Source organism: Streptomyces sp. NPDC107498 (assembly GCF_055582805.1).
On record NZ_JBVJPE010000024.1, the window covers coordinates 1 to 53,979 of the forward strand.

The 53,979-nt window shown below is 72.3% G+C and carries 57 protein-coding genes and 3 pseudogenes; 25 read left to right on the forward strand and 35 right to left on the reverse strand.

Going from position 1 to position 53,979, the window contains the following annotated elements:
- Positions 1 to 100: 100 nt before the first annotated feature.
- The 4 genes and pseudogenes from ACZ66Z_RS30840 to ACZ66Z_RS30855 form a co-directional block, all read right to left on the reverse strand.
- Positions 101 to 614 (reverse strand): annotated as a pseudogene (locus ACZ66Z_RS30840) (LuxR C-terminal-related transcriptional regulator); the annotation flags it as partial.
- Positions 533 to 1,405, reverse strand: coding sequence for a sensor histidine kinase (locus ACZ66Z_RS30845; protein WP_469938746.1), 873 nt, complete (start codon positions 1,403 to 1,405; stop codon positions 533 to 535). The pseudogene ACZ66Z_RS30840 and the gene ACZ66Z_RS30845, both read right to left, overlap by 82 nt.
- Positions 1,406 to 1,418: 13 nt before the next feature.
- Positions 1,419 to 2,120: pseudogene (locus ACZ66Z_RS30850) on the reverse strand (ABC transporter permease); the annotation flags it as partial.
- A pseudogene (locus ACZ66Z_RS30855) lies at positions 2,029 to 2,292 on the reverse strand (ABC transporter ATP-binding protein); the annotation flags it as partial. The pseudogenes ACZ66Z_RS30855 and ACZ66Z_RS30850, both read right to left, overlap by 92 nt.
- Before the next feature lie 202 nt (positions 2,293 to 2,494).
- Here ACZ66Z_RS30855 and ACZ66Z_RS30860 point away from each other — a divergent pair.
- A complete protein-coding gene (locus ACZ66Z_RS30860) occupies positions 2,495 to 3,082 on the forward strand; it encodes a GNAT family N-acetyltransferase (RefSeq protein WP_469938748.1) in 588 nt (195 codons plus the stop codon).
- Between the two features lie 6 nt (positions 3,083 to 3,088).
- Here the strand turns inward: ACZ66Z_RS30860 and ACZ66Z_RS30865 are convergent, their stop codons facing one another.
- The 6 genes from ACZ66Z_RS30865 to ACZ66Z_RS30890 form a co-directional block, all read right to left on the reverse strand.
- Positions 3,089 to 4,630: a P-loop NTPase family protein gene (locus tag ACZ66Z_RS30865; protein ID WP_469938750.1), complete on the reverse strand. Its 1,542-nt coding sequence runs from the start codon at positions 4,628 to 4,630 to the stop codon at positions 3,089 to 3,091.
- A complete protein-coding gene (locus ACZ66Z_RS30870; RefSeq protein ID WP_469938752.1) occupies positions 4,631 to 6,025 on the reverse strand; it encodes an ATP-binding protein in 1,395 nt (464 codons plus the stop codon).
- A gap of 20 nt (positions 6,026 to 6,045) precedes the next feature.
- Positions 6,046 to 7,599: an SCO6880 family protein gene (locus ACZ66Z_RS30875; protein ID WP_469938754.1), complete on the reverse strand. Its 1,554-nt coding sequence runs from the start codon at positions 7,597 to 7,599 to the stop codon at positions 6,046 to 6,048.
- Positions 7,596 to 8,924, reverse strand: a complete 1,329-nt coding sequence (locus tag ACZ66Z_RS30880) for a hypothetical protein (protein ID WP_469938756.1) — start codon at positions 8,922 to 8,924, stop codon at positions 7,596 to 7,598. Before ACZ66Z_RS30880 ends, ACZ66Z_RS30875 begins: the two co-directional genes overlap by 4 nt.
- The gene (locus tag ACZ66Z_RS30885) at positions 8,914 to 9,759 is read right to left on the reverse strand and encodes a DUF8175 domain-containg protein (protein WP_469938758.1); all 846 of its coding nucleotides are present in this window, start codon (positions 9,757 to 9,759) and stop codon (positions 8,914 to 8,916) included. Before ACZ66Z_RS30885 ends, ACZ66Z_RS30880 begins: the two co-directional genes overlap by 11 nt.
- A 98-nt stretch (positions 9,760 to 9,857) precedes the next feature.
- Positions 9,858 to 10,166: a hypothetical protein gene (locus ACZ66Z_RS30890; RefSeq protein ID WP_024757447.1), complete on the reverse strand. Its 309-nt coding sequence runs from the start codon at positions 10,164 to 10,166 to the stop codon at positions 9,858 to 9,860.
- A 333-nt stretch (positions 10,167 to 10,499) separates the two neighbouring features.
- Here ACZ66Z_RS30890 and ACZ66Z_RS30895 point away from each other — a divergent pair, with 333 nt between their 5' ends.
- Entirely contained in the window at positions 10,500 to 11,531 is a 1,032-nt protein-coding gene (locus ACZ66Z_RS30895; RefSeq protein WP_469938759.1) for a C40 family peptidase, read from the forward strand.
- Positions 11,532 to 11,754: 223 nt separating this feature from the next.
- Positions 11,755 to 12,471 (forward strand): phosphatase PAP2 family protein, encoded by a 717-nt coding sequence (locus ACZ66Z_RS30900; protein WP_469938761.1) that lies wholly within the window; start codon positions 11,755 to 11,757, stop codon positions 12,469 to 12,471.
- 86 nt (positions 12,472 to 12,557) lie between these two features.
- Here the strand turns inward: ACZ66Z_RS30900 and ACZ66Z_RS30905 are convergent, their stop codons facing one another.
- On the reverse strand, positions 12,558 to 12,713 hold the full coding sequence (locus tag ACZ66Z_RS30905) for a hypothetical protein (RefSeq protein ID WP_189807150.1): 156 nt from the start codon (positions 12,711 to 12,713) through the stop codon (positions 12,558 to 12,560).
- Positions 12,714 to 12,841: 128 nt separating this feature from the next.
- On the opposite strand from ACZ66Z_RS30905, the gene ACZ66Z_RS30910 reads away from it, so the two are divergent.
- Complete coding sequence (locus ACZ66Z_RS30910) at positions 12,842 to 13,684, forward strand: SCO4651 family lipoprotein (RefSeq protein ID WP_469938762.1); 843 nt, start codon at positions 12,842 to 12,844, stop codon at positions 13,682 to 13,684.
- 118 nt (positions 13,685 to 13,802) lie between these two features.
- A complete protein-coding gene (locus ACZ66Z_RS30915; RefSeq protein WP_469938764.1) occupies positions 13,803 to 13,988 on the forward strand; it encodes a hypothetical protein in 186 nt (61 codons plus the stop codon).
- 24 nt (positions 13,989 to 14,012) lie between these two features.
- Here the strand turns inward: ACZ66Z_RS30915 and ACZ66Z_RS30920 are convergent, their stop codons facing one another.
- Entirely contained in the window at positions 14,013 to 14,378 is a 366-nt protein-coding gene (locus ACZ66Z_RS30920; protein ID WP_469938766.1) for a metal-sensitive transcriptional regulator, read from the reverse strand.
- Between the two features lie 193 nt (positions 14,379 to 14,571).
- Between ACZ66Z_RS30920 and ACZ66Z_RS30925 the strand changes: the two genes are divergently transcribed.
- Complete coding sequence (locus ACZ66Z_RS30925) at positions 14,572 to 15,192, forward strand: DUF47 domain-containing protein (RefSeq protein ID WP_041130381.1); 621 nt, start codon at positions 14,572 to 14,574, stop codon at positions 15,190 to 15,192.
- A 5-nt stretch (positions 15,193 to 15,197) separates the two neighbouring features.
- On the forward strand, positions 15,198 to 16,196 hold the full coding sequence (locus ACZ66Z_RS30930; RefSeq protein WP_469938768.1) for an inorganic phosphate transporter: 999 nt from the start codon (positions 15,198 to 15,200) through the stop codon (positions 16,194 to 16,196).
- A 95-nt stretch (positions 16,197 to 16,291) separates the two neighbouring features.
- On the opposite strand, the gene pstB is transcribed toward ACZ66Z_RS30930, so the two are convergent.
- The 11 genes from pstB to mshD form a co-directional block, all read right to left on the reverse strand.
- The gene (gene pstB, locus ACZ66Z_RS30935; RefSeq protein ID WP_469938769.1) at positions 16,292 to 17,068 is read right to left on the reverse strand and encodes a phosphate ABC transporter ATP-binding protein PstB; all 777 of its coding nucleotides are present in this window, start codon (positions 17,066 to 17,068) and stop codon (positions 16,292 to 16,294) included.
- A 24-nt stretch (positions 17,069 to 17,092) separates the two neighbouring features.
- Complete coding sequence (gene pstA, locus ACZ66Z_RS30940; protein WP_469938771.1) at positions 17,093 to 18,166, reverse strand: phosphate ABC transporter permease PstA; 1,074 nt, start codon at positions 18,164 to 18,166, stop codon at positions 17,093 to 17,095.
- Positions 18,163 to 19,137 carry a phosphate ABC transporter permease subunit PstC gene (gene pstC, locus ACZ66Z_RS30945; RefSeq protein WP_469938773.1) on the reverse strand — a complete coding sequence of 325 codons (975 nt, stop codon included), beginning with the start codon at positions 19,135 to 19,137 and terminating at the stop codon, positions 18,163 to 18,165. The genes pstA and pstC overlap by 4 nt, the downstream gene beginning before the upstream one ends.
- 123 nt (positions 19,138 to 19,260) lie before the next feature.
- A complete protein-coding gene (pstS, locus tag ACZ66Z_RS30950; protein WP_469938775.1) occupies positions 19,261 to 20,406 on the reverse strand; it encodes a phosphate ABC transporter substrate-binding protein PstS in 1,146 nt (381 codons plus the stop codon).
- A gap of 645 nt (positions 20,407 to 21,051) precedes the next feature.
- Positions 21,052 to 21,465 (reverse strand): NUDIX hydrolase, encoded by a 414-nt coding sequence (locus ACZ66Z_RS30955; RefSeq protein WP_469938776.1) that lies wholly within the window; start codon positions 21,463 to 21,465, stop codon positions 21,052 to 21,054.
- Positions 21,462 to 22,454, reverse strand: a complete 993-nt coding sequence (locus ACZ66Z_RS30960) for a CHAD domain-containing protein (protein ID WP_469938778.1) — start codon at positions 22,452 to 22,454, stop codon at positions 21,462 to 21,464. The genes ACZ66Z_RS30955 and ACZ66Z_RS30960 overlap by 4 nt, the downstream gene beginning before the upstream one ends.
- On the reverse strand, positions 22,441 to 24,708 hold the full coding sequence (locus ACZ66Z_RS30965) for an RNA degradosome polyphosphate kinase (protein ID WP_469938780.1): 2,268 nt from the start codon (positions 24,706 to 24,708) through the stop codon (positions 22,441 to 22,443). Before ACZ66Z_RS30965 ends, ACZ66Z_RS30960 begins: the two co-directional genes overlap by 14 nt.
- Positions 24,709 to 24,918: 210 nt before the next feature.
- On the reverse strand, positions 24,919 to 25,911 hold the full coding sequence (locus ACZ66Z_RS30970; protein ID WP_469938782.1) for an ABC transporter permease: 993 nt from the start codon (positions 25,909 to 25,911) through the stop codon (positions 24,919 to 24,921).
- Positions 25,908 to 26,747 carry an ATP-binding cassette domain-containing protein gene (locus tag ACZ66Z_RS30975; RefSeq protein ID WP_469938784.1) on the reverse strand — a complete coding sequence of 280 codons (840 nt, stop codon included), beginning with the start codon at positions 26,745 to 26,747 and terminating at the stop codon, positions 25,908 to 25,910. The genes ACZ66Z_RS30970 and ACZ66Z_RS30975 overlap by 4 nt, the downstream gene beginning before the upstream one ends.
- Positions 26,744 to 27,127 (reverse strand): GntR family transcriptional regulator, encoded by a 384-nt coding sequence (locus tag ACZ66Z_RS30980; RefSeq protein ID WP_030693659.1) that lies wholly within the window; start codon positions 27,125 to 27,127, stop codon positions 26,744 to 26,746. Before ACZ66Z_RS30980 ends, ACZ66Z_RS30975 begins: the two co-directional genes overlap by 4 nt.
- Before the next feature lie 89 nt (positions 27,128 to 27,216).
- Positions 27,217 to 28,143, reverse strand: a complete 927-nt coding sequence (mshD, locus tag ACZ66Z_RS30985) for a mycothiol synthase (RefSeq protein WP_469938786.1) — start codon at positions 28,141 to 28,143, stop codon at positions 27,217 to 27,219.
- Between the two features lie 152 nt (positions 28,144 to 28,295).
- Between mshD and ACZ66Z_RS30990 the strand changes: the two genes are divergently transcribed.
- Together ACZ66Z_RS30990 and ACZ66Z_RS30995 are read left to right on the forward strand one after the other, a co-directional pair.
- Positions 28,296 to 30,128 (forward strand): bifunctional metallophosphatase/5'-nucleotidase, encoded by a 1,833-nt coding sequence (locus ACZ66Z_RS30990; RefSeq protein WP_469938787.1) that lies wholly within the window; start codon positions 28,296 to 28,298, stop codon positions 30,126 to 30,128.
- A 223-nt stretch (positions 30,129 to 30,351) separates the two neighbouring features.
- Positions 30,352 to 31,215, forward strand: a complete 864-nt coding sequence (locus ACZ66Z_RS30995) for a phosphatidylinositol-specific phospholipase C (RefSeq protein ID WP_469938789.1) — start codon at positions 30,352 to 30,354, stop codon at positions 31,213 to 31,215.
- A gap of 103 nt (positions 31,216 to 31,318) precedes the next feature.
- Here ACZ66Z_RS30995 and ACZ66Z_RS31000 read toward each other — a convergent pair whose 3' ends face one another.
- The 5 genes from ACZ66Z_RS31000 to ACZ66Z_RS31020 form a co-directional block, all read right to left on the reverse strand.
- On the reverse strand, positions 31,319 to 32,713 hold the full coding sequence (locus ACZ66Z_RS31000) for a sensor histidine kinase (protein ID WP_469938791.1): 1,395 nt from the start codon (positions 32,711 to 32,713) through the stop codon (positions 31,319 to 31,321).
- Positions 32,710 to 33,450: a response regulator transcription factor gene (locus ACZ66Z_RS31005; protein ID WP_469938792.1), complete on the reverse strand. Its 741-nt coding sequence runs from the start codon at positions 33,448 to 33,450 to the stop codon at positions 32,710 to 32,712. Before ACZ66Z_RS31005 ends, ACZ66Z_RS31000 begins: the two co-directional genes overlap by 4 nt.
- A 20-nt stretch (positions 33,451 to 33,470) precedes the next feature.
- On the reverse strand, positions 33,471 to 34,580 hold the full coding sequence (locus ACZ66Z_RS31010) for a S1C family serine protease (RefSeq protein ID WP_469938794.1): 1,110 nt from the start codon (positions 34,578 to 34,580) through the stop codon (positions 33,471 to 33,473).
- Between the two features lie 101 nt (positions 34,581 to 34,681).
- Positions 34,682 to 35,707: a LacI family DNA-binding transcriptional regulator gene (locus tag ACZ66Z_RS31015; RefSeq protein WP_356900886.1), complete on the reverse strand. Its 1,026-nt coding sequence runs from the start codon at positions 35,705 to 35,707 to the stop codon at positions 34,682 to 34,684.
- A 24-nt stretch (positions 35,708 to 35,731) separates the two neighbouring features.
- Positions 35,732 to 36,541 carry a winged helix-turn-helix transcriptional regulator gene (locus ACZ66Z_RS31020; protein WP_469938796.1) on the reverse strand — a complete coding sequence of 270 codons (810 nt, stop codon included), beginning with the start codon at positions 36,539 to 36,541 and terminating at the stop codon, positions 35,732 to 35,734.
- A gap of 219 nt (positions 36,542 to 36,760) precedes the next feature.
- Between ACZ66Z_RS31020 and ACZ66Z_RS31025 the strand changes: the two genes are divergently transcribed.
- The 8 genes from ACZ66Z_RS31025 (at position 36,761) to ACZ66Z_RS31060 (ending at position 41,880) form a co-directional block, all read left to right on the forward strand.
- Positions 36,761 to 37,579 (forward strand): alpha/beta hydrolase, encoded by an 819-nt coding sequence (locus ACZ66Z_RS31025; protein ID WP_469938797.1) that lies wholly within the window; start codon positions 36,761 to 36,763, stop codon positions 37,577 to 37,579.
- A gap of 70 nt (positions 37,580 to 37,649) precedes the next feature.
- Positions 37,650 to 37,904: a MoaD/ThiS family protein gene (locus tag ACZ66Z_RS31030; protein ID WP_469938799.1), complete on the forward strand. Its 255-nt coding sequence runs from the start codon at positions 37,650 to 37,652 to the stop codon at positions 37,902 to 37,904.
- On the forward strand, positions 37,840 to 39,060 hold the full coding sequence (locus tag ACZ66Z_RS31035; protein WP_469938801.1) for a hypothetical protein: 1,221 nt from the start codon (positions 37,840 to 37,842) through the stop codon (positions 39,058 to 39,060). Before ACZ66Z_RS31030 ends, ACZ66Z_RS31035 begins: the two co-directional genes overlap by 65 nt.
- A gap of 107 nt (positions 39,061 to 39,167) precedes the next feature.
- Positions 39,168 to 39,854, forward strand: a complete 687-nt coding sequence (locus ACZ66Z_RS31040) for an LmeA family phospholipid-binding protein (protein ID WP_469938803.1) — start codon at positions 39,168 to 39,170, stop codon at positions 39,852 to 39,854.
- 196 nt (positions 39,855 to 40,050) lie between these two features.
- Positions 40,051 to 40,131 carry a putative leader peptide gene (locus tag ACZ66Z_RS31045; RefSeq protein ID WP_350497993.1) on the forward strand — a complete coding sequence of 27 codons (81 nt, stop codon included), beginning with the start codon at positions 40,051 to 40,053 and terminating at the stop codon, positions 40,129 to 40,131.
- Between the two features lie 184 nt (positions 40,132 to 40,315).
- Complete coding sequence (locus ACZ66Z_RS31050; RefSeq protein ID WP_469938804.1) at positions 40,316 to 41,155, forward strand: sulfurtransferase; 840 nt, start codon at positions 40,316 to 40,318, stop codon at positions 41,153 to 41,155.
- A gap of 43 nt (positions 41,156 to 41,198) precedes the next feature.
- The gene (locus ACZ66Z_RS31055; RefSeq protein ID WP_389307668.1) at positions 41,199 to 41,489 is read left to right on the forward strand and encodes a DUF1416 domain-containing protein; all 291 of its coding nucleotides are present in this window, start codon (positions 41,199 to 41,201) and stop codon (positions 41,487 to 41,489) included.
- 127 nt (positions 41,490 to 41,616) lie between these two features.
- Complete coding sequence (locus ACZ66Z_RS31060; protein ID WP_469938806.1) at positions 41,617 to 41,880, forward strand: DUF3099 domain-containing protein; 264 nt, start codon at positions 41,617 to 41,619, stop codon at positions 41,878 to 41,880.
- Positions 41,881 to 41,902: 22 nt separating this feature from the next.
- Here the strand turns inward: ACZ66Z_RS31060 and ACZ66Z_RS31065 are convergent, their stop codons facing one another.
- Positions 41,903 to 42,265, reverse strand: a complete 363-nt coding sequence (locus ACZ66Z_RS31065; RefSeq protein WP_469938808.1) for a DsrE family protein — start codon at positions 42,263 to 42,265, stop codon at positions 41,903 to 41,905.
- Between the two features lie 103 nt (positions 42,266 to 42,368).
- Here ACZ66Z_RS31065 and ACZ66Z_RS31070 point away from each other — a divergent pair, with 103 nt between their 5' ends.
- The 4 genes from ACZ66Z_RS31070 to ygfZ all read left to right on the forward strand — a co-directional run bounded on the left by ACZ66Z_RS31070 (position 42,369) and on the right by ygfZ (position 44,867).
- Positions 42,369 to 42,608: a hypothetical protein gene (locus ACZ66Z_RS31070; protein WP_469938810.1), complete on the forward strand. Its 240-nt coding sequence runs from the start codon at positions 42,369 to 42,371 to the stop codon at positions 42,606 to 42,608.
- A gap of 228 nt (positions 42,609 to 42,836) precedes the next feature.
- Entirely contained in the window at positions 42,837 to 43,409 is a 573-nt protein-coding gene (locus ACZ66Z_RS31075) for a heme-binding beta-barrel domain-containing protein (protein WP_469938812.1), read from the forward strand.
- 44 nt (positions 43,410 to 43,453) lie between these two features.
- Entirely contained in the window at positions 43,454 to 43,891 is a 438-nt protein-coding gene (locus tag ACZ66Z_RS31080) for a Fur family transcriptional regulator (protein WP_469938813.1), read from the forward strand.
- Positions 43,892 to 43,901: 10 nt separating this feature from the next.
- On the forward strand, positions 43,902 to 44,867 hold the full coding sequence (gene ygfZ, locus ACZ66Z_RS31085) for a CAF17-like 4Fe-4S cluster assembly/insertion protein YgfZ (RefSeq protein ID WP_469938814.1): 966 nt from the start codon (positions 43,902 to 43,904) through the stop codon (positions 44,865 to 44,867).
- A gap of 57 nt (positions 44,868 to 44,924) precedes the next feature.
- Here the strand turns inward: ygfZ and dtd are convergent, their stop codons facing one another.
- Positions 44,925 to 45,350, reverse strand: a complete 426-nt coding sequence (gene dtd, locus ACZ66Z_RS31090) for a D-aminoacyl-tRNA deacylase (RefSeq protein ID WP_469938816.1) — start codon at positions 45,348 to 45,350, stop codon at positions 44,925 to 44,927.
- Between the two features lie 140 nt (positions 45,351 to 45,490).
- On the opposite strand from dtd, the gene ACZ66Z_RS31095 reads away from it, so the two are divergent.
- The 4 genes from ACZ66Z_RS31095 (at position 45,491) to ACZ66Z_RS31110 (ending at position 50,171) form a co-directional block, all read left to right on the forward strand.
- Positions 45,491 to 46,105 carry an RsiG family protein gene (locus ACZ66Z_RS31095; protein ID WP_469938818.1) on the forward strand — a complete coding sequence of 205 codons (615 nt, stop codon included), beginning with the start codon at positions 45,491 to 45,493 and terminating at the stop codon, positions 46,103 to 46,105.
- A gap of 55 nt (positions 46,106 to 46,160) precedes the next feature.
- Positions 46,161 to 47,405, forward strand: coding sequence for a GNAT family N-acetyltransferase (locus tag ACZ66Z_RS31100; RefSeq protein WP_469938819.1), 1,245 nt, complete (start codon positions 46,161 to 46,163; stop codon positions 47,403 to 47,405).
- Positions 47,406 to 47,435: 30 nt separating this feature from the next.
- Positions 47,436 to 48,095, forward strand: a complete 660-nt coding sequence (locus ACZ66Z_RS31105) for a TetR/AcrR family transcriptional regulator (protein WP_469938821.1) — start codon at positions 47,436 to 47,438, stop codon at positions 48,093 to 48,095.
- A 90-nt stretch (positions 48,096 to 48,185) separates the two neighbouring features.
- Complete coding sequence (locus ACZ66Z_RS31110; RefSeq protein ID WP_469938823.1) at positions 48,186 to 50,171, forward strand: HelD family protein; 1,986 nt, start codon at positions 48,186 to 48,188, stop codon at positions 50,169 to 50,171.
- 67 nt (positions 50,172 to 50,238) lie between these two features.
- Here the strand turns inward: ACZ66Z_RS31110 and ACZ66Z_RS31115 are convergent, their stop codons facing one another.
- The 5 genes from ACZ66Z_RS31115 to ACZ66Z_RS31135 all read right to left on the reverse strand — a co-directional run bounded on the left by ACZ66Z_RS31115 (position 50,239) and on the right by ACZ66Z_RS31135 (position 53,911).
- Entirely contained in the window at positions 50,239 to 51,615 is a 1,377-nt protein-coding gene (locus ACZ66Z_RS31115) for an MFS transporter (protein ID WP_469938907.1), read from the reverse strand.
- 142 nt (positions 51,616 to 51,757) lie between these two features.
- Positions 51,758 to 52,243 (reverse strand): MarR family winged helix-turn-helix transcriptional regulator, encoded by a 486-nt coding sequence (locus tag ACZ66Z_RS31120; protein WP_469938825.1) that lies wholly within the window; start codon positions 52,241 to 52,243, stop codon positions 51,758 to 51,760.
- A 128-nt stretch (positions 52,244 to 52,371) separates the two neighbouring features.
- Positions 52,372 to 52,956: a DinB family protein gene (locus tag ACZ66Z_RS31125; RefSeq protein WP_469938826.1), complete on the reverse strand. Its 585-nt coding sequence runs from the start codon at positions 52,954 to 52,956 to the stop codon at positions 52,372 to 52,374.
- A gap of 60 nt (positions 52,957 to 53,016) precedes the next feature.
- Entirely contained in the window at positions 53,017 to 53,433 is a 417-nt protein-coding gene (locus ACZ66Z_RS31130) for a VOC family protein (RefSeq protein WP_469938828.1), read from the reverse strand.
- A gap of 10 nt (positions 53,434 to 53,443) precedes the next feature.
- Positions 53,444 to 53,911: a helix-turn-helix transcriptional regulator gene (locus ACZ66Z_RS31135; protein WP_469938830.1), complete on the reverse strand. Its 468-nt coding sequence runs from the start codon at positions 53,909 to 53,911 to the stop codon at positions 53,444 to 53,446.
- Positions 53,912 to 53,979: the final 68 nt, after the last annotated feature.

Genomic DNA, 53,979 nt, shown 5'->3' on the forward strand with positions numbered 1-53,979 from the left:
GGGGGGACCCTGTGGGAGAGTAGGACACCGCCGAACAATTTTTAGCCTCAACCCCCGGACTCCGTCCGGGGGTTGAGGCATTTTTGCGTTCTGGGCCAATTCAGGCCGGAGCGACCAGATGGGTGTCGTAGGCCAGGATGACCGCCTGGATCCGGGGTCCCGGGCGCCGGTCTTGGCGAGGATGCGGCCCACGTGGATCTTGACCGTGGATTCCGCCAGGTGGAGGCGTTCCGCAATCTCTGTGTGGCTCCAGCCCTTTCCGATGGCCGTGAGGATTTCGCGTTCCCGGTCGGTGAGGGAAGCGAGACGGGGTCCTCGGGAGGTGGGGATGCCGTCGGAGACGGCGGCAGGTGGTGGATGGAGGCGTCCAGGAGGCGGCGGGTGAGGCTCGGGGCGACGACCGCGTCGCCGGCTGCCACCGCGCGGATGCCCGCGAGGAGTTCCTCCGGCTCGGCGTCCTTCACCAGGAAGCCGCTCGCGCCGGCGCGGAGGCCGTCGTCCGCGTACTCGTCGAGGTCGAAGGTCGTGACGATCAGGATCCGGCTCCGGGCACCGGTGGCGATGACGCGGCGGGTGGCCTCGATGCCGTCCAGAGCGGACATCCGGATGTCCATGGGGTGTGGGCGAGGGGCACCCGCGCCTTCGCTCCTGCGCCCGCGTGTTTCAGGGTGTTCGTCAGGGCTTCCTGGACGACGCGGTAGACCGTCAGTTGGGCTCCTGGGGGGAGCCGTCGCGCGGTCGGGTCGTCGTGGGTCTCGAACCGTACCGGCAGGCCTGCCTTGCGTACGCCGGTGATCAGGGCGTCGAGGTCGGCCAGGGTGGGTTGGGGGTCGCGGGCCGCGGTCTCCTCGTCGTCGCGCAGGACGACGAGGAGACCGCGGAGTTCGGCGAGGGCCTGGCGGCTCGTGGTGCCGATCGCTTCGAGGGCCTGGGCGGCGCGTTCCGGGTTCCTGGCCGCCGCGTAGCGGCCGCCGTCCGCCAGGCCGGTGATGACGGACAGGTTGTGGCCGAAGATGTCGTGCATCTCACGGGCGATGCGGGTGCGTTCGGCGGCCGCCGCGAGCCGGACCTCCTGGAGGAAGGCTCCCGAGCCGTCGCTGACCAGCGTCGCGCCGGCCATCACGGCCAGGACGGCCGTGGGGTGGCGTCGGCGCCGGTGGAGCGGTAGGACGAGGGCCAGGGACAGGGTGACCACGAGCCAGGTGGGGACGGACGGGTCGCGGGCGGTGTTCCGCCACCCGCCGACCGCGTCCACGAGGGCCGCGGTCGTCCAGAGGAGGGTCACCGCGGTGTCCCACGCCCAGGGGCGGGCCGTGGCGAAGGCCCGTGCGCGGGTGAGGAGGCGTTGGGCGTGTCTGCTCGGGCCCGTCGTCGCGGGCGGCTGCGGTGTCTCCTCGGTGGTCACGCCGTCATCACCCTCATGCGTCCCGGTGCGTGAGCAACAGCGCGGGGACGGCGAGCGCCGCGGCCGCCCACAGGAGCAGGGCCAGGAGGGCCGCGCCGGGCGGGGCCGTGTCCGGGAGCGGGCTCGCGGAGCCGAGGGCGCCGGCCGCCTGCGTGGGTGGGGAAGTACCGGGCGACGGTGTCCCTCACCTCGTACGGGAGCGTCCCGAGGATCTCCGGGAGGATCAGGATCCCGCCGACGAAGGCGCCGATCGCGCCCGGCACCGAGCGGAGGGCGGCGTCGAGGCCGAGGGCGATCAGGCCCAGGAGGGTGACGCCGGCGGCGTTGCCGGCGAGGGCGGCGAGGACGCCGTCGTCGGTGAGGAGGGAGACCGTGAAGACGGTGGCGTGTAGATCGCGGCCTTCGCCCACAGGACCGGGGTGCGGCTCGGGGCGGCGGTGAGGGTCGCGCGGATCATGCCCGTCGCGTACTCGCCGGCGGTGACGAGGATGCCGAGGATGGCGAGGGCGATGCCGCCGAGCCGGGAGCCGTACCGGGTGAGGACGACGGTGTCGACGTCGGAGTCGCCGCCGCCGGAGGTGTAGGTGGCGCCCATGAGGACGCCGACGCCGAGGAGGAGCGCGGCGGAGGCGGTCCGCCTCCGGGGTGACGACCTTGACGCTCGTGCCGCCCGAGGCGCGGACGAGTTCGTCGGCGGTGGTGTCGGCGAGGAGGCGGCCCTTGCCGATGACGATCAGGTGGTCGGCGGTGAGGGCCGTCTCGCTCATGAGGTGGGAGGAGACGAGGACGGTGCGGCCCTCCGCCGCCAGGTCCTTCAGGAGCGTGCGGATCCGGAGGACGCCTTCCGGGTCGAGGCCGTTGACCGGATCGTCGAGGAAGCCGGTGGCGGAGCCGGGGCGGGCGGTGAAGCCGAGGTCCTGGACGACGGTGGTGTCCCCGTACCGCTTGGTGAGGTTCTCTGCTCGGATCACGCCTTCGACGCCAGGGAGCGGGCGGCGGCCGGGCGTCGTACCCGGGTACGGCGGTCGGCGTGCGTGCTCTCGGGAAATCGCCTTGTCAAGGGGTGCGGGGCTCGCCAGGATCGGCGGCATGGACTATTCGATACGCACCGTCCGCGCCGACGAGTGGGAGAAGACCCGCGAGATCCGGCTGGCGGCCCTCCGTGACCCGATCGCCCACCTGGCGTTCCTCGACACGTACGAGGCGGCCGTCGAGCGGCCCGACTCCTTCTGGAAGGAGCGGGCGGAGGGCGCGTCCGAGAGCGGTGACGGGAAGGTGCGGCAGTTCGTGGCCGAGGCCCCGGACGGCAGTTGGGCGGGCACGATCTCGCTGCTGGTGGAGCGGCCGTCGGACGAGGTGCGGTTCGGGGAGGCGGCGAAGGTCGACCAGACGCACATCGTCGGCGTCTACGTGCGTCCCGAGGCGCGTGGGACCGGTGTGATCGACGCGCTGTTCCAGGCGGGGGTGGAGTGGTCCTGGGCGCTGCCGGAGCCGGAGGTCGCGCGGGTGCGGTTGTACGTGCACGAGGGGAACGGGCGGGCCGCGGCGTTCTATCGGCGGTTCGGGTTCGTGGCGACGGGGGACGTGGTGGCGGTGCCGGGGGGTGACGGGGCGATGGAGGTGGAGTACGAGGTGGTGCGGCCTTCGTCCGGTGCGGGTCGGGGCGCGGGAGCCTAGGCGCGGCTAGGGGCGCCGTTCCGTCGTGCCCACCCGTTCCGCCCCGGCGGAAGGACTGCCCACGACGGAGTCCGGCCAGCGGGATCTCGCCTGTTGTTCGGAGCGCATCAGGGCCAGGGTCGGGAGGCCCTGGGTGTGGCCCGTGGCGAGGAGGTCCGGGAGCTGGGGGAGCGGGGCCACGGCGGCGACGTCGTCGAGGACGAGGGTCAGTGGTGGGTCGAGCCGACCGTCGGATGACCGTGCGGCCATGCGGCGGCCGTGCTCGACCACGTCTGCGGCGAGGGCCGTGAGGAGCGGCATCGCGCCGGGGTGGGTGCGGGGATCCTCGATCGCCTCGCCCACCACGTAGAGCGTGCCCCCTTCGGCGAGGAAAGATGCGAGTGCCAGCGAATCAGTTCGATTCGGTACGCATGCCTCCCTGATGTGGATCGAGGAGAGGGCCGCGAGCGCACGTGCCGTCAGTTCCTGTGCCAGACGGCGGCTTTCGGGGTGGGCGGTGAGCGCCGACTCCAGGAGGCCCGCCAGGCCCGAGGCGGCCTTCGGGTGGCTGCGGAGGATGCGTACGGGCTCGTGGGCGCCCGCGCCCTGCGCCCAGCGGTGGACCTGTCGGAAGGGCCGGCCGTCGACGGCGGCGGCGTGCAGCCAGCAGCGCAGGAGCGTCTCGGCGGTGTCGGCGGTGGCCGCGTCGAGGCGGGAGTGCGGGCGTACGGGGGCGAGCAGGGCGATCGCGCGTTCCTGCGCCACCGCCGGGTCCTCGCAGCGTTCGGACGGTGACCAGTGGAGCCGGGCGGGGGTGTCGCAGAGGTGGCCGGGGTCGTGCACCAGGACGGGGCCGAGTTTGCCGCGCGCGTCCTTGGTGGCGGACCAGACGGCGGGGTCGGAGGTGACGGCCAGGACCGGGCCCTCGGCGTCCAGGATCGCCTGCACGGCGGCCGGGCGGCGGGTCTCCCGGGGGGCGTAGACGGTGCGGGGGGCGGCTATGGGGGCAGGGGCGGTGGCGGGTTCGATCGCTGGTGCTGGTGCTGGTGCTGGTGCTGGTGCTGGTGCTGGTGCTGGTGCCGGTGCCGCCGTTGCTGTCGGTGTCGGTGTCGGCTTCAGCTTTGGGGGGAGTTCCTCCGTCGGGCGGCGCGGGGCCGGGGGCGCGGCGGGCTCCTCCCGTACCCCTACGGGCGTCCCCTCGTACGTGCCCGCCTTGCGCTTCGCGCGGACCGCGCGCCAGCGGGCCAGGGTGCCGAGGACGAAGACGGCGAGGACCATCAGGATCATCGCCTCGCCGATCACCAGGCCCCAGAAGAGGCCGTGTCCCGACAGCTGGTCCGGCGGGGTCGCCGGCCAGGCCGCCGGGAGGTCGGTCGGGGCGGTCGCCAGGGAGCGCAGGGCCGACGGGGTGCCCGTGAAGGCGACTCCCCGCGGCCAGGCTCCGTGGGCGAAGAGGCCGGCGAGGCCGGTCGCCGTCCACACCAGGACCGTGAGGCCGAGGAGGAGGGCGAACAGGCTGAGGAGCAGCCCGTCGGAGATCCCTCCGCCTCCCTTCCGCGCCTGTTCCATCTATGCCACCGTCGACTGCGAAGTGCCGTTCATCTGCTGCTCGACGAGCATCGCCCGCTGCTCCGTCTCCCACTCCAGTTCCGGGTCCGCGACGGAGGACTCCGTCATGGCGCGGTCGGTGTAGACGAGCGGGCGTTCCTTCTCGGTGATGAGGTGCTTGACCACCTGCACGTTGCCGTTGACGTCCCAGACCGCGATGCCGGGGGTGAGGGTCGGGATGATCTCGACCGCCCAGCGGGGCAGGCCCAGGACGCGGCCCGTGTTGCGTGCCTCGTCGGCCTTCTGGGCGTAGATGGTCCGGGTGGAGGCCATCTTGAGGATGGCCGCGGCCTCCTTCGCCGCCGCTCCGTCGACCACGTCGGAGAGGTGGTGGACGACCGCGACGAAGGACAGGCCGAGACGGCGGCCGAACTTCAGGAGCCGCTGGAACAGCTGCGCCACGAAGGGGCTGTTGATGATGTGCCAGGCCTCCTCGACCAGGAAGATGCGCTTCTTCCGGTCGGGGCGGATCCAGGTGTGTTCCAGCCAGACGCCGACGATCGCCATGAGGATCGGCATGGCGATGGAGTTGCGGTCGATGTGGGAGAGGTCGAAGACGATGAGCGGGGCGTCCAGGTCGATGCCGACCGTGGTCGGGCCGTCGAACATGCCGCGCAGGTCGCCGTCGACGAGGCGGTCGAGGACGAGGGCGACGTCCAGGCCCCAGGCCCGCACGTCGTCTATGTCGACGTTCATCGACTCGGCCGATTCGGCCTCCGGGTGGCGCAGGCGCTCGACGATGTCGGTGAGGATCGGCTGCCGGTCGGTGGTGTGCTCGGTGACGTGGGCGTGGGCGACCTTGAGCGCGAAGCCGGAGCGCTCGTCGAGGCCGTGGCCCATCGCCACCTCGATGATCGTGCGGAGCAGCGCGAGCTGGCCCGTGGTGGTGATCGAGGGGTCGAGGGGGTTGAGGCGGATTCCGGCGTCGTTGGCGACCATCGGGTCCAGGCGGATGGGGGTTATCCCCAGCTCCTGGGCGATGAGGTTCCATTCGCCGACGCCGTCCTCGCCCTGGGCGTCGAGGACGACGACCTGCCGGTCGCGGAAGCGGAGCTGGCGGAGCACGTACGTCTTCTCCAGGGCCGACTTGCCGTTGCCGGACTCGCCGAGGACCAGCCAGTGCGGGGCGGGGAGCTGCTGCCCGTACAGCTGGAAGGGGTCGTAGATGTAGCCCTTCCCGCTGTAGACCTCGCGGCCGATGATGACGCCGGAGTCGCCGAGGCCCGGCGCGGCGGTCGGCAGGTAGACGGCCTGGGCCTGCCCGGTGGAGGTGCGGACGGGCAGACGGGTCGTCTCGACCTTCCCGAAGAGGAAGGAGGTGAAGGCTTCGGTGAGGACGGACAGCGGATCTCGCATGGGTCTGTGCCCCTTCGGCCCTAGCGGCGGATGCCGGTCGCGAACGGCAAGGTGTTCACAAAGGCCCGGTGGTGCTCGCGGTCGCACCACTCCAGCTTCAGGTACGACTTGCCGGCGGAGGCCCTGATCGTGCGCTTGTCCCGGGCGAGGGCCTCGGGCGAACGCGACGACACCGTGATGTACCCGACGAGGTTCACTCCTGCCGCGCCGCTGGCGAGATCTTCACCCCGCTGGTCGAGTCGTCCGTGGGCGGCGATGTCGCGCGGGTCGACCGTGCGGTTCATCTTGGCGGCGCGGCTGGCGTCGGCCTCGTCGTTGGTCTTCTCGGTGAGCATGCGCTCGATGGCGACCTCGGTGGGCTCCAGGTCCATGGTGACGGCGACCGTGCGGATGACGTCGGGGGTGTGGACGAGGAGCGGGGCGAGGAAGTTGACGCCGACCGGGGTCATCGGCCACTCCTTCACCCAGGCGGTGGCGTGGCACCAGGGGGCGCGGGTGGAGGACTCGCGGGTCTTGGCCTGGAGGTAGGTCGGTTCCATCGCGTCGAGTTCGGCGGGCCAGGCGTTCCGCTTCGTCATGGCCTGGATGTGGTCGATGGGGTGGTCCGGGTCGTACATGGAGTGCACGAGGGAGGCGAGGCGGGACTGTCCGAGGGGCTGGCGGACGCGGATGTCGGCCTCGGCGAGGCGGGCGCAGATGTCGGTGAGTTCGCGGGCCATGACGACGGCGAGGCCGGCGTCGCGGTCGAGCTTGCGGGCGCCGGAGGCGTGGCGGGCGGCGCGGGCCATGGCGTTGGCCTCGGCGGCGAGCTCGCGGGTGTAGTGCATGCAGGCGACGAGGTAGGCGCGGTGCTGCTCGCTGGAGGTGGAGACCATCGACTGGAGCTGGTCGTAGGACTCCTGGAGCCACGCGGGCGCGTGCGGGTCGCCGCGCTGGCCGACGTCCTTGGCGTGGGCGTCGGGGTCGGCGGGGAGCGTGCGGGCGAGCATCTGGAGGCGGGTCACGAAGCCGTCGCCGTTGGCGACGTGCTTGAGGAGGGTGCCGAAGCGGTCGACCAGGGCTTCCTGGTCCTCGCTGTCGCGCAGGCCGACGCCGGGGCCCTCGATCTCGATGGCGGCGGTGACGGTGCGGCGGTCGGCGTGCAGCAGGACGGCGATCTCGTCGGGGCCGAAGGGGGCGGCGAGCCAGCCGACGTTGCCGATGCCGGGGGGCGGGCCGACCTCGACCTCGCGGCCGTCGAGGCGGGTGCCGGCCTCGTGGGCGACGGAACGGTAGGTCGTGCCGCGCTTGAGCATCCGCTTGTAGCTGCGGTTGATCTCGAACCACTTGTAGAAGGTGCGGTGCTTGTACGGGAGGTACACGGCGGCGATCGCGAGCATGGGCAGGCCCGCGAGGAGGGCGATCCGCAGGGGGAGGAGGGGGACGAGGAGTCCGCTCATCATGCCGAGGAAGGCGCCGACGATGATCAGGGCGATCTCGCCGGTCTCGCGGTTCTTGCCGACGATCGCGTTCGGCCGGGCACGGCCGACGAGATACGTGCGGCGGGGCGTGACCGGCTGGGACTGGGTCGTCAACGCCCTGCACCTCCTGAGTTCTTGCGGTTGCTGTGCGGGGTGCCCGCGGTGGGGCTGCTGCTACGGGGCGGGGGCGTCGCGCCGCCGGTGCCTCCGGTGCCGCCGCCTCCGCCGCGGCTGCTGTGCGCGGCCATGCCGCCGGAGACGGGGTTGGCGGGGCGGGGGGCGGAGCCCTGGGACTGGCCTCCGCCGCTGTCGCGGGTGCTGTGGGTCTTGATGCCCTGGGAGACGAGGGACGCGGGGGAGGAGATGACGGCCGCGGCCGCGTTCTCGCCGGCGCGGTGGAGGCGGTTGTCGCGGGAGGCGGCGATCTCGTCGCCGAAGCCGGGGACGAAGCGGTAGATCATCGCGGAGGCGAAGATGGCCAGCAGGATGATCGAGAGGCCGGAGACGACGGCGGAGACCGAGTCGGGGCCGGTGCCGGAGGAGAGCGCGCCGGCCAGGCCGAGGACGATCACGATGACCGGTTTGACCAGGATGATCGCGATCATGATGCCGGCCCAGCGGCGGACGTGGCCCCACATGTTCTTGTCGACGAGGCCGGAGTAGACGACGACGCCGAGGAGGGCGCCGACGTACAGCAGGACGGCGCGGAGGAACAGCTCCAGGTAGAGGACGCCGGCGGCGAGGACGGTCACCAGGGACACGATGATCAGCATGATGGGGCCGCCACCGATGCTGTCGCCCTTCTGGAGGGCCTCCTTGAAGCTGCCGAAGAAGATGTCGGTCTGTTTGCCGGTTCCGGAGGCGATGACCTCGGTGATGGCGTCGGTGGCGTTGACGACGGTGTAGAGGATCAGGGGCGTGAACGCGGAGGCGAGGACCGTCAGCCAGAGGAAGCCGATGGCTTCCGAGAGGGCCGTGGTGAGGGGGACGCCGCGGACGGCCCGCTTGGCGACGGCGAGGAGCCAGAGGAGGAGGGTGAGGAAGGTGGCGGCGGCGAAGACGATCGCGTAGCGGCCGAGGAACTGCATGTTGGTGAAGTCGACGTCGGCGGTCGCCTTGACGGCCTTGGAGAGCTCGTCGACGACCTTGATGGCGGCGTCGGCGAAGCCGCGGGAGAGGGAGGTGAGGGGGTCGAGGGCGGTGGTGGGGTCGGTTGCGGGGGTCTTGTCGGCGCCGCCGGTTCCGGCGCGGCCGTTCTCGCAGTAGTCCCGTGCGGGGCCGCGGATGAGGTCGCAGGGGTTGTTGCTGCCGCTCGGGCCGGGGCTGGGAGTGGGCGTGGGGGCGGCGAGGGCGCGGCCGGCGAAGAGCACGGCGGCCGTCTGTGCCGCGCCGAGCGCAGCGGCGATCCTGGTGCCGCGCGGGAGGCGCTTACCGGGCATAGGTGAAGCCTCCGAACTGACCGACCGCGTCGCTCATCTCTTCCGCCGTGGACGCCCGCTGGTCCCGGCCGACGGGCACCGGGCCGTCCTTCTGGTCGAACCCGGTGACCTTCCAGTCGCCGTCGACCCACTGCAGCTCGTACGAGCCGGTGTACCAGGCCTCGGAGACGGGGTTCTTGGAACCCTCGCCGGCCATGCCGAAGAGGGAGGAGTACCAGACCGCCACCGTGGCCTTGTCGTCCGTGTAGTCGTCGACCTTCGATCCCACGGGGACGATGCGGGAGATGAACGTCATGCCCTGCGGGGCGGAGCCGTCGTCCTGGAGTCCGATCCGGCTGAGGAACCCCTTGTCGGCGTAGACCTTGTCGAGGTCGTCCTGGCGGGCGGCGACCACGGCGGGCGCGTACACGGCGTGCACGATCTCGTTCCGTGTCGCGGTGTTGAACATCTCCGCCGACCCCAGCGCCACCGCGTAGTTCGTCGCCGCGCTCTGGGCGCCCTGGTCGTCGTGGGTGTAGCCGGTGGGGATCGCGCCGTTCTTGCCGGTGACCGGGCGGACGCCCGTCGCGGCGGTGGGGGCGGCCTTGCCCGGGGTGCCGGAGCGGGGTCCGGCACCGTCCGCGTCCGCCGGTTCGCCGCCGCCGCGGTTGGCGAAGGCGATCGCGGCGATGAGGAGGACCACCACGCCCACGACCGTGATGAGGGATCGGGAACTGCGGACGGGGCGGCGGGCGCCGCCGTAGACGTCGCCGCCGTTGCCCTCGGGCAGGCGGGTCCGGGTCTGGCCCGAGCCGCCCACGCCGCCGAAGCTGTCGTGCTCGTCGCCGGGACTCATGCCGGGTGCGCCCCCTCACTCGTTCGCGGGTACGGCCGTGCTTCAACATGACTGGGCATCAGGGAACGCATTCTCAGGAAGGTCGGTCCGACGGGAGATCAGACGGCCATCCCGTACACGATGGTGAACAGCGTCCCCAGCGATCCGATGATGAAGACGCCGGTCAGGCCGGCGACGATCAGGCCCTTGCCCTGCTCCGCGCTGAACGTGTCCCGGAGGGCGGTCGCGCCGATGCGCTGCTTGGCCGCTCCCCAGATGGCGATGCCGAGGCAGAGCAGGATGGCCACGGCCATCACGACCTCGATCATCACCTTGGCCTCGTTGCCCAGGCTCCCGAAAGGTCCCCAGTTGGGGGCGATTCCACCGATGATGGTGGTGATGTCGCCCTTTTCGGCCGCCAGGTACATATAACTCACCGCCCCTGTTGGGTACTTGTGCGCCCCTGCCGGACGGCATGGGTCATCGCCCTATCTTCGCTGATGAAACCGCCCACGTGCGACGGCTTGGCGGCTCTCTTTACCCGATCCCCGCACACTTGACCGGTCTGACCGTCTTGACCTGCGGTGGTGTGACCGGTTTCCATGCGAAGAAGCGTATGGTCACTCTGTGTATCACGGAGAGTGACTCCGGGCAATGATTGTCGTTGTTGCACTCTTGGGGCGGCGTCAGGCGCCATCCCCCCGGGGCGCCCCGACGCCTAGACTGACCGCCCGGGCGTACTGCCATGAACCGAGGGGTGGTTGACGGTGCGTAGGGCTGGCAAGGCGTGGCTGTGGGCCGGTGGGGGGCTGGGGGTCTGTCTCGGCCTCGTCGCGCTGCTCGTCGTCGGCACGTACTCCGCGGCGGCCGGCATCGCCGGCGGAGCGGGCGCCAGGAACGGTGCCGTCGCCCTCGCCAAGGGGGCCGTTCCCGCCCTCTACCAGGGGCTCGTGCAGCGGTGGGGGAACCTCTGCCCCGCCATCAACCCGGCGCTGCTCGCCGCCCAGCTGTACCAGGAGAGCGGCTGGAACCCGCGGGCCGTCTCCCCGGCCGACGCCCGGGGCATCGCCCAGTTCATCCCCGGCACCTGGGCCGGGCACGGCATCGACGGGGACGGGGACGGGGACCGGGACATCTGGGACCCGCAGGACGCGATCCCGTCCGCCGCCTCGTACGACTGCGAACTCGCCGGCTACGTGAAGGACGTCCCCGGGGACCCGGCGAGCAACATGCTGGCCGCGTACAACGCGGGTGCGTACCGGGTCATCAGGCACGGCGGGGTGCCGCCCATCAGCGAGACGCAGAACTACGTCCGCATCATCCGGTCCCTGGAGAAGAGCTTCGCCCGGCCGGTGGGCCGCGTCGCGCCCTCGCAGCAGGCCGCCGCCGCCATCCACTACGCGCAGCAGAAGCTGGGCACCCCGTACCTCTGGGGCGGTACGGGCACGGCCGCGGAGAACGGGCGCTTCGACTGCTCCGGGCTCACCCAGGCCGCGTACGACGGCGTCGGCGTGCGGCTGCCGCGCGTCGCCAACGACCAGTACAACGCCGGGCCGCACCCGAGCCGGGACGAGCTGCTCCCGGGCGACCTGGTGTTCTTCTCGGACGACCTGACCAACTCCCGGGCCATCCGGCACGTCGGCATCTACGTCGGCGGCGGCTACATGATCGACGCCCCGCGCACCGGGGCCGTGATCCGCTTCGACCGGATCGACACCCCGGACTACTTCGGCGCCACCCGGGTCACCCAGGAGGGCGCGGCGGCGCTGCCCACCCGTCTTCCGCGGGCCTGAGGGGAGCAGACGGGCCGTCGGACGGGCTTCGGGGCGTATCGGGCATGGCCGGAACTCTCCGTCATGCCCGGGCCCTGGGCTGCGGCGGGCCGTCACTCTTCGATAACGTCGGCATGATCCACCGGAGAGAGCGGAACGTACGCCTCAGGCGGTTCGTTCCCTGATCCGACCGCTCTGACCACGGGGGTTGGAAACCAGACACGAGAGCAAGGGGCCGCAGCAGATGGCTGGACTCGCATCGGACGGCTCGAACCCCGATGTCGGCCTGCTCTACGACATCAACGGACTGGCCAGGGCCGCTCCGCCGTGGTTCGACCGCGTCATGGAGTTCGTCGGCGAGTACGGGATCGTGCTCGCCACGGTCCTCGTCGTGCTCTGGTGCTGGTGGAGCGTCCGCCGGCGCGGCACCCCCGCCGACTCCGTCTCGGCCGTCGCCGGGCTCGTGTGGGCCCCGCTGGCGGCCGGCATCGCCCTCCTGGTCAACGTCCCCATCCGCGGCTTCGTCGAGCGCCCCAGACCCTTCAGGGACCACCAGGGCCTGGAGGTCCTCGTCGACGGGAAGACCGACTTCTCCTTCGTCAGCGACCACGCCACGCTGACGATGGCGCTCGGCGTCGGAATCTTCGTCGCCCACCGCCGCTTCGGCCTCGCCGCCCTCGGCCTCGCCCTCGCGGAGGGCTTCGTCCGGGTCTACATGGGCGTCCACTACCCGACCGACGTGATCGGCGGCTTCGCCCTCGGCACGGCCGTGGCGCTGCTCCTCGCCCCGGTCGCGCTCGCCCTGCTGACGCCCGTCGTCTCCGCCGTCGCCCGCTCCGGCCGCGGCGCCCGGCTCGTCCGCTCCCGCCGGGTCGACGCGGCGCGCCGCCCCGAGGCCGTCGGCATCCCCGAGCCCCGGCTCGGCGGCCCCGCCGCCGGTCAGAGCGACCTCGCGGCCTAGGGCCTGTCGTCACCTTCCCGTCTGCCCCGCCCTTCGGGCGACGGCGGGAAGGTGACGACAGTCCCCAGGGCCGATCCGGGGCGGCCCTAGGAGCCGTTCGTGCGCAGGTGTTCGGCCGCGTCCGTACGGGCCTTGTCGCGGGATCTGCGGGCCGGGCCCGTCCAGCCGCAGCTGCACCGTGCCAGCGCGAACGAGCCGCGCTCCGTCGTCGTGGTGGTGTGGGAGGAAGCCTGCGCGTGCACCCCACCACCGTACTGCGCGTGACGGCACGCCCCGACCGTCGTTATGCGGATCGGGTGTCCCCGGGGCCCGCGGGCCCCGGGGAGGCGGTGCCGGGCAAACAGCGGTGAGGCGTTGGGGGTTGGCGGCGATGGTGGTGCAGCGGTACGGGCGTCCGCGGGGCTTCGGGGGCGGGGCGTTCGCCGCCGCCGTCCTGGTCGGCTCCCTCGTCGGGACCGCGGCGGTCACGGGCTGCGCCGCCCCCGGGGACCCGGAGGCGATGGCCGCCGACCCCGCCCTCGTCGTGCGGAACGCCGCCGACGCCCTGGCGAGGGCCGGCACCTCCAAGGCGAGCACCTCCATGGAGATGGCCGCCGGCGGGACCCGGGTCACCATCCGGGGCGAGGGCGGCTACGACTTCCGGCGCCGCACCGGGCGGCTCCAGGTGCTGCTGCCGAAGGACCCGGCGGGGGCGAGCGAGCACCGGCCGATCACCGAGCTCCTCACCCCCGGCGCGCTCTACATGAAGAACCGGGGCGCCGGGGTGCCCGCCGACAAGTGGGTCCGCGTCGACACCGCCGCCCTCGACGACGGGAACCTCGTCACCAACGGCGCCACCGATCCGGCCGTCGCGGCGGAGCTGCTGCGGGGCGCCCGCGAGGTCACGTACCTCGGCGAGATCGATCTGGCAGGGGTGAAAGTCGGCCACTACCGGGGCGTCGCCGACATCGCGCACGCCGCCCGGGCCGCCTCGCCGCAGCTGCGCGGGGCGCTCGCCGCGGCGGCGAAAGGGTTCGCCGAGGACGCGGTGCCCTTCGACGCGTACCTCGACGGCGAGGGGCGGCTGCGGAAGGTGCGCCACCAGTTCAGCTTCAGCAACCAGGGCCGGACGGTCGCGGTCGCCTCGACGACGCTGCTGTACGGCTTCGGGGCCCCCGTCGAGGTGAAGCTGCCGGACCGCCGGGACATCTACGCCGGGAAGATCGAGGCCTGAACCGGCCCCGCGACGGCACGGACCATCGGCAAATGGTCCAGACGTGTCATGCGCCGTGCGCCCCGCCGTACCTACGCTGGGAGACCGCTGGGAGACCGACGCCGGCAGGAAGAGGTGGATGCGCGTGGCCCCGCCCGGTACAGCAACCGTGCCCGCAGACCCGGACTGCGTCGCCCTCGCGGAGATCGAGCTCTGCGGCGAGCTGATCATCGCGGCGTCGGCCGCGGACGGGGAGCGGCTCAGCGACGACCGGATCGACGAGGTGCTGCGGGTGGAGGCGGAGCGGGCCGCGGAGGAGCTCTGACGGCACGGTCCCGCTCCGCCCGCCTCAGGTGCGCATCATGCGGGCGATGGCCTTCGTGGCCTCCTCGACCTTCTCGTCGATGCCCGAGCCGGTGGCCGCCGCGTCCGCGACGCAGTGCCGCAGGTGCTCCTCCAGGAGCTGGAGGGCGAAGGACTGGAGCGCCTTCGTCGAGGCCGAGACCTGCGTGAGTATGTCGATGCAGTAGACGTCCTCGTCGACCATCCGCTGGAGACCGCGGATCTGGCCCTCGATCCGGCGCAGCCGCTTGAGGTGCTCGTCCTTCTGCTTGTGGTAGCCGTGCACGCCGTGGTCGTGCCCGTGCGCGTGGTCGGCCGGCTCGACGGCCCCGACGGCCTCGGGGGTGACCTGGTCCGCCTCGGTGGTCGTCATCGCGTCCTCCCGTTGTCCAGAAAAGGGGGTGTATACCCCTCGTGGGTATATGGTACCGATCCTCGCCGATCCGGGCGGGGGTCCGTGCAGTTCACTGTGCCCGATGGGCGACACTGAGAGACGCCGGTTAGCCGTGGCCGGATGATGCGCCTAGCATCAGCCTGACCGAAACCCAGCACCCCGAGGACCTCACGTGCGATTTCGTCTGACCCCCAGGGAGACGAGCTTCTACGACATGTTCGCCGCGTCCGCGGACAACATCGTCACGGGCTCCAAGCTCCTGATGGAACTGCTCGGAGCGGAGCCTTCCGCCCGGGCCGAGATCGCGGAGCGGATGCGGGCAGCGGAGCACGCCGGTGACGACGCCACCCACGCGATCTTCCACCAGCTGAACTCCTCCTTCATCACACCCTTCGACCGCGAGGACATCTACTCCCTCGCTTCGTCCCTCGACGACATCATGGACTTCATGGAAGAGGCCGTCGACCTGGTCGTCCTCTACAACATCGAAGAGCTCCCCAAGGGTGTCGAGCAGCAGATCGAGGTCCTGGCCCGGGCGGCGGAGCTGACCGCCGAGGCCATGCCGAACCTGCGGACGATGTCGAACCTCACCGAGTACTGGATCGAGGTCAACCGCCTCGAGAACCAGGCGGACCAGATCCACCGCAAGCTGCTCGCCCACCTCTTCAACGGCAAGTACGACGCCATCGAGGTGCTGAAGCTCAAGCAGGTCGTGGACGTACTGGAGGAGGCGGCCGACGCCTTCGAGCACGTGGCCAACACGGTGGAGACCATCGCGGTCAAGGAGTCCTGAGCTTCGTGGACACCTTCGCTCTGATCGTGACCATCGGTGTCGCGCTCGGCTTCACGTATACGAACGGCTTCCACGACTCCGCCAACGCCATCGCCACCTCGGTGTCGACCCGGGCGCTGACCCCCCGGGCGGCGCTGGCGATGGCGGCGGTCATGAACCTCGCGGGCGCCTTCCTCGGCAGCGGCGTCGCGCACACCGTCAGCAAGGGCCTGATCGAGACGCCGACGGGCAACTCGGGGATGGGCATCCTCTTCGCCGCGCTGCTCGGCGCGATCGTCTGGAACCTGGTCACCTGGTACTTCGGTCTTCCCTCGTCCTCCTCGCACGCGCTCTTCGGCGGCATGGTGGGCGCGGCGCTCGCGGGTGGCACGGAGGTCATCTGGTCGGGCGTCCTCGAGAAGGTCGTCATCCCGATGTTCCTCTCGCCGACCGTCGGCCTCATCGCCGGTTACCTGGTGATGACCGCGATCCTGTGGATGTTCCGCAAGTCCAATCCGCACAAGGCCAAGCGCGGCTTCCGCATCGCGCAGACCGTCTCGGCGGCCGGCATGGCGCTGGGCCACGGCCTCCAGGACGCGCAGAAGACGATGGGCATCGTGGTGATGGCCCTGGTCATCGGAGACGTGCAGAGCGCGGACGCGCCGATCCCGGTGTGGGTGAAGTTCGCCTGCGCGGTGATGCTCTCGCTCGGTACGTACGCGGGCGGCTGGCGGATCATGCGGACCCTCGGTCGCAAGATCATCGAGCTGGACCCGCCGCAGGGCTTCGCCGCGGAGACGACGGGCGCGTCGATCATGTTCGTCACCGCCTTCCTCTTCAAGGCGCCGATCTCCACGACCCACGTCATCACCTCGGCGATCATGGGCGTGGGCGCGACCAAGCGGGTCAACGCGGTCCGCTGGGGCGTCGCCAAGAACATCGTCATGGGCTGGTTCATCACGATGCCGGCGGCGGCACTGGTCGCCGCCGTGAGCTACTACGTCGTGCAGCTGGTCTTCGGGTAGTTGCTTCCGTACGGAAATGGGCCCGGCTCCCCCTGTGGGGGAGCCGGGCCCTTCGTCTTGCGGTGGCACCGCCATGCAGCACCACAAGACGGGTCTTAGCCGAAGCGGCCGGAGATGTAGTCCTCGGTCGCCTGGACGCTCGGGTTGGAGAAGATGCGCTCGGTGTCGTCCAGCTCGATCAGCTTGCCGGGCTGGCCGACGGCCGCCAGGTTGAAGAAGGCCGTACGGTCCGAGACGCGGGCGGCCTGCTGCATGTTGTGCGTCACGATGACGATCGTGAAGCGCTCCTTCAGCTCGCCGATGAGGTCCTCGATGGCGAGGGTGGAGATCGGGTCGAGCGCCGAGCAGGGCTCGTCCATCAGCAGGACGTCCGGCTCGACCGCGATCGCGCGGGCGATGCACAGACGCTGCTGCTGGCCGCCGGAGAGGCCGGAGCCCGGCTTGTTGAGGCGGTCCTTGACCTCGTTCCAGAGGTTGGCGCCCTTGAGGGAGCGCTCGACGATGTCGGCGAGCTGGGACTTCTTGTAGGTGCCGTTGAGGCGCAGGCCCGCCGCCACGTTGTCGAAGATCGACATGGTGGGGAAGGGGTTCGGGCGCTGGAAGACCATGCCGACCGTGCGGCGCACGGCGACCGGGTCGACGTTCGTCCCGTACAGGTTCTCGTCGTCCAGCATCACCTTGCCCTCGACGCGACCGCCGGGGGTGACCTCGTGCATGCGGTTCAGGGTGCGCAGGAAGGTGGACTTGCCGCAGCCGGACGGGCCGATGAAGGCCGTCACGGAGCGGGGCTCGACGGTCATCGAGATGTCGTCGATCGCCTTGTGGGCGCCGTAGTAGGCGGAGAGGCCGCTGACGTCGATTCGCTTGGCCATATCAATCACTTCCAGTGTGCCGCGTCAGCGGCCGGTCTTGGGGGCCTTCCAGCGGGCGATGCCGCGGGCCACCAGGTTGAGGATCATGACGAAGGCGATCAGGACGAGCGCGGCGGCCCAGGCGCGGGCCACGGCGGCGTCGGTGCCGACCGCGTACTGCTCGTACACGTAGAGCGGCAGGGAGGACTGGGCGCCTTCGAAGGGGTTCGGGTTGATGAGCTTCGTGCCGAACACGAGGAGCAGGACCGGGGCCGTCTCACCGGTGATGCGGGCGACCGCGAGCATGACGCCCGTGGTGATGCCGCCGATCGCGGTGGGCAGGACCACCTTCAGGATGGTGCGCCACTTGGGGATGCCGAGGGCGAGGGAGGCCTCGCGGAGCTCGTTCGGGACGAGCTTGAGCATCTCCTCGGTGGAGCGGACCACGACCGGCATCATCAGGATGGCGAGGGCCATCGCGCCGGCGAAACCGGAGGGGCCGAAGCCCAGGATCAGGTTCCAGGTGGCGAGGACGAAGAGGCCGGCGACGATCGACGGGATGCCCGTCATGACGTCGACGAAGAAGGTGACGGCCTTGGCGAGCTTCCCGTTGCCGTACTCGACGAGGTAGACGGCGGTGAGGAGGCCGATCGGCGCGGCGATCAGGGTCGCGATGCCGACCTGCTCGATGGTGCCGAGCAGCGCGTGGTAGACGCCGCCGCCGGCCTCGGCGTCGAGGACGCCGTTCATCGAGTGGGTCAGGAAGTAGCCGTCGAGGACCTGCACGCCCTTGCTGATCGTGACCCAGGCGAGGGAGAGCAGCGGCACGACGGCGAGGACGAAGCTCACCCAGATCAGGCTGGTGGCGACGCGGTCCCTGGCCTGGCGGCTGCCCTCGACCTTGGTGGTCACGGCGAAGGTGACGACGACGAAGAGCAGCGCGGCGATCAGGCCCCACTGGACCTTGCTGTGCCAGCCGGCGCCGAGGCCGATGCCGATGCCTCCGGCGATCGAGGCCGCGGCGACGGCGGCCGGGGTCCAGCGGGGGAGCCGGGCGTGGGAGAGCGACCCGCGGCGCGGGGCGGTCGAGACCGGACGGTCCTGTATGGCGTGGCTCATGCCGCGGCCCCCGAGTACTCCTTGCGGCGGCCGATGATCCAGCGGGCGGCGCCGTTGACCAGCAGGGTGATGACGAAGAGGACGAGACCGGAGGCGATCAGGGCGTCCCGGCCGTATGCGTTGGCCTCGTTGAACTTGGCGGCGATGTTCTGCGCGAAGGTGCCGCCGCCCGGGTCGAGCAGGTGGCCCGAGAGCACGAAGCTGGGGGAGAGGACGACGGCGACGGCCATCGTCTCGCCGAGGGCGCGGCCGAGGCCCAGCATGGAGGCGGAGATGATGCCGGAGCGGCCGAAGGGCAGCACCGACATGCGGATGACCTCCCAGCGCGTGGCGCCGAGGGCGAGGGCGGCTTCCTCGTGCATCCGCGGGACCTGGAGGAAGACCTCACGGGTCACGTTGGTGATGATCGGAAGGATCATGATCGCCAGCAGGATGCCCACGGTGAAGAGGTTGCGGGCGACGCCGTCGCTGGACTTGTCGAAGACGTACGTCCAGCCGAAGTACTGGTCGAGCCACTTGTTGAGGCCGTCCAGGTACGGGACGAGGAAGATCGCGCCCCAGAGGCCGTAGATGATGCTGGGCACGGCGGCGAGCAGGTCCACGACGTACGCGAGCGGCTTGGCCAGCTTGCGCGGCGCGTAGTGCGAGATGAAGAGGGCGATCCCGATCGCGACCGGCACGGCGATGAGCATCGCGATGACCGAGGAGACGACCGTGCCGAAGGCGAGGACGGCGATGCCGAAGACCGGCGGGTTTCCGGCCGGGTTCCACTCGAAGGTGGTGAAGAAGTTGGTGCTGTCGTCCGAGATGGCGAGGACGGCACGGTAGGTCAGGAAGACCGCGATCGCGGCCATGATCACGAGGAGGGTGATGCCGGAACCTCGGGACAGGCCGCTGAAGATGCGGTCCCCGGGGCGGGTCGCGCTCTTGGCGCGCCGGCTCCCTTGTATGTCAGGTGTGGTGGTAGCCATCGGTTTTCTCCGGTCTGCGGGTCCCGTACGTCCCCTGCGGGGGTACGGGGGCCCTGGCGGCGGTGCACCGGATGCCGGGGGCGGCCCCTCCACGGGAGGTGAGGGGCCGCCCCCGGCCGGGGGTCAGGACAGGGTGGGGACGATCGCGCGGACCTTGGCCGCGATCTCGGCCGGGAGCGGGGCGTAGCCGGCGTCGGCGAGGACCTTCTGGCCCTCCTCGCTGGCGGTGTAGGTGAGGAACGCCTTCAGGGTCGGCAGGGTCTCCGCCTTGTTGCCCTTGTCGCAGGCGATCTCGTACGTGACGAGGGTCAGCGGGTAGGCGCCCTCGGCCTTGGTGGTGTAGTCGAGGGAGAGGGCCAGGTCGCTGCCGGTGCCCTTGACCTTGGCGGCGGCGATGGCCTTCGAGGCGTTCTCCGTGCTGGCGGCGACCGGGGCGGAGGCGCCGGTGTTGATGCTGACCGTGGAGATCTTGTTGGCCGTGGCATAGGAGAGCTCGAAGTAGCCGATGGAGCCCTCGGCGTCCTTGACCGCGGTGGCGACGCCGGAGGAGCCGTTGGCGGCCTGGCCGCCCGGGGCGGGCCACGACTTCGTCTTCGGGTCGTACTTCCAGGCGTCCTTCGCGGTGGCCGAGAGGTACTTGCCCAGGTTCTGGGTGGTGCCCGACTCGTCCGAGCGGTGGAAGGCCTGGATGGTGGTGTCGGGGAGCTTCGCGCCCGGGTTCAGCTTGGCGATCGCCGGGTCGTTCCACTTGGTGATCTTCGTGTCGAAGATCTTGGCCAGGGTGGGGGCGTCCAGGACGAGGTTGTCCACGCCGTCCAGCTTGTAGCCGATGGCGATGGGGCCGCCGACCATCGGCAGGTTGACGCCCTTGCCGCCCTTGCAGATCTTCTGCGACTCGGCGACCTCTTCGTCCTTGAGGGCGGAGTCGGAGCCGGCGAAGGTGACCTGGCCCTGGTTGAACTTGGTGATGCCGCCGCCGGAGCCGATGGCCTGGTAGTTGACCTCGACGCCGGAGCACGCGGCCTGGAAGTTCTTGACCCACAGGTCCATGGCGTTCTTCTGCGCGCTGGAGCCGGCGGCGAGGAGCTGGCCCTTGGCACCGTCGCACGCGATGTTCGACGCGGCGGCGGAGGAGGACTTGGTGCCGCCGTCCTTGGTCGGGGTGTCCGTGTTGTTGTCCGAGCCACACGCCGAGAGGACGAGCGCACCGGAGACGACGAGGGCACCGATCGCGGAGGCGCGAAGCCCGTTCTTGCGCGAAAGCTTCACTTTCGGGTGTTCCTTCCAGAAGCCGCCTTGTCGCGGACCGTGATGTCCTGACCGTTCTACGGCGGCGTGTGTCGGTTGGTCGGTGCGTCCTTGTGCTCCTTGCACCGTGTAAGGCCGAAATTAGGCAGAACAGGTGAAGCGGTCGACGGGGGAGGGTGAACGGAAAGTGAACCGTGCCGGAAGCGCGGGTGCGGGGCCCTTGGGCGGGCGGCGGCCTTGGCTCCGGTGACGGGCGGTCGTTCCGCCGGGGCGGTGGCGCCCTCGTGCGCCGTTGCGGGCGGTGCCCCTGTGGTGGGCGGTGCCCACCCTGCTGCGGGCCGCACCCGCCGGGGCGGCGCTCCCGCCTACCCCGTTGTGGGCAACTGTTCCGCTGGGGCGAAGGGGGCCCCCTGCTCGAGCGAAGCCGAGAGCTTGGGGGAGGGTGGGCGCAACGGAACGGCGCCCCTGCCGGCGCCCGAGGCTCCCGCGCCCTGACCCGCACCCTGTTGCGCGCCGCGCTGTCGGTGCGGGTCCGGGCGCGGAACGCGGAGGCGCCGCCAGGGGCGCCGTCCCGTGTGCCCACCCGTCCCGCCCTGCGGGACGATTGCCCACACGGGGGGGGCCGGGGCGCCGCCCCGCAGGGTGTGGCCCGCACGGGGGACGGGGTCAGAGGGGGGTTGTGGTGAGGGCTGTGGCCAGGAGGGCGCGGTCCCTCGGTTGGGTGAGGCGGTGGTGGGCCGCCGAGGGCGGGAGCCAGAGGAGGGCGTCGATCTCCTTCGTCGGGACGAAGCCGCCGTCCAGGGCGCGGGCCGACCAGTACACGACCTCCTTGGGCCGGCCGTCCACCGTGTAGCGGACCGTCGGCAGGCGGGGGCCGAGCTCGCAGCGGCGGCCCGTCTCCTCCAGGACCTCCCGCATCGCGCACGCCTCCGCGGTCTCGCCGCGTTTCCGCTTGCCCTTCGGGTGCGACCAGTCGTCCCACTTCGGCCGGTGGACGAGGGCGATCTCGATGCCGTGGCCGGAAATCGCCGGGCGCCACAGGACGCAGCCCGCCGCCAGGATGGGTTCGAGGGTGCTCATGGGACCGGGGCCGTCGTTCTGCGCCAGGCGCGCTGGAAGGCGAAGCGCGCGGCCTCGACCTCGTGGCGCTGGTCGGCGTGGAGGACGCCCAGGGCGTAGGCGGTCGCCGGGGCGATGCGCGGGGTGCGGGCGGCGGTGGCGGCGGCCGTCGCGGCCTCGGCGGCGTCGCGGTGCCGGTCGAGGGCGCGGGCGGCCTCGTACAGGACGGAGTCCGGTTCGCCGCCGGTGTGCAGGGCCTCGGTGGCGTACCGGTGCAGGCGCAGCAGGAGCCGGGTCTGGTGCCAGGGCGCGTCCTGGCTCTCACCGGCGGCGAGGGCGAGGGCGTCCGCGTTGTACGGGTGCGCCGCCCGGGAGAGGGGGAGCGCGGCGACCGCGTCGAGGAGGCGGCGTTCGGCGAGCTCGGCCGGGCCGTCGAGGACCTCGACGGCGGGGGCCTCGCCGACGGGCCCGAGCGGCACCTCGGAGGCGAGCAGGGCGACGGCGTCGGCGATCGCGTGGAAGCGGGCGGACCCGAGCGCCTGGAGGGAGGCGGAGTGGGCGCGCGTACGGGCCAGGGTCAGCTGGCGTTCGAGGAGCGCGCCGGCCCGGGCGGCGCCGACCGTGAGGCCGGCGCCCTCCGCGCCCCGGGCCGCCGGCACCGGCCCGCTGCCGTGCGACAGGCGGGACAGCGCGTCCACCAGCCGGACGAGCCGGGAGGTGCAGGCCTGCTCCAGGGCCAGCGTGCCGGAGAGCCAGGCGAGCTCGGTGCGCAGCTGGTCGGCCCAGGCCGTGTCGAGCAGCGGCCGGAAGGTGTGGAGGGTGCCGCCGATCCGGCGGGCCGCGCCCCGCAGCGTACGGACGGCCTCCTCCGCTCCGGCCGTGTCGGAGCCGCTCTCGGTGTGCAGGCGCAGGCCGCGGAGGAAGTCCGCGGCCCGCGCGTGCAGGTAGGGGGCCAGGACCTCGCCGGCCGTGACGTCCCGGCCGTGGTCAGAGTGGTCAGGGTTGTGCACGCCGGCGCCTCCGCGCGTCGATGAGCATCTCCTGGACGTGCCGCAGGGGCCGGCCCTCGGGATCGGTCGCGTGCCGCGTCCAGTTCCCGTCGGGGCCGAGGTGCCAGGAGGAGGTGGTGTCGGACATCCCGGTCTCCAGGAGCCGGGTGAGCGCCGCCCGGTGCGCCGGGTCGGAGACCCGCACGAGGGCCTCGATCCGGCGGTCCAGGTTGCGGTGCATCATGTCGGCGCTGCCGAGCCAGACCTCGGGTTCGCCGCCGTTGCCGAAGGCGAAGACCCGGGAGTGCTCCAGGAAGCGGCCGAGGATCGAGCGGACCCGGATGTTCTCCGAGAGGCCGGTGACGCCGGGGCGCACGGCGCAGATGCCGCGGACCCAGATGTCGACGGGGACGCCGGCCCGGGAGGCCTGGTAGCAGGCGTCGACGACGGCCTCGTCGACCATCGAGTTGACCTTGATCCGTACGTACGCGGGCCGCCCGGCGCGGTGGTGCGCGATCTCCTTGGTGATCCGGGAGACCAGCCCGTCCCGGAGGGACTTGGGGGCGGTGAGCAGGCGGCGGTACGTCTCGCGGCGGGAGTAGCCGGAGAGCCGGTTGAACAGGTCGGAGAGGTCGGCGCCGACCTGCGGGTCGGCGGTGAGCAGGCCCAGGTCCTCGTAGAGCCGGGCCGTCTTCGGGTGGTAGTTGCCGGTGCCGACGTGCGAGTAGCGGCGGAGCAGCTCGCCCTCCTGCCGTACGACCAGCGACAGCTTGCAGTGGGTCTTCAGGCCGACGAGGCCGTAGACGACGTGGCAGCCGGCCTCCTCCAGCTTGCGCGCCCACTTGATGTTGGCCTGTTCGTCGAAGCGGGCCTTGATCTCGACGAGGACGAGGACCTGCTTGCCGGACTCGGCGGCGTCGATGAGGGCGTCCACTATCGGGGAGTCGCCGGAGGTCCGGTACAGCGTCTGCTTGATCGCGAGGACGTCCGGGTCGGCGGCGGCCTGCTCCAGGAAGGCCTGCACGGACGTGGAGAAGGAGTCGTACGGGTGGTGCAGGAGCACGTCCCGTTCGCGCAGCGCGGCGAAGACGTCGGGCGCGGACGCGGACTCGACCTCGGCGAGGTCCCGGTGGGTGCCGGCGACGAACTTCGGGTACTTCAGCTCCGGCCGGTCCTGTCCGGCGATCCCGAAGAGGCCGGTGAGGTCGAGCGGGCCGGGCAGCGGATAGACCTCGGCGTCGGAGACCTTCAGCTCGCGCACCAGCAGGTCGAGGACGTACGGGTCGATGGACTCCTCGACCTCCAGGCGCACCGGGGGCCCGAAGCGGCGCCGCATGAGCTCCTTCTCCAGGGCCATGAGCAGGTTCTCGGTGTCGTCCTCCTCGACCTCCAGGTCCTCGTTCCTGGTCACCCGGAACATGTGGTGCGCGAGCACCTCCATGCCGGGGAACAGCTCCTCCAGGTGCGCGGCGATGACGTCCTCCAGGGGGACGTACCGCTGCGGGGAGGCCTCCAGGAAGCGGGTGAGCAGCGGCGGCACCTTCACGCGCGCGAAGTGGCGGTGGCCGCTGACCGGGTTGCGCACGACCACGGCGAGGTTGAGGCTGAGGCCGGAGATGTACGGGAAGGGGTGGGCCGGGTCCACGGCCAGCGGGGTGAGGACCGGGAAGATCTGCTGCCGGAAGAGGGTGAAGAGCCGCGCCTGCTCCTTCTCCGTGAGCTCGGGCCAGCGGATCAGGTGGATGCCCTCGTCGGCGAGGGCCGGGGCCACGTCCTGCTGGTAGCAGGCGGCGTGCCGGGCCATGAGCTCGCGCGAGCGGGTCCAGATGAGGTCGAGGACCTCGCGGGGCTGGAGGCCGGAGGCGGAGCGGGTGGCGACGCCGGTGGCGATGCGGCGCTTCAGTCCCGCGACGCGGACCATGAAGAACTCGTCGAGGTTCGAGGCGAAGATCGCGAGGAAGTTCGCCCGTTCGAGGAGGGGGGTCGTCGGGTCCTCGGCGAGTTCGAGGACGCGCTCGTTGAAGGCGAGCCAGCTGCGTTCCCGGTCGAGGAAACGCCCCTGCGGCAGGTCGTCGCCGAGCGCGCCGTCGTCCTCGTACGTGTCGGGATCGGCGTCCAGGTCGGGATCGATGTCGGTCACGACGGCCCCGTTCACCACGTGCGCGCGGTGCGCCGTTATGGAACCGAGGGACGGCGCGGTGGACGACGTCTCGGAGGACAGGACGGACGGCGTGGCGGAGGGCTGGACCGGGACCTCGGCGGGCTGCTGGCTCATGGCCCCATTCTTCCGCGCGAAGGGGTGGGCGGGCGCGTCGGAGCGGGCCGTGGGGGAGGGAAGTCTCCCCTTGGGGAGAGCGGTCACGGAGCGCTTCATTGCGTGAGCGTCGCAAGCGCGTCTGAATGGCCGGTAACGACGACATGTCGTACGGGAATCGGGGGCGGGGCCCTTGTCGGCCCCGCCCCCCTCTTCGTCTACGCGTGTCCTCTACGGGCGCCCTCCGGGTCGGTGCCACGGGTGCTGGGCGCGCAGCACCCGGAAGGCGACGAGGGCGACGAGGGCGGCGAGGGCGAGGCAGATGCCGGTCTCGACGAGCTGGAGGGGCCAGTAGTGCGAGGCGGGGTGGACGTCGAGGAACCCGGTGACCCCGCCGCGGTCGGTCATGCACCGCTCGACGGTGTCCGGCTGGGCGGCGAGGCAGTCCTTCCAGAGGATGCGCTCACCGGATGCCGTGAGCATGCCCCGGTCCAGTGGCCAGGCGTGGCCTTCGGCCGACAGTCCGGTGCCGGTCAGGGTACGGGCCGGCCAGAGGTCGTCGCGCAGTCGGGAGAGGGCCGCCAGGGCCGCCCCGATGGCGAGGGCAGCGACCCCCATCGCGACGACGGTGCGCCGGGCGAGGACGCCGGCGGCCGTGCCCAGGGCGAGGCCCAGGAGGGCGTGCGCCACCGGCACGGTGCCGAACGAGACGAACATGGTCGGCTCGTACCAGTAGGTGGGGAAGTCGTCGGCGGGGCCCGTCGACCAGGACCAGTGGAAGACCAGGCTCAGCAGGGAGACGACCGCGACCGTGAGTGCGGCGGGGACCGAGACCTTGGCGGCGAGCCAACGCGCCGGGCTGACGGACTGGGTCCACGCCAGCCGGTACGTGCCGGACTCCAGCTCACGGGCGAGCATCGGGCCCGCGACGAAGGCGCCGAGCAGCACGGGCAGGACGAGCATGCCCAGGGCGGCGTACTCGACGAGATGCCGGGCGAACCACCGGTCGTTGACGTAGACGGTCTGGGCCTGGAAGCAGGAGTCGTCCAGGCCGTCGGCGGTGCAGCCCGCCGCCCGCAGCGTGTCCACCGCGCCGTCCGACCACAGCCGTGAGGCGACCAGGACCGTCACCGCGACGGCCGCGAGGGCGAGCGACCACCACAGCGCCCGCCGGTGCTGACGGGACGTCACCCAGTACGGGCCCCTGAGGGCGAGGGCGCTCATGCGGAGGCTCCTTCGGTGGTGCGGAGGTGGGCGAGGAGGAGTTCCTCCAGAGAGGGTTCGGTGGCCACCCACGGGCCTTCGACGGGGCCCTCGCGGCGGACGAGGGCGGTGAGCTGACGGCCCGTCGTGCGGGACTCGACGACGGTGTGCGGGGCGAGGTCGGCGACCGGGCCGGTCAGCAGGGTGTGCGCGGCGAGCAGGCCGTCGATCGCGCCGTCGAGGCGGATGCGGCCGTCCTGCACGAGGATCAGGTGGTCGCAGGCGTTCTCGAGCTCGGTGAGGATGTGCGAGGACATGACGACGGTCGTGCCGCGCTCGGCGGCGTCGGCCAGGAGGACACCCATGAGTTCGTGCCGGGCGAGGGGGTCGAGGTCCGCCATCGGCTCGTCCAGGAGGAGCAGTTCGGGCCGCTTGCCGAGGGCGAGGGCGAGCGCGAGACGGGTGCGCTGCCCGCCGGAGAGGGAGCGGACCCGGGCGTTCGCGGGCAGGGAGCCGGCCGCGACGATGCTCTCGGCGACGGGCGGGTCCCAGCGGTCCGGATTGAGCTCGCGGCCCATTCTCAGGGTCTCGGCGACGGTGAGCTGCCCGTACAGGGGTTTGTCCTGGGCGACGTACGCGAGGCGGTCCCTCGCGGGGGCCGTGATCCGGCCCTCCGTGGGGCGCAGCAGGCCAGCGGTCAGGCCGAGGAGGGTCGACTTCCCCGCCCCGTTGGGGCCGACGACGGCGGCGACGCGGCCGGCGGGCAGGGCTAAGGTGCAGTCCTTCAGTGCCCAGGCCCTGCCGCGTCGTCGGTAGCGCAGGCCGAGGCCCTCGGCCTCGATGACCGGGTCGGTCATTCGTCCCCCTCGAAATGTTCCTTCAGTACGGATGTGAAGAGCGCGGCCACGTCCTCCCGCTCCAGTCCGGCCGCGCGTGCCCGGCGGGCCCAGTCGGTGAGTTCGCCGCGCAGGGGCGAGTCGGCGGGGCCGGTGCCGAGGGTGGCGCGGACGAAGGTGCCGAGGCCGCGGCGGGCCTCGACGAGGCCTTCGCGTTCGAGCTCGCGGTAGGCCTTGAGGACCGTGTTGGGATTGATGGCCGTCGCTTCGACGACCTCGCGTGCGGTGGGCAGCCGGTCGCCGGGTTCCAGGAGGCCCATCCGGAGGGCCTGCTTCGTCTGTTGGACGATCTGGAGGTAGGTGGCGACGCCACTGCGCCGGTCGATGCGGTACTCGACCACGATCTCGTGCACCACCCTTTCGCTAATCAAGTAGTGAAAGGGTGGTGCAAAGAAGGGGGCGGTGTCAACCGCCCCCTTCCCGGAGGGACTTAGGACTCCGTGCGGTACATCAGGTCCACCTCGTGCGTCGTGAACCCGATCCCCTCGTAGACCCGCACCGCCGCCTTGTTGTCCGCGTCCACGTATAGCATCGCCGTCGGCAGCCCCTGCGCCGCCAGGTGCCGCAGGCCGATCGCGGTCAGCGCCTTGCCGAGGCCGCCGCCCTGGGCGTCCGGCAGGATGCCGACCACGTACACCTCGCCGAGCTGCTCCTCGGCGTGCGTCTTCGTCCAGTGGAAGCCGACCAGCCGGCCGTCCTTCTCCGCGAGGAAGAAGCCCTTCGGGTCGAACCACGGCTCGGCCATCCGGTCGTCCAGGTCCCGCTGGGTGAGCGAGCCCTGCTCCGGGTGGTGGGCGAAGGCGGTGGCGTTGACGGCGAGCCAGGCCGCGTCGTCCTGCCCGGGCGTGAAGGTGCGGACGGTGACGCCCTCGGGCAGCACCGGCTCCGGGATGTCGAGCGGCACCAGGGGGCGGCGCAGCTGGCGCAGCTCGCGGAAGAGCGTCAGGCCGAGGACCTGGGCGAGGTGCCGGGCCGCCGACTTGCCGCCGTGCGCCCAGACGCGCAGCCGCTTGCCGGAGGCGTTGAGCAGTTCGGTGCCGAGGGCCCGGCCGTGGCCGCGGCCCCGGTGGGAGGGGTGGACGACCAGTTCGGCGGCCGGGGCCTCGATCGGGTCGGTCTCCTCCAGCTGGGCGTAGCCGTAGAGGCGGGGGCCGACGGTGAGGAGGAAGTGACGCACGCCCTCCCGCCTGCCGTGGCGCAGGTAGAGCCGTCCCTGCTCGGACACGGCGTGCATGCCGTCGGCCTGGTCGGCGGCCTCGAGCAGCTCCAGTACGTCCTGGATCTGCTCGGGCGTGAGCTCGTCATACGTGTGGATCTGCCGTCCCGGTTCGAGGGCCGGCGCCGTGTCGGAAGTCATGGCTACGAGCCTACGGCGACACTTCGTCAGCCAAGGGCAACTGTCTTGTAACCCACTCCCCCCTGTTGCGCTACGCGCGTTGACTCTAGGCTGCACGCGCAACGGGGGAGCAGATCAACGCCGCGAAACGGGGCAAGGGGCCTAGGGGAGAGATGGCAGCGACACAGAGGAAGAACAAGACCGTACGGCGAATTCTCGCCGCCGGCGCGGGGATCGCGACCGTCGGGGCGCTCGTCGCCACGATGCCGTCGGCCGGGGCGGCCGGGGACCCGTCCGCCGCGGGGCCGGGGACGAACGGCAAGGGATGGGGCCGGATGGTCGACGTCCAGCTGCTGTCCTTCAACGACCTGCACGGCAACCTGGAGCCGCCGGCCGGTTCGTCCGGGCAGGTCACCCGGACCAAGCCGGACGGGACGACGGAGAAGGTCGACGCCGGTGGTGTGGAGTACATGGCCACGCACCTGCGCCAGGCCCGTCAGGGGAACCGTTACTCCATCACGGCCGCGGCCGGCGACATGATCGGCGCCTCGCCGCTGCTGTCCGGTCTCTTCCACGACGAGCCGACGATCGAGGCCCTGAACAAGCTGGACCTGGACGTCACCTCGGTCGGCAACCACGAGTTCGACGAGGGCGCGCGCGAGCTGGCCCGGATGCAGAACGGCGGCTGTCACCCGACCGCCGGCTGTTTCGTCGACGGCAAGCGGTTCCAGGGCGCCGACTTCCCGTACCTCACGGCGAACGTGACGGTGGAGAAGACCGGCAGGCCGCTGCTCGACCCGTACTACATCTGGGAGAAGGACGGCGTCAGGATCGGTTTCATCGGCGTGACCCTGGAGGGCACCCCGAACGTCGTCACCGCCGAGGGCGTCAAGGGCCTGAAGTTCGGCGACGAGGTCGAGACGATCAACAAGTACACGAAGATCCTGGAGCGCAAGGGCGTCAAGTCCATCGTCGCCCTGGTCCACGAGGGCGGCATGCCGGCCTCGCAGTCCGTGAACTACGACTGCGACGGTGACGGCGACGGTGACGGCGAGGGCGTGTCCGGCGCGATCGTCGACATCGCCAAGAACGTCTCGCCGCAGGTCGACGCGCTGGTCACCGGCCACACGCACCAGGCGTACGTGTGCAGCATCCCGGACCCGTCCGGCAAGCCGCGTCTGGTCACCTCGGCCTCCTCGTTCGGCAAGCTGTACACCGACACGACGCTGACGTACGACCGCGCCACCAAGGACATCGTGCGCACGGCGGTCGCCTCCGCCAACCACGTCGTCTCGCGCGACGTGCCGAAGGCCGCGGACATGACGAAGCTGATCGAGGACTGGCGCACGCTCGCCGCCCCGGTCGCGAACCGTCCGCAGGGCTTCATCGCCGCCGACATCAACGGCCGCGGCTCCACGGCGTACGAGAAGCCGCTCGGCGACCTGATCGCCGACGCGCAGCTGGAGGGCCTGGCCCCGGCGGACAAGGGCGGCGCGCAGCTGGCCCTGATGAACCCGGGCGGCATCCGCTCCGACCTCGTCTACAAGGCGTCCGGCGCCGAGGGCGACGGGGTGGTGACGTACGGCGAGTCCTTCACCGTGCAGCCCTTCACCAACATGATGAACGTGGTCGACCTGTCCGGCGCGAACCTGATCACCGCGCTGAAGCAGCAGGTCAGCGGTTCGAACCTGAACTCGATCAAGATCCTCCAGGTCTCGAAGGGCCTCACCTACACGCTCGACATGACGAAGACGGGCGCGGACCGCGTCGTCGACGGCACGATCAGGCTGAACGGCGAGGCGATCGACCCGGCGAAGACCTACCGCGTCGCGATGAACGAGTTCCTCGCGGGCGGCGGCGACGGCTTCGGCGCCCTGGCCACCGGCACGAACAAGCTGGTCGGCGCCTCGGACCTGGACGTCTTCAACGCCTACCTGGCGGGCCACTCCTCGGCGGCGGCCCCGCTGCAGGTGCCGGCCGCGAACCGGATCACGGTCGTGCAGTAACCGTCCCGGCGTGAGGGGTGGTGTCCGCTTCGGCGGGCGCCGCCCCTTTCTCGTTCCGCTCACGGACCGCCCCTTTCTCGTTCCGCTCACGGACCGCCCTTCGGCGCCGTGACCGCGCACCCGCGCAAGACGCGTGTGCCATACGTCCGTATAGGGCGATCGTCCGGGAAGGTGCGTGCACGGGTCTGGCAGGGGCACGTCAAACACTGCCATAGTGCGGGCCATGGACCGACGACGCTTTCTCGCGGGCGCCGCCGCAGCCGGTGCCGCCCTCCTGGTGGGCACCCCTTCCGCCCGGGCGGCCACCGCCCTCGGGACCCAGGACTGGATGGCTGCCCACGGCGACCCCACCCCGCTCCAGAAGCTCACCATCCCCGGCACGCACGACTCCGGAGCCCGGTTCGGCGGCCCCTGGAGCGAGTGCCAGAACACCACCGTCGCCCAGCAGCTGGACAGCGGTGTCCGGTTCCTGGACGTGCGGTGCCGGGTGACCGGTGGGTCCTTCGCCATCCACCACGGGGCCTCCTACCAGAACATGATGTTCGGCGACGTCCTCGTCGCCTGCCGGGACTTCCTCGCCGCCCACCCCTCCGAGACCGTCCTCATGCGGGTCAAGCAGGAGTACTCCGAGGAGTCCGACGCCACCTTCCGCGCCGTCTTCGACGACTACCTCGACCGGCGCGGCTGGCGCTCCCTGTTCCGGATCGGCGACACCCTGCCCCTCCTCGGCGAGGCGCGGGGCCGGGTCGTGCTGCTCGCCGACAACGGCGGCCTCCCCGGGCTGAGGTGGGCGGACCCGGCCGTCTTCGCCGTCCAGGACGACTGGAACGCGCTGCCCGACGCCAAGTACCCCAAGATCCAGGCCCACTTCCGCGCCGCCGTCGCCCAGCCCGGCCGGCTCTACGTGAACTTCGTCAGCACCTCCGCCTATCTGCCGCCCCGCTGGAACTCCGACCGGCTCAACCCCTGGGTCCACGGCTTCCTGGACGGCTCGGAACTGGCCGGACGCGTCGGCCTCGGGATCGTGCCCCTGGACTTCCCCCACACCCGGGCGGGGCTGGTCGAGGCCCTCCTCCGGCACAACTAGCGGGCGGCCTCCCGCGGGCGTGCCGGGGCGTGGGGCGGCACCCGGGCACCCGGGCAGCCGGGCCAGCCGGGGTTTAGGCCGTGGTCGCCCGTGGAGCCGGCCCTCACAGCTCCGGCGGCGGCGTCGGTGCCCCCGGCAGGCGCAGCCGCGCCACCGTGCCGCCGCCCTCCGCCGGCTCCAGCGACACCGTGCCGCCCGCCTGCCCGACCGTACGCGCCACGATTGACAGGCCCAGGCCCGAGCCCGGCAGGCTCCGGGCCGACGGGGAGCGCCAGAAGCGGTCGAAGACGTGCGGGAGTTCGTCCGGGGCGATGCCGGGCCCGTGGTCGCGGACGGTCAGCTCGCCCCGCATCAGGGTCACCTCGACCGTGCCCCGGGGCGGCGAGAACTTCACCGCGTTGTCCAGGACGTTCACCAGGGCCCGTTCGAGCGCCGGCGTCTCGGCCCGTACGTACCAGGGCGCGAGGTCCGTGACGAAGGTCAGCTCCGGACCGCGCAGCCGCGCCCGGTCCAGGGCCGTCCGCAGGATCGTGTGGAGCGGCACCACTCCGAGGGGCCCCGGCTGCACCGCGTCCGGGCGGGCCAGCTCCTGGAGGTCGCCGATCAGCGCGGCCAGCTCCGTCATCTGCGCCTTCACCGAGGCCATCAGGGCCCGCCGGTCGTCCGGCGGGATCGCCCGGCCGGTCTCCTCGCTGCGCGCGAGGAGCTCGACGTTCGTACGGAGGGAGGTCAGGGGCGTCCGCAGTTCGTGGCCCGCGTCCGCGATGAGCTGCGCCTGCCGGTCCCGGGAGCTCGCGAGCGCCGCCGTCATCGCGTTGAAGGAGCGGGACAGCCGGGCGATCTCGTCCTCGCCCTCCACCGGGATGCGGACGGTCAGGTCCTCGGTCGCGGCGACGTGCTCGACCGCGCCGGTCAGGCGGTTCACCGGTTCGAGTCCGGTCCGCGCGACCCACAGGCCGACCGCGCCCGCGCCGACGACGCCGATCCCGGAGACCAGGAGCAGCACCCAGCGGAGCGTGGACATCGAGTTGTCGATCTCGGAGAGCGGACGGGCGAGGGAGACCCCGAACAGCCCGGCGGGGCTGTCCTGCGGGTAGGTGTAGACCCGCATCTCGCGCCCGGAGGCGTCCTTCACCGTGTGCAGGACGTACTCCAGCTGCCCGCGCGCCACCGCGAGGTCGCCGGCCCCGGCGGGGATCGCGGCCTCGCCCGAGGTGCACACGCCGCCGTCGGCGAGGACGACCTGCACCGTGTACGAGCCGCCCACCGGCGGCGGTGCCGTGCCCTCCCGGCACATCGCCAGCAGCCTGTTCACGCCGTTCGCGTCCAGCCGGGTGCTGTGCAGCGAGGAGTCCAGCTCGGTCTCCAGCTGCGCCCGCGTCACGAACCAGCAGGCCGCCGACACCGCCGCCACCGCCACCGCCACGGCGAACGCGGTGAGCAGCGCGAGCCGTGACCGCAGCGGGCGGGAGCGGAACCAGGCCACGGGCCCCTTCACTCCCCGCCTCCTCCGCGCAGCGCGTAGCCCACGCCCCGTACGGTGTGGACGAGGCGCGGCTCGCCGCCGGCCTCGGTCTTGCGCCGCAGATACATCACGTACACGTCCAGGGAGTTGGAACTGGGCTCGAAGTCGAAGCCCCACACGGCCTTCAGGATCTGCTCCCGGGTCAGGACCTGGCGCGGGTGCGCGAGGAACATCTCCAGGAGCGTGAACTCGGTCCGCGTCAGCTCCACGGTCCGCCCGCCCCGGGTCACCTCGCGCGTGGCCAGGTTCATCCGCAGGTCCTCGAAGGCCAGGACGTCGTCCTCGGCGGGGGCGGCGGACGCCGAGGCGTAGGAGCTGCGGCGGAGCAGGGCCCGGATGCGGGCGAACAGCTCGTCCAGCTCGAAGGGCTTCACCAGGTAGTCGTCCGCGCCGGCGTCGAGCCCGGTGACCCGGTCGCCGACCGTGTCGCGGGCGGTGAGCATCAGGATCGGCACGGTCGAGCCGGCGGCCCGGATCCGACGGGCCGCCGTCAGCCCGTCCATGCGGGGCATCTGGACGTCGAGGACGACGAGATCGGGGGCGTACGACTCCATCGCGGCGAGCGCGTCGAGCCCGTCGACGGCGTCCCGCGTCGCGTACCCCTCGAAGGCGAGGCTGCGGCGCAGGGCCTCCCGCACGGCGGGCTCGTCGTCGACGATGAGGATGCGCTCGGCTTCGTGCTGCTGTCCCGGCAAGGGCTGTCCCGTCATGGGGGCAGCGTCCCATGCGTTCAGTTGTCGCCGCCCGAGCGGAGGGCGTCCAGGTCGGCCTTCACCGTGTCGATCGGGATCGCGAATCCGAGGCCGACGCTCCCGGCGGTGGAGCCGCCCGAAGAACTGGGCGAATACATGGCCGAATTGATTCCGATGATCTCGCCGTTCATATTGATCAACGCGCCGCCGGAATTCCCCGGATTGAGCGAGGCGTCGGTCTGGATCGCCTTGTAGGTGGTCTTCGACGAGCCGGTGTCGCCGTTGAACTGCTGCCCGCCGAACTCGAACGGCCAGCCCTCCCGCGGGTCCCACTGCTGCCCGCCCTGCTGCTGGTCCCGGCCGCTTCCGTCGTCGTCCTTGGCCACGGTCACGTCCCGGTCGAGCGCGGAGACGATGCCGCTGGTGACGGTGCCGGTCAGGCCCTCGGGGGAGCCGATCGCGACGACCTCGTCGCCGACCCTGGTCTTCGAGGAGTCGCCGAGCGAGGCGGCCTTGAGCCCGGAGGCGCCCTGGAGCTTGATCAGGGCGAGGTCCTTGTCGGGGTCCGTGCCGACGACCTCGGCCCGGTAGGTCTTGCCGTCGCTGAGCTGCACCGTGACGGAGGAGGCGCCGGAGACCACGTGGTTGTTGGTGACGATCTCGCCGTCGGAGGTGATGATCACGCCCGAGCCGGTGGACTTGCCGGAGCCCGAGGTCGCGGAGATCTCCACGATGGAGGGGGAGACCGCCTCGGCGACCCCGGCGACCGTGCCCTTGGTGCCGGTGGAGACGTTGGTGCCGCTCACGACGGGGGCGGAGGCGCTCGCCGGGGCGTCGGAGGTGAGCTGCTGCACCAGCGTGGCCGTGCCGCCGCCGACCGCCGCGGCCGCGATGGCCACGGCCGCCATGAGCCCGACCCCGCGCCTGGTGCGGCGGCGGGGCGAGGGGGCCGGGGCGGGGACGGCGGCGACGAGGGGCGGGTCCACCGGTGGCGGCACGTGACCGCCGGAGGGCCAGACGGTCGTGCCCGGCCCGGTGGTGATCGGCTGCGTCGGCTCGTACGGCCCCTGCGTCGGCCGCGTCGGCTCGTACGGCGGCCTCGGCGGGTGGTACGGCTGCTGGGGCTGCTGCTCCTGGAAGTCCGTCATGGCTATGACTCTCGGAGCCGTACATGAGAACCGTCTGAGGAGCGGCTGAGAAGCCCGACAGAACCCCGTATGTCCCGTATGAAGAGGGGCCCGTGGGTCTTCTACTCGTGGCAGCCGCAGGAGCGGCGGACTATCAGGGCCGACGGGAAGAGCTTCACGCGCTCGCGGCGCGAGCCCGACACGCGGACCGAGTCGTCGAGGACCAGGTCCACGGCCGCCCGGGCCATCGCGGGGCGGTCCGAGGAGATCGTGGTCAGCGGCGGATCGGTGAGCGCCGCCTCCTTCACGTCGTCGAAGCCCGCGACCGCCAGCTCCGTCGGCACCTCGATGCGCAGCTCGCGGGCGGCCCGCAGGACGCCGAAGGCCTGGTCGTCGGTGGAGCAGAAGATGGCCGGCGGCCTGTCGGGTCCGGCGAGCAGCTTCAGGGCGACCTGATAGGCGTCGTACCGGTTGTACGGGGCCTCGAAGAGCCGGCCCTCGGTCGAGCGGCCCGCCTCCAGCATGGCGCGCCGCCAGCCCTCGACGTGGTCGGCGACCGGGTCGCCGACGGCCGGGGTGTTCGGGACGCCGCCGAGGCACGCCACGTACGGGTGGCCGTGCTCCAGGAGGTGCCGGGTGGCGAGCTGGGCGCCGCCGATGTCGTCGGTCACGACGGCCACGTCGTCGATCGCCTCGGGCCGCTCGTGCAGCAGCACCACGCGCGCGTCCCAGGCCTCGATCTCGCTCGCGGCCTGCTCGCTCATGCCCTGGCTGACCAGGATCAGCCCGGAGACCCGCATCCCGAGGAAGGCCCGCAGGTAGTGGACCTCGCGCTCGGTCCGGTAGTCGGAGTTGCCGACGAGGACCATCTTCCCGCGCTCGGCGGCGGCCTGCTCGACCGCGTGCGCCATCTCGGCGAAGAACGGCTGCCGCGCGTCCGGGACGATCATGCCTATGAGGTCGGTGCGGCGGGAGGCCATCGCCTGGGCCACCCGGTCGGGCCGGTAGCCCAGCTCCTTGATGGCGGCGAGGACACGCTCGCGCGTGGCCGGGGCGACCGGCCGGGGTCCGTTGTTAATGACGTAGCTCACGACCGCGGTAGAAGTACCTGCCAGTCGAGCTACGTCATCCCGCGTCACCTTGGCCACGCGCGGCAGTCTACGCGGGGGGACCTACCTACCGGCAGGTCGCACTGTGGCATCCGCCACGTTCCTGTCCTCCGGGCGGGTGAGGCCCTCCGTGGCGCCCTTGACGCGGCCGCCCGCACGGGCCCCCTCCTTGGCACGGGCCTCCTCCGCCGCCCGCTCCACCTTCTCGGGCGCGACGAAGCGGTAGCCGACGTTCCGGACGGTGCCGATGAGGGACTCGTGCTCGGGGCCGAGCTTGGCCCGCAGCCGCCGCACGTGGACGTCGACCGTACGGGTGCCGCCGAAGTAGTCGTACCCCCACACCTCCTGGAGGAGCTGGGCGCGCGTGAAGACCCGGCCCGGGTGCTGGGCCAGGTACTTGAGCAGCTCGAACTCCTTGAAGGTCAGGTCCAGGACCCGGCCCTTCAGCTTCGCGCTGTACGTCGCCTCGTCGACCGACAGGTCGCCGTTGCGGATCTCCATCGGGGAGTCGTCGGAGACGATCTGCTGACGGCCCGTCGCGAGCCGGAGGCGCGCCTCGACCTCGGCGGGGCCCGCCGTGTCGAGGAGGACGTCGTCGATGCCCCAGTCGGCGGTGACGGCCGCGAGACCGCCCTCCGTGACGACCAGGACCAGCGGACAGCCGGGCCCGGTGGAGCGCAGCAGCTGGCAGAGCGAGCGCACCTGCGGGAGGTCGCGCCGGCCGTCGACGAGGATCACGTCCGCGCCGGGGGTGTCCACGAGCGCGGGCCCCTCGGCGGGGGCCACGCGTACGTTGTGCAGCAACAGGCCGAGGGCGGGGAGCACCTCGGTCGACGGCTGGAGGGCGTTCGTCAGGAGCAGCAGAGAACTCATCGCGCGCCACCTGCCCAGGTCGTCTTCGGTCCGTGGTGCGTCGTTCGCTCGTCCATGACGTCGGTTCCTCCTCGGTCCCTGCGAGGACGTCTACGTGTGCTCACGTGTGGCTCTCGCGCCCCGAGAGCTTTTGTTCATCCATCCGTAACAACGGTCGGAAAACACAAAAGGACCCGGGGGCTGCGTTGCCCGGATCCTCTGGCAAGCAGAATAGCCCACATGAGTTCCGAGGCAGAGGGCCGATTTCACATGGTGGATGTTTCCTCGCTCACTTCCGTCCACCCCCGGATGCCCCGGCGCGCGATGCTGCACACCGAGGACGGTGTCCGGATCGAGGCGGTTTACGAGCCCTCACGGGCCAGTGTCACCGATACGGCCGTCGTCCTCGCCCACGGCTTCACCGGGTCGGCCGACCGGCCCGCGGTCCGGCGCGCCGCCGGAGCCCTCGCGGAGCGGGGTGCGGCCGTCGTCACCTTCTCCTTCCGCGGACACGGCCGTTCGGGTGGCCGCTCCACCGTCGGCGACCGGGAGGTCCTCGACCTGTCCGCCGCCGTCCGCTGGGCCCGTGAGCTCGGCCACGCGCGCGTGGTGACGCTCGGCTTCTCCATGGGCGGCTCCGTGGTCCTGCGCCACGCGGCCCTGGAGCGGGGGACGGAGGCCCGTGCCGACGCGGTGGCCGCCGTGTCCGCGCCCGCCCGCTGGTACTACCGGGGCACGGCCCCGATGCGCCGCCTCCACTGGGTGGTCACCCGGCCGGCGGGCCGCCTCGTCGGCCGGTACGGGTTCGGCACCCGGATCGACAGCAGGGCCTGGGACCCCGTGCCCCTGTCCCCGGTGGAGGCGGTCCCGCTGATCGCGCCGACCCCCCTGCTGATCGTGCACGGCGACCGCGACGCGTACTTCCCGCTCGACCACCCGCGCATGCTGGCCGCCGCGGGCGACGCGGAGCTCTGGCTGGAGCGGGGCATGGGCCACGCCGAGAACGCGACCGACGAGAAGCTGCTCGCCCGCCTCGGGGACTGGCTCACGCGCGCGTAGCCGGGACCGGCCCGCGCGCGCATGGCTCATGATGGAGGGCGGCGCGCACACGAACGAAGGGAGCGCCGCTATGGCAGCGGGAACCATCCGCTACTGGGCCGCGGCCAAGGCCGCCGCCGGTGTCGCCGAGGAGCCGTACACCGCCGGAACCCTGGCCGAGGCACTCGACGCGGCCCGCGCGCAGCACCCGGGCGAGCTCGTCCAGGTCCTCAAGCGGTGCTCGTTCCTGGTCGACGGCGACCCCGTCGGGACCCGGAGCCATGAGACCGTACGGCTTGCCGAGGGCGGCACGGTCGAGGTGCTCCCCCCGTTCGCAGGAGGGTGAACCCCAGAGCATGAGCAACGACCAGTACTACGGCGGGCAGCAGCACGACCCGTACGCGAACGGGCAGGAACAGGGTCCCGACGTCACCCAGACGTGGGAGGGCCAGACCTGGGACACCTCGTACCAGCCGGCCGTCTCGTACGACCGGATCCAGGCCGCCCGGGCGCAGCCGCAGCCCCAGGCTCCCGCGCACCACCACGGGACCCAGGAGGCGCACCGGCAGCCGTACGAGCAGCCTTACGAGCAGCCGTACGCGTCGCACGGCGGGCCCGCCGCGTACTACGCGGAGCCCGTGGGCGAGCCGGAGCCCGCGCCGGTGGCCGCCCCCGCGGCCCCGCCCGCCCCCGCGGCCGACGCCGGGCCCGCCTACTCCTCGCCCACCACCTCCGGGCACACCCGCCTCACCGACGCCCAGCGCGCCCGCGCCGAGGGCCGCTCGCCCGTGATCGAGCCCGGCATGCGGCCCGCCGCCCTCACCGCCGTCCTCGGCCTGCTGCTCGCGGGCGGCGCCTCCCTCGGCCCGTACGGGCTCCTCGTCCCGCTCGTCCTGCTCCAGGGCCTCACCGCCGCCGGCTGGTTCCGGCTCAACGGCATGTGGCCCGCCCGGCAGGGCATCGCCCTCGCCTTCCTCGGCGGTCTCGTCGCCGACGCCGCCCTGCTCGCCACCGGCCGGGAGCACGCGGCCGCCGCGATCCTGGGCACCCTCGGCGTCTGGGTGCTGCTCTGCCTCGTCCTCCAGCTGCGCAGCCACGCCGACCCCGACGAGCGCATGTACGGCCTGATGGCCACCATCGCCTCCGCCGCCCTGACCGTCGTCGCCACCGGGCACCTCGGCGCCGCCCCGGACGCCGTGGTCGTCGGCGGGATCGCGGTCGCCGCCGCCGTCCTCGCCCGGGCGCTGCCGCTGCCCGGACCGGTCTCCCTGGTCGTGGCCCTGCTCGCCTCGGCGGGCGCCGGGATCGCGGCCGGCGGCCTCACCGGCCTGGGCGCCTCCGGGGCGCTGCTCGGCCTCGGTGCCGGGGTCTGCGCGCTGGTCGGCCTGCGGGCGGCCAGCTACGACTACCCGTCGCGCTTCGTCCACATGACCGCGGGCGTCGCGCTGCCGCTCACCGCCGCCGCGCCCGCCGTCTACCTGCTGGGCCGGGCCCTGGTCTGACCTGCGGCCCGTCCCGGGGACGGGAACCAACCGGCCCCCCGACACGTCGATCTTCGTGTCGGGGGGCCGGAACTTTCAGGGAACCACTACGGGGGGACGCGCAGCCCATGCGAGCACTGCGGATTCTGTTGATCGTGGCCGTCGTGCTGGGCGGGATCCTCGTCGGGATCGACCGGCTGGCCGTGGCGTACGCCGAGTCGGAGGCGTCGAGCCGGGTGAAGCTCTCGGCCGCCACCAGCGACTCCGTCGACGTCGACATCAAGGGCTTCCCCTTCCTCACCCAGGTCGCGGACAAGCGGTTCGACGAGGTCGACGTGCGGGCGACCGGCGTGCGGGCGAAGGCGGGCGACAAGGACGTCCGGGTCGGCGAGCTCACCGTGGTCCTGCGGGACGTGACCGTGACCGGCGACTGGGCGGGCGCGAGGGCGGGCTCGGCGAGCGGCACGGCCCTCATCTCGTACGCGGACCTCACCGCCGCCTCCGACCACGAGGCCACCGTCGCCTACGGCGGGAACGGCAAGGTGAAGGTCACCGGCAGCGTGAACGTCCTGGGCCGCACCCTGACCCGTTCGGTCCTGTCCACGGTGACCGTCGTGAACGGCGGCACCATCCGGGTCCGCGCCGACGAGGTGCCGGGTGCCGGCATTCCGGGCGTGGAGGACCTGGTGCGGGCGCGCACCGACTTCGACCGCCCGATCGGACTGATCGCCGGCATGAAGGTGGAGAAGGTCGAGCCGCGTCCGGACGGTCTGGCGGTCCTCGTGAGCGGCGAGGACGTCGCCCTGGAGGGCTGACGGGGACCCGGACGGTGCCCGTCGGCCACATGCTGAGACGGGGCCGTCCGATCCGTAGAAGACGAAGCGGACGCCTCGGCGCGGAGGCGTCCGGAGCCGACCCGTACCGTGATCACGTCTCGCATCTCGGACGATCGCGTCTCAAAATACGACACACCGGTGACACGGCCGCCTGTCCGTCCCTACGATCGAGGGCATGAAGCGACAGGCGGATCTCACGAAGCGGCGGGCAGTAGACCTGTGCCGCGTCGCCGCCATGCTCTGTCGCTCGGTCTGAGCGGGACGCCGACTCCCGTATCCCCCAGGCCCGTCGACCGAAGTCCCCACCGACCGACGTCGGGGCCGCCCTGTGCAGAGCCGTACGCACGTCCGCTGTCCGTACGCCACGCGACGACGCGTACCGCAGCACGCACCCGCACCACCGCAGCACACCCCCGCACACTGCCCCGGAGGAGAACAGCATGGCTCGCAGCGACGTCCTGGTCGACGCGGACTGGGTCGAGGCCAACCTCGACAACCCGCAGGTCGCCATCGTCGAGGTCGACGAGGACACCTCGGCCTACGAGAAGAACCACATCCGCAACGCCATCCGCATCGACTGGACGAAGGACCTGCAGGACCCGGTCCGTCGCGACTTCATCGACCAGGAGGGCTTCGAGAAGCTCCTCTCGGCCAAGGGCATCGCGAACGACACCACGGTCGTCCTCTACGGCGGCAACAACAACTGGTTCGCCTCCTACGCCTACTGGTACTTCAAGCTCTACGGCCACCAGGACGTCAAGCTCCTCGACGGCGGCCGCAAGAAGTGGGAGCTCGACTCCCGCGACCTCGTCGCAGAGGTCCCGACCCGCCCGGCCACCGAGTACAAGGCCAAGGCCCAGGACGCCTCGATCCGCGCCTTCCGCGACGACGTCGTGTCCGCGATCGGCGCCCAGAACCTGGTCGACGTCCGCTCGCCCGACGAGTTCTCCGGCAAGCTGCTCGCCCCGGCGCACCTTCCGCAGGAGCAGTCGCAGCGCCCCGGCCACGTGCCGAGCGCCCGCAACATCCCGTGGTCGAAGAACGCCAACGACGACGGCACCTTCAAGTCGGACGACGAGCTCAAGGCCCTCTACGAGGCCGAGCAGGTCGACCTGGCGAAGGACACCATCGCCTACTGCCGCATCGGCGAGCGCTCCGCGCTGACCTGGTTCGTCCTGCACGAGCTGCTCGAGGTCCCGAACGTCAAGAACTACGACGGCTCCTGGACCGAGTACGGCTCCCTCGTCGGCGTGCCGATCGAGCTCGGCGCCAACAAGTAATCCGGTCGCGCGACCCCGAACCCCCTAGGACAGGACAGAGAACATGTGTGGAGCTCAGGTCGGCGGCCCCGACGTCAGCACGCTCAAGCCCGGTGAGACGGCCATCCAGGGCCAGGTGACCAAGGACGGCGAGCCCGTCACCGGTTACGTGCGCCTCCTCGACGGCTCCGGCGAGTTCACCGCCGAGGTCCCGACCTCGGCCACCGGTCAGTTCCGCTTCTACGCGGCGACCGGCGAGTGGACCCTCCGCGCCCTGGTCCCCGGTGCCCAGGCCGACCGCAAGGTCGTCGTCACCGAGGCCGGCGGCCTGACGGACGTGGCCATCGCGGTCTGATCCGCGAGCGCGGTGACGCACCGCACCCGAACGGCCGGAGGGCCGTGCCTCCTGGGGGGTTGGACGCCATTCCAGGACCTGAGGCACGGCCCTTCGGTCTGTTCCGTTCCGGTCGTACGCTGAAGGTGTGTACGCGCGACGTCGGCACGTCTACTTCTGGATGATGGGCGTCTGCCTGGTGCTTTTCGTGGGCGCCTGGGCCGTCGTGCGCCTCTTCTCGATGCCCGTCGCCATCGGCATGTGCGTCGTCGCCATGGTCATCCCCCCGGTCGCCGCGATGATCGCGAACCGGCGGGGCCCGGAGGACCGCTGGTGGGACGATCCTTCGGGCGACCCGAAGTCGGACGAGTGGTGGGACGAGCTGGACGGCAAGAAGCGCCGGGAGCCGTGAGCGGGGCGGGGGCGCGTCGACGTCAGTAGACGAGGGTCTGGGCCTCGTCGGACATCGCTTCCTGGACGAAGACCTGGGCGCCGGCGATGCGCACGCCGTCCAGGACGTCCTCCTCCGTGATCTCGCGGCGGGCCGCGCACTGCGTGCAGAGCGTGATGCGGCCGGCCGCCAGGATCGAGTCGATCAGGTCCGGCAGCGGCGCCGCGTGCGGGAGTTCGAACTCCGCCGCGCGGCCGGGGAGGGCGAACCAGGAGGACTCGCCGGTCAGCCAGAGCGAGACCTCGACGCCGCTGGCGACGGCGACGGCGGCCACCGTGAAGGCCTGGGAGCAGCGTTCGGGGGCGTCGGCCCCTGCGGTCACCTTGATCACGAGCTTCTTCGCCATGTGCCGAACTGTAATGCGCGGCACTGGAACCCCATGCGCCCCTCGCGTGTCGGCTGTGTGCGCGGGTGACGGAATCCGCGCTTCAGGTCTCGTGGGGGGACTCTTGGGCATCGAAGAAAGTATCCAAAATACGGATACCACATCACCACCCGAGCCGGAGACGGTCGCGGAACCCGCACCTCCGGTCCGTCGACCGTGCCGCCGGGCCCTCCGTACCGTCGGACTGGTCGCCGTCGCCGCCGTCCTCGGCCTCGTCGGCGGCACCGCCGAGACCCGGAGGGGCGGCGCACTCACGGTGCCGTTCCCGCAGACGGTCGCGCTCCAGGCACAGCTGCTCGGCTAGCCGTGCCCCGCCAGACCCACCTCACGGGGTGGGCCGGACTCCCGCCCACTAAGCTGGGGTCCGGCCCGTTCCGCCTTCACCGCTCAGTCGAGGAGCACCCCATGATCGCTTTCTTCGAAACCCTCCTGGTCCTGGTCGCCGTCGGCGTGATCGCCTTCGCCGGTCTGACCGTGAAGAAGCTGTACCAGGGCCAGCGGTAACCACCTCTAGAGAACGCCAGAGCTGCTCATGATCGAGATCCCGTCCGACCTCAACCCGGACCTCGTCCCCCTCGCGTTCCTGCTCGGTACGTGGGAGGGCGCGGGCGTCTCCGACTTCCCCGGCGCCGAGAAGTGCAACTTCGGCCAGTCCGTGACCTTCAGCCACGACGGCCGGGACTTCCTCGAGTACACCTCGCACTCCTGGGTCCTCGACAACGACGGCAACAAGGTCCGCCCGCTGGAGAGCGAAAGCGGCTACTGGCGGATCGACAAGGACCGCAAGGTCGAGGTCGTCATGGTCCGTGACCAGGGCATCGTCGAGATCTGGTACGGCGAGCTCGCCGACCAGAAGCCGCAGATCGACCTGGCGACGGACGCCGTCGCCCGGACCGCGGCCTCGGACGCGTACAGCGGCGGCAAGCGCCTCTACGGCTACGTGAAGAGCGACCTGATGTGGGTCGGCGAGAAGGCGACCCCCGAGGTCCCGCTCCGCCCGTACATGTCGGCGCACCTGAAGAAGGTCGTGACGCCGGAGGAGGTCGCGGAGATGGCCCGCAACCTGCCCGACATGCCGGACGACGGCATCGCCTTCTTCCGCTAGACGCACCGGGGTGCGACGCGCCGCGCCCTCCTACACTGGAGGGCGTGGTGAGCACCGACTGGAAGAGCGACCTGCGGCAGCGCGGCTATCGGCTGACGCCGCAGCGCCAGCTTGTCCTGGAAGCCGTGGACAGGCTGGAGCACGCGACCCCGGACGACATCCTCGGCGAGGTCCGCAGGACGGCCTCCGGGGTGAACATCTCCACCGTGTACCGGACCCTGGAGCTCCTGGAGGAGCTGGGTCTGGTCAGCCACGCGCATCTGGGGCACGGCGCCCCGACGTACCACCTCGCCGACCGGCACCACCATCTGCACCTGGTCTGCCGGGACTGCTCCGAGGTGATCGAGGCGGACGTCGAGGTGGCCGCCGAGTTCACCGGGAAGCTCCGCGAGACCTTCGGGTTCGAGACGGACATGAAGCACTTCGCGATCTTCGGGCGCTGCCGGGACTGCTCGAACAGGGATGCTGCCGCCGAGTCGTAGGCTCTGTCGTATGAAGAGCCCTCTGTTGTCCCTGCCCGGCGCCGTCCCCGCCGAAGGCCGCGACGAAGGCGTCGCCGCGCACTACGGCGACCTGTTCCGCGAGCAGCGCTCCCTCGCCGAAGGCGACGGCTTCGTCGACCTCTCGCACCGGGGGGTCGTCGCCGTCTCCGGCGACGACCGGCTGAGCTGGCTGCACCTGCTCGTCACCCAGCACCTGACCGAGCTGCCGCCCGGGCAGGCGACCGAGGCGCTGATCCTCTCCGCGAACGGGCACATCGAGCACGCCCTGTACCTCGTCGACGACGGCGAGACGGTGTGGGCGCACGTCGAGCCGGGAACGCGCGAGGAGCTGCTCGCGTACCTGGAGTCGATGAAGTTCTTCTACCGGGTGGAGGTCGCCGACCGCACGGAGGACCTCGCGGTCGTCCACCTCCCGGCCGGCTCCATCGCCGCGGTGCCCGAGGGCGTCGTCGTACGGGAGACCCCGCACGGCCGCGACCTGTTCCTGCCCCGTGCCGACCTGGAGTCCTTCGCGGCCTCGCACGGGCCGGCCGCCGGGATCCTCGCGTACGAGGCGCTGCGGGTCGAGGCGCACCGGCCGCGGCTCGGCTTCGAGACCGACCACCGGACCATTCCGCACGAGGTCGGCCTCATCGGCAGCGCCGTCCACCTCCAGAAGGGCTGCTACCGGGGGCAGGAGACCGTCGCCCGGGTGCAGAACCTGGGGAAGCCGCCGCGCCGCCTGGTCTTCCTGCACCTGGACGGCAGCGAGGTCCTGCTGCCCGCCCACGGCACCCCGCTCCGGCTCGCGTCCGACGGCGAGGAGGGCCGCCAGCTCGGCTTCGTCACGACGGCCGTCCGCCACCACGAACTGGGGCCGATCGCCCTGGCCCTGGTGAAGCGGAACGTCCCGGTGGACGCCCCGCTGATCGCCGGCACGACGGCGGCGGCACAGGAGACGGTCGTCGAGCCGTAGAGGGTCGTCGGGCCGTGGACGGTCGTCGAGCCGTGGGCGGCCGTCGCGGCCCGGGGCTCAGACCTCGATCAGTACCGTGAACGGGCCGTTGTTCGTGAGGGAGACGCTCATCTTCGCGCCGAACCGGCCCGTCTCCACGTGCGCGCCGAGGGCGCGGAGCTGTCGGACGACCTCGTCGACGAGGGGTTCGGCGACCGGGCCGGGGGCCGCGGCGTTCCAGGTGGGGCGGCGGCCCTTGCGGGCGTCTCCGTAGAGGGTGAACTGGGAGACGACGAGCAGCGGCGCGTTCACGTCGGAGCACGACTTCTCGTCGTCCAGTACTCGGACGGACCAGAGCTTTCTGGCCAATTGGGCGGCCTTCTCCGGGGTGTCGTCGTGGGTCACCCCGACCAGGACGCACAGCCCCTCGCCGGTGATCTCCCCGACGGTCTCCCCTGCGACGACGACGCTCGCGCCGTCGACCCTCTGCACCACTGCTCGCATGCGCACCAACCTACCGAGCGGGTCGCGGGCCGAAGGACGAGGGGCCGAACGGGTGCAGAGCGCCTGCACGCGCGCGGGCGGGGTGGCACCATGCGTGGGAGGCGGTGCGGCCGACCGCACCGGTCGAGGGGACGATTCTCATGAGTGCACCTGGAACCGGGCCGACGCCGTCCGGTCCCGTACCGCTGATCCGCTCCGGAACCCGGGGCGGAGGACCGGGCGGAGGACCCGTGGCGCGCCCACCCGCACAGCGGTCCGCCGACCCGGCGGACCGGACGCGGCCCGACCTCGGTGCCCTGCGGCTGCCGGAGTTGCGGGCGCTGCGCCGGGACGCGCAGAGCGACGAGGCCGACCTGAGCTACGTGCGCCGGATGCTCCAGGGCCGGATCGACATCCTGCGGGCCGAGCTGGCGCGGCGGACCGATCCGGAGGCCCCGGTCCTCGACCGGCTCTCCGAGATCCTCGCCGACGTGCCCTCGCGGCACCGCAGCTCGGCGCGGCACGTGACGCTGTCGACCCCGCGCGGCGAGGAGTACCGGACGCTCGCGACCGAGATGCTGTCGGAGGTCGAGCTGTCGGACCTGACGGCGCGGACGGACGACGAGCTGCACGCGGCGATGGGCAGGCTCGCGGGGCACGAGCAGGAGGTCTCGCGGCGCCGTCAGCACCTCCAGCGGACCGCCGACGACTGCAGCGCGGAGATCGCCCGCCGCTACCGGGAGGGCGAGGCCCAGGTCGACGACCTGCTGGCCTGACCGGGCCCGGAAAAGTCGGGTGCGGCGCCGATCGCGCCGTGCGTAGGGTCGGGGGATGGGTATCGACGTGCGCGCGGTGACGGAGCCCGAGTTCCGCGACTGGCAGCGGGCGCTGCGCACCGGGTTCCTCAGGACTCCGGTCGTCTCCGACGAGGAGGTCGCGGACCGGCTGGCCCACGCGGACCTCGCGCGGACGCTCGGCGCCTTCGACCGGGGCCGGATCGTCGCCACCTTCCGGTCCTTCCGGCAGGAGGTCAGCACGGTCGGCGGCGGTGCTCTGGCCGCCGACGCGATCACCCAGGTCACGGTCTCGCCGACGCACCGCAGGCGCGGGCTGCTCAGCCGCATGATGGCCGCGGACCTCGCCGCGGCGAAGGAGCGGGGCGACGCGGTCGCGACCCTGATCGCCGCCGAGTACCCGATCTACGGGCGGTTCGGCTTCGGTCCGGCGAGCTGGGCCGCCGAGTGGAGCGTCGACGTGAACCGGGCCGGTCTCGACCCGCGCCGATCGGGTCGACCGGAGGACGGCGGCCGGATCGATCTGACGGACGGCGACGAGATACGCGAGGTGGGCCCCGAGGTGCACCGCCGGCTGGCCGGCGTCCGCGCCGGGGTCACGAACCGCGACCGGCGCGGCTGGGAGCAGGGCACGGGCCTCGGCCACCAGAGCCATCCGTGGCAGGAGCCGTACTACGCGGTGTACCGGTCGGAGTCCGGCGAGGTCGAGGGGTACGTCGCGTACACCGCCGACGACCGGTGGGACGACGCGAAGCGCCCGCTGAACACGGCGACCGTGCGCGACCTCATCGCCGTCACCCCGGCCGCCGAGCGCGCGCTGTGGCACTACCTCTGCTCGGTCGACTGGATCGCCACGGTCCGGTCCGGCCACCGGGCGCCCGACGACCCGCTGCCGCTGCTGCTGCCCGACCCGCGCGCGGCCAGGACGCTGACGTACGTGGACATGCTGTGGGTCCGGGTCCTGGACGTGGTCCGGGTCCTGGAGGGCCGGACCTATCCGGTGGAGGACGGCCTCGTCCTGGAGGTGCGGGACGCCGACGGGTTGGCCGGCGGCCGCTTCCGGCTCGACGCCTCCCCGACGGGCGCGGCCTGTGCCCGTACGACCGGGGTGGCCGATCTCGCCCTCGACGTCGCGGAGGTGGGCACGCTCGCGTTCGGTGACGAGTCGGCCGTGCGGCTGTCCCGGCTCGGGCGCGTGGAGGAGCTGACGCCCGGCGCGGCCGTCCGTGCCGACCTGCTGTTCCGCACCCCGCTGCGGCCCTTCTCGCCCGACGTCTTCTGAGGCCGGGCGCTCCCGGGCGGGCGTCCTAGGATGGGCGTCCTACGAAGGAGGCGCCCGGTGGCGGAGGACGGTGTGACCGGGCCGGCCGGTCTTCGCGAGCGGAAGAAGGCGCGGACCCGGCAGGCCCTGTCGGACGCGGCCGTCGCGCTCTTCCTGGAGAAGGGTTTCGACGCGGTGTCCGTCGCGGAGGTGGCCGCCGCCGCCGAGGTCTCGAAGCCGACCCTCTTCCGCTACTTTCCCGCCAAGGAGGACCTGGTCCTGCACCGGTTCGCCGATCACGAGGACGAGTCCGCGCGCGTGGTGGAGGCCGGGCGGGCCCGCGGCACGGCGCCGCTCGACGCGCTGCACGCGCACCTGTCGGACGGGCTCTCGCGGCGCGATCCGGTCACCGGGCTCTGTGACGTGCCGGCGGTCCTGGCGTACCACCGGCTCCTGTACGGGACGCCGGCCCTGCTCGCCGGGATCCACGCCTACCAGCAGCGGTCGGAGGAGGCCCTCGCACGGGCGCTCGGCGGCGACCCGCTGTCGGCGCGGCTCGCGGCCGGGCAGATCGTGGCCGTGCTGCGGGTCCTGGCGAACGAGAACGTGGCGCGGCTGACGGCCGGCGAGGCGATGGAAGCGGTGGCGGGGGACGCGGTGGCGGCGGCGGAGGCGGCGTTCCGGTCGCTGCGGGAGGGCCTGCCGTACTGACCGACCGCCGAGGGGAACGGCCGTGCCGACCACTCGGCGTTCCTGAGTAAAAAATGTAACCCGGTAACGCTTTCCGTTAGTCTTGGCGGAATGACGTCACTGGACCTCGAGCTCGCCCGCGAACGCTCCCACCACGACGCCTGCCGCGCCGCCCTGATCCGCATGACCGAGGACGTGGCCGAGCAGGTCGTCACCGGCGAGGACGTCGCCGCCTCCGGCGCCGACGCCGAAGTGCTCGGCCACCACCTGCGCAGCCGCGCCAAGGAGATGGGCGAGCAGCCGCCCGGCCCCCTGTTCTTCGGCCGCCTCGACCGCGAGGACGGCCAGGTCCACCACATCGGCCGCCGCCGGATCGCCGAGCACCCGGCCGCCCCGCCGCTCGTCGTCGACTGGCGCGCGCCCGTCTCCCGCGCCTACTACCAGGCCGGTGCGCACGACCCGCAGGGCGTCCTGCGCCGCCGCCGCTTCGGCTGGGCCCCGAACAGCCGGGGCGCGACCGAGGACCTGACCGCCCTGGAGGACGAACGCCTCGCGGACGGCGGCACGGGAACGGTCAGCGCCCTCCTCGCCGGCGAGATCGAGCGCCCCCGGGTCGGCCCCATGCGGGACATCGCCGCCACCATCCAGCCCGAGCAGGACGACCTCGTGCGCTCCGGGCCGGCCGCCTCCCTGTGCGTGCAGGGCGCCCCCGGCACCGGCAAGACCGCCGTGGGCCTGCACCGGGCCGCGTACCTCCTCTACACACACCCGCAGCGGATCCGCCGCTCCGGCCTCCTCGTCCTCGGCCCCCACCGGGCCTTCCTCTCGTACATCGCCGAAGTGCTGCCCTCGCTCGGCGAGACCGGGATCCGGCAGGCCACCCTCGACGAGGAGATCGCCCGCCACCCCGTCCGGGCCGAGGACGACGAGGCGGCGGCCCGGACCAAGCACGACCCCCGGATGGCGCGGGTGCTGCACCGCGCGCTGTACGGCAGGGTCGACCCGGCCCCGGCGGAGGACCTGGCCGTCCCCGACGGCTCGTACCACTGGCGGCTCCCGGCGGCGGAGCTCGCCGCGATCGTCTCGGCGGTACGGGCGGAGGCCCCGCCCTACGCGACCGGCCGCGAACGGGTCCGCGCCCGGGTCCTCCGGGCCCTCCAGCTCCGGGCCGAACGCCGCTCGGGGCCCATGGGGGCGGCCTGGGCGCGGCGGATCGAACGGGCGCGGGCGGTGACGGCGTTCCTCGACGCGTGCTGGCCGAGGACAACGCCGGAGGAGGTCCTCGCGGAGGTCCTGACGGATCCGTCCGACCCCGCCCTGACCGAGGAGGAGCTCGCCGCGATCCGCTGGGCGCGGCCGCCGCGCTCGTACCGTTCGGCGCGCTGGACCGCCGCCGACCTCGTCCTCCTCGACGAGCTCGCCGGTCTGATCGAACGCCCCGAGAGCTACGGGCACGTCGTCGTCGACGAGGCCCAGGACCTCTCGCCCATGCAGTGCCGGGCCATCGCCCGCCGCACCGGGTTCGGCTCGCTCACCGTCCTCGGGGACCTCGCCCAGGGCACCACCCCGTGGGCGGCCCGCGCCTGGGACGAGCAGCTGGCGCACCTGGGCAAGGCCGGGACGCCGGTCGTGCCGCTGACCCTCGGCTACCGGGTGCCGGCGGCGATCGTCGACCTCGCCAACCGCCTCCTGCCACGGCTCGGCGCCGACGTGCCCGCGGGACGTTCGGTGCGCCGGGACGGGGAGGTGACGGTCCATCGGACGACGGACCTGGTCGCCGGGGCCCGCGAGGCCGTGCGGGCCGCGCTCGCGGCGGAGGGCTCGGTGGGAGTCATCACGGCGGACGGGCTGGTCGACGCGGTGGCCGCAGGGGTGGCCGAGGAGGTGAGGGGGTGCGGGGAGCGGGTGACCGTGCTGCCCGCCACCGTCGTCAAGGGCCTGGAGTTCGACCACGTCGTGGTCGTCGAACCGGCCGCGATCGTGGCGGCCGAGGCGCGCGGGCCGAACCGGCTGTACGTGGTGCTCACCCGGGCGGTGTCGCGCCTCGCGCTGGTGCACGCGGCGGAGCTGCCGGAGTGTCTCCGTACGACCCCGTGAGTCCGGCGGCGGTGGCCCCGTCGCCGGGTCCGGAGGAACAGCGGGGCGGCGACGGGCCGGCCGGCTCTCACGCCGCCGTGGTCATCTCCCGGGACTCGGCGGTGGCGGCCGGGCGCAGGACGGTGAGGGCGACGGTCAGGGCGAGGAGGAGGAGACCCGCGCCGACGCCGAAGGCGAGGTGGTAGCCGCCCGTCAGCGCCTCGGGCCCGGGCCGGCCGGCGGCCGTGAGGGACTCGGTGCGGGCGGCGGCGAGGGTGGAGAGGGCCGCGACGCCGAGGGCCATGCCGATCTGCTGGGTGGTGTTGAAGAGCCCGGAGGCCAGGCCCGCGTCGGCCTCCTCCGCGCCGGACATGGCGAGCCCGGTGAGGGCGGGGAGCGCGAGGCCGAAGCCTGCGGCGAGCAGCATCACGGGGAGCAGGTCGGCGGCGTACGAGGCGTGGACGGGGACGCGGGCCAGCAGGCCGAGGACGCCGACGAGCAGGACGAGGCCGGCGAGCAGGACGTTCCGCTCGCCGAAGCGGGCGATGAGGGGGGCCGAGGCGCCGAGCGAGACGGCGCCGATGACGAGCGCGGCGGGCAGCATCGCGAAGCCGGTCCCGGCGGCCCCGTACCCGAGGACCTTCTGCAGGTAGAGGGCGACGAGGACCTGGAAGGAGAAGAGCGCGGCGACCATGAGCATCTGGACGGCGTTCGCGCCGGCGACGCTGCGGGAGTGGAGGATCCGCAGCGGCATGAGGGGGGTCGCGGCCTTCGCCTGACGGAGCAGGAAGCCGGCCAGGAGGGCGAGGGCCAGGCCCCCGAAGCCGAGGGTGTGCGCCGAACCGGCCCCGTGCGCCTCGATCCTGACGACGGCGTAGATCCCGGCCACGAGGCCGCCGGTCACGAGCAGCGCGCCGATGACGTCGGCGCCGGCCCCGAGGCCCGGGGCGCGGTCGGCGGGGAGGGCGCGGAGGGCGACGAGGACGGTGGCGACGCCGATGGGCAGGTTGATGAAGAAGATCCAGTTCCAGGCGAGGGCGTCGGTGAGGACGCCGCCGAGGACCTGGCCGAGGGAGGCGCCGGCGGCGCCGGTGAAGCTGAACACGGCGATGGCGCGGGCGCGTTCGCGGGGCTCGGTGAAGAGGGTGACGAGGATGCCGAGGCCGACGGCGGAGGCCGTCGCGCTGCCGACGCCCTGGAGGAAGCGTGCGGCGACGAGGACGGCGGGGGAGGCGGCGACTCCTGCGAGGAGCGAGGCGGCGGTGAAGATCCCGGTGCCCGCGAGGAACATCCGTCTGCGGCCGACGAGGTCGCCGAACCGTCCGGCGAGGAGGAGGAGCGAGCCGAAGGCGATCAGGTAGGCGTTGACGACCCAGCTGAGGCCGGCGGGGGTGAAGCCGAGGTCGCCCTGGATGGCGGGCATGGCGACGGTGACGATGCTGCCGTCGAGGACCGTCATCAGCATGCCGGTGGCGAGGACGCCGAGGGCGAGGCGGGGACCGGAGGGCGCGGTGGGCACGGGGATCTCTCCTGTTCGACGGAGGCGACAGGAGTGACGTTAGCAGATGGTTTTGTTGCAGACTATTTTTTACGGGAGGAGTTCGGCCTCATGCCCGCTGACGGGCCCGGCGGGCAGGCCTGGGGCTCTCGACGGCGGTCCCCAGAGGGCCGGTGACCAGTCGGTCCAGGGCGCGCAGCAGGACCTCGCGCTCGTCGTCGGGGAGGGAGGAGAGGGCGCCCTCGTGGACGCCGTCGACGATCTCCTGGCTCTGCCGCGCCACCTCGGCCCCCGCCTCGGTGACGGCGATGATCCGCGCCCGGCGGTCGGTGGTGGACGGCCTGCGCTCGGCGAGTCCGGCCTTCTCCAGGGCGTCGACGGTCACCACCATCGTGGTCTTGTCCATGTCCCCGATCTCGGCGAGCTGCGCCTGGGTCCGCTCCTCCTCCAGGGCGTGCACCAGCACGCAGTGCATGCGCGCGGTGAGCCCGATCTCCCCGAGCGCGGCCGCCATGCGCGTCCGCAGGACGTGACTGGTGTGGTCGAGGAGGTAGGAGAGGTCGGGCTCGGTGCGGGTGGGGGCCATGGAGGTCATGCGTGCCAGCGTAACGAGGACCGACCCGTCGCGGATCGTCACGAAGCGGACGAGTGCGGGGGCGGTGGCCGGGGACGAGTGCGGGGGGCGGTGGCCGCGCCCGCCCTCCGTCTGCCGTGGCGCGGCCCCTACACGCCCCGCGTTCCGTCGATGCGCTCGCGGAGGAGGTCCGCGTGGCCGTTGTGGCGGGCGTACTCCTCGATCAGGTGGATGAGGACCCACCGCAGGGAGACCTTCCCCCGCCACGCGTCCTCGCCCGAGACGTCGAGGTGCGGGGCCCCGGCCGTGAAGCGGTCGGAGTGGGCCACCGCCGCCCGCCAGGCCTCCCAGGCCGCCGCGACCGCCGCCGGGTCCGACGCGACCTCGTCGAAGTCCCCGTCCGGGGAGGCGGGGGAGGAGAAGAGGGGGCCCGCGTCCTGCTCGCCGGCCAGCACCCGGCGGAACCAGTGGCGCTCGACGTCGGCGAGGTGCCGGACCAGGCCGAGCAGGGAGAGGGTGGACGGTTCCACCGCCCTGAGGGCCAACTCCCCCTCCAGGCCGGCGCACTTCAGCACCAGGGTCGCCCGCTGGTCCGCCAGGAACTCGGCGAGCATCGGCAGCTCGTCCCCGGTCGCGGGGCCGGTGAAGCGCCCCGGCCCCGGGGCCGCCGTCTCGTCGAGGACGTCCGCGCGCCGCCGGGGGCCCGTGAGGTCGTCCCGCTCGTCCACCGTCATGCCGTTCCTCCTCGTCGGGCCCCCGCACATGCTGGCACGGCGGGGGCCCGGCGCGGGAGTTCAGGCCTTGGGCCGGGCGAAGCGGATCACGTTGCCGGCCGGGTCGCGGAAGGCGCAGTCGCGGACGCCGTAGTGCTGGTCGACCGGCTCCTGGAGCACCTCGCCGCCGGCCTCCCGGACGCGTTCGAAGGTGGCGTCGACGTCCTCGGTGGAGAAGATCACGCCGCGCAGCAGGCCCTTGGCGAGGAGGTTCCTGACCGCCTCGCGGTCGGCCTCCGGGGCGTCGGGGTCGGGGAGCGGGGTCTCGAGGACGACCGCCACGTCCGGCTGCGCGGGCGAGCCCAGGGTCACCCAGCGCATCCCCTCGTAGCCGACGTCGTTGCGGACCTCCAGGCCGAGGGCGTCCCGGTAGAAACCGAGCGCCTCGTCGGCGTCGTCGACGGTGATGAAGCACTGGGAGAGCTTGATGTCGTTCATGCCGTCGACGCTACGGCGAGGCGCTCGAACCCGCTTCTCCGTTCCTGACCGGTTCGGCGCCACGCGCGGCGTCCCGTGCGCTTCCGCCGTTCTTCACGGGCCGCGTGAGCACCTTGGCGACGCACGCCGGCATCGCGGCGCCCTCCTCGTGGCTCCGCGCGCGGTACGCGCTCGGCGTCTCGCCGACCAGTTCGGTGAAGCGCGAGCTGAACGACCCGAGCGACGTGCAGCCGACCTCGAAGCAGACCTCGGTGACGCTCAGGTCCCCCCGCCGCAGCAGCGCCTTCGCCCGCTCCACGCGGCGGGTCATCAGATAGCTGTACGGCGTCTCGCCGAACGCGGTGCGGAAGCTGCGGGCGAAGTGCCCCGTCGACATCAGGGCGACCCTGGCCAGGGCCGGGACGTCCAGCGGCGAGGCGTAGTCGCGGTCCATCGTGTCCCGCGCGCGGCGCAGTCGTCTCAGGTCGTCCAGGTCCACGCCCCCAGCATCGCACGGCCCGCCCCACCCTGGGCGCGACTTTTGCAAGCGCCTGCTTGCAATAGTTA

Excerpts from the sequence above, each read along its gene's own strand:
- ACZ66Z_RS30860 (WP_469938748.1), top strand. The coding sequence starts at position 2,495 with ATGGACTATTCGATACGCACCGTCCGCGCCGACGAGTGGGAGAAGACC.
- ACZ66Z_RS30865 (WP_469938750.1), bottom strand. The coding sequence starts at position 4,630 with ATGGAACAGGCGCGGAAGGGAGGCGGAGGGATCTCCGACGGGCTGCTC.
- ACZ66Z_RS30870 (WP_469938752.1), bottom strand. The coding sequence starts at position 6,025 with ATGCGAGATCCGCTGTCCGTCCTCACCGAAGCCTTCACCTCCTTCCTC.
- ACZ66Z_RS30880 (WP_469938756.1), bottom strand. The coding sequence starts at position 8,924 with ATGCCCGGTAAGCGCCTCCCGCGCGGCACCAGGATCGCCGCTGCGCTC.
- ACZ66Z_RS30885 (WP_469938758.1), bottom strand. The coding sequence starts at position 9,759 with ATGAGTCCCGGCGACGAGCACGACAGCTTCGGCGGCGTGGGCGGCTCG.
- ACZ66Z_RS30890 (WP_024757447.1), bottom strand. The coding sequence starts at position 10,166 with ATGTACCTGGCGGCCGAAAAGGGCGACATCACCACCATCATCGGTGGA.
- ACZ66Z_RS30900 (WP_469938761.1), top strand. The coding sequence starts at position 11,755 with ATGGCTGGACTCGCATCGGACGGCTCGAACCCCGATGTCGGCCTGCTC.
- ACZ66Z_RS30910 (WP_469938762.1), top strand. The coding sequence starts at position 12,842 with ATGGTGGTGCAGCGGTACGGGCGTCCGCGGGGCTTCGGGGGCGGGGCG.
- ACZ66Z_RS30915 (WP_469938764.1), top strand. The coding sequence starts at position 13,803 with ATGCGCGTGGCCCCGCCCGGTACAGCAACCGTGCCCGCAGACCCGGAC.
- ACZ66Z_RS30920 (WP_469938766.1), bottom strand. The coding sequence starts at position 14,378 with ATGACGACCACCGAGGCGGACCAGGTCACCCCCGAGGCCGTCGGGGCC.
- pstB (WP_469938769.1), bottom strand. The coding sequence starts at position 17,068 with ATGGCCAAGCGAATCGACGTCAGCGGCCTCTCCGCCTACTACGGCGCC.
- pstA (WP_469938771.1), bottom strand. The coding sequence starts at position 18,166 with ATGAGCCACGCCATACAGGACCGTCCGGTCTCGACCGCCCCGCGCCGC.
- pstC (WP_469938773.1), bottom strand. The coding sequence starts at position 19,137 with ATGGCTACCACCACACCTGACATACAAGGGAGCCGGCGCGCCAAGAGC.
- ACZ66Z_RS30955 (WP_469938776.1), bottom strand. The coding sequence starts at position 21,465 with ATGAGCACCCTCGAACCCATCCTGGCGGCGGGCTGCGTCCTGTGGCGC.
- ACZ66Z_RS30965 (WP_469938780.1), bottom strand. The coding sequence starts at position 24,708 with ATGAGCCAGCAGCCCGCCGAGGTCCCGGTCCAGCCCTCCGCCACGCCG.
- ACZ66Z_RS30970 (WP_469938782.1), bottom strand. The coding sequence starts at position 25,911 with ATGAGCGCCCTCGCCCTCAGGGGCCCGTACTGGGTGACGTCCCGTCAG.
- ACZ66Z_RS30975 (WP_469938784.1), bottom strand. The coding sequence starts at position 26,747 with ATGACCGACCCGGTCATCGAGGCCGAGGGCCTCGGCCTGCGCTACCGA.
- mshD (WP_469938786.1), bottom strand. The coding sequence starts at position 28,143 with ATGACTTCCGACACGGCGCCGGCCCTCGAACCGGGACGGCAGATCCAC.
- ACZ66Z_RS30990 (WP_469938787.1), top strand. The coding sequence starts at position 28,296 with ATGGCAGCGACACAGAGGAAGAACAAGACCGTACGGCGAATTCTCGCC.
- ACZ66Z_RS30995 (WP_469938789.1), top strand. The coding sequence starts at position 30,352 with ATGGACCGACGACGCTTTCTCGCGGGCGCCGCCGCAGCCGGTGCCGCC.
- ACZ66Z_RS31005 (WP_469938792.1), bottom strand. The coding sequence starts at position 33,450 with ATGACGGGACAGCCCTTGCCGGGACAGCAGCACGAAGCCGAGCGCATC.
- ACZ66Z_RS31010 (WP_469938794.1), bottom strand. The coding sequence starts at position 34,580 with ATGACGGACTTCCAGGAGCAGCAGCCCCAGCAGCCGTACCACCCGCCG.
- ACZ66Z_RS31020 (WP_469938796.1), bottom strand. The coding sequence starts at position 36,541 with ATGAGTTCTCTGCTGCTCCTGACGAACGCCCTCCAGCCGTCGACCGAG.
- ACZ66Z_RS31025 (WP_469938797.1), top strand. The coding sequence starts at position 36,761 with ATGAGTTCCGAGGCAGAGGGCCGATTTCACATGGTGGATGTTTCCTCG.
- ACZ66Z_RS31030 (WP_469938799.1), top strand. The coding sequence starts at position 37,650 with ATGGCAGCGGGAACCATCCGCTACTGGGCCGCGGCCAAGGCCGCCGCC.
- ACZ66Z_RS31035 (WP_469938801.1), top strand. The coding sequence starts at position 37,840 with ATGAGACCGTACGGCTTGCCGAGGGCGGCACGGTCGAGGTGCTCCCCC.
- ACZ66Z_RS31040 (WP_469938803.1), top strand. The coding sequence starts at position 39,168 with ATGCGAGCACTGCGGATTCTGTTGATCGTGGCCGTCGTGCTGGGCGGG.
- ACZ66Z_RS31045 (WP_350497993.1), top strand. The coding sequence starts at position 40,051 with ATGAAGCGACAGGCGGATCTCACGAAGCGGCGGGCAGTAGACCTGTGC.
- ACZ66Z_RS31050 (WP_469938804.1), top strand. The coding sequence starts at position 40,316 with ATGGCTCGCAGCGACGTCCTGGTCGACGCGGACTGGGTCGAGGCCAAC.
- ACZ66Z_RS31055 (WP_389307668.1), top strand. The coding sequence starts at position 41,199 with ATGTGTGGAGCTCAGGTCGGCGGCCCCGACGTCAGCACGCTCAAGCCC.
- ACZ66Z_RS31065 (WP_469938808.1), bottom strand. The coding sequence starts at position 42,265 with ATGGCGAAGAAGCTCGTGATCAAGGTGACCGCAGGGGCCGACGCCCCC.
- ACZ66Z_RS31075 (WP_469938812.1), top strand. The coding sequence starts at position 42,837 with ATGATCGAGATCCCGTCCGACCTCAACCCGGACCTCGTCCCCCTCGCG.
- ygfZ (WP_469938814.1), top strand. The coding sequence starts at position 43,902 with ATGAAGAGCCCTCTGTTGTCCCTGCCCGGCGCCGTCCCCGCCGAAGGC.
- dtd (WP_469938816.1), bottom strand. The coding sequence starts at position 45,350 with ATGCGAGCAGTGGTGCAGAGGGTCGACGGCGCGAGCGTCGTCGTCGCA.
- ACZ66Z_RS31095 (WP_469938818.1), top strand. The coding sequence starts at position 45,491 with ATGAGTGCACCTGGAACCGGGCCGACGCCGTCCGGTCCCGTACCGCTG.
- ACZ66Z_RS31100 (WP_469938819.1), top strand. The coding sequence starts at position 46,161 with ATGGGTATCGACGTGCGCGCGGTGACGGAGCCCGAGTTCCGCGACTGG.
- ACZ66Z_RS31105 (WP_469938821.1), top strand. The coding sequence starts at position 47,436 with ATGGGCGTCCTACGAAGGAGGCGCCCGGTGGCGGAGGACGGTGTGACC.
- ACZ66Z_RS31110 (WP_469938823.1), top strand. The coding sequence starts at position 48,186 with ATGACGTCACTGGACCTCGAGCTCGCCCGCGAACGCTCCCACCACGAC.
- ACZ66Z_RS31115 (WP_469938907.1), bottom strand. The coding sequence starts at position 51,615 with ATGCTGATGACGGTCCTCGACGGCAGCATCGTCACCGTCGCCATGCCC.
- ACZ66Z_RS31120 (WP_469938825.1), bottom strand. The coding sequence starts at position 52,243 with ATGACCTCCATGGCCCCCACCCGCACCGAGCCCGACCTCTCCTACCTC.
- ACZ66Z_RS31125 (WP_469938826.1), bottom strand. The coding sequence starts at position 52,956 with ATGACGGTGGACGAGCGGGACGACCTCACGGGCCCCCGGCGGCGCGCG.
- ACZ66Z_RS31130 (WP_469938828.1), bottom strand. The coding sequence starts at position 53,433 with ATGAACGACATCAAGCTCTCCCAGTGCTTCATCACCGTCGACGACGCC.